Source organism: Micromonospora sp. LOL_014, from assembly GCF_048060245.1.
In the GTDB taxonomy this organism is placed as follows: Bacteria; Actinomycetota; Actinomycetes; order Mycobacteriales; family Micromonosporaceae; genus Micromonospora_E.
The window spans coordinates 1-57,671 of the sequence record NZ_JBHMIP010000020.1 but is presented as its reverse complement, the minus strand read 5'-3'; the positions used below and the strand labels follow the sequence as shown (position 1 = coordinate 57,671).

Genomic DNA, 57,671 nt, shown 5'->3' with positions numbered 1-57,671 from the left:
CACACGCATCCGAACCACTGCCCTCCGACAACGCCCTGTTGCGCAACTGGAAGCGGTGGGAAGCTGGTAGCTCCGAGCCCGACGTCTTTTACAAGACGCTGATTGCCAAGACCTACGGTACCGTCACGGCAGCGTTCTTCCCTCGCCAGGGTGGGGCAAATATCGAAGCGGACCTGCTGGCAGACAGTGGCCTGGAAACCCTGGAGATTCTCTCTCGCATTCGCGCCTCGGATGTCTCGGCAGCCATGCTTGACGCACTTCGCATTGCGGCCGATCGACTCTGCTGTGAGTACCCCTACGCTCCCCCGTATCAGCTCTATGTCGAGGGAAAAGCGTGGCTTCGACGCCTCATGAGTCTCATGGATCGCCGTTTAACGCTCGCGCAGCACAAAGAGGTTCTATCGCTTGCTGGTCTGGTTGCCTTGCTCGTCGGGTGTGTCGAATACGACCTAGGGCTACGGCGGGAAGCGGAAAGCACCCGTAAGGCGGCGCTGGCCCTCGGCGAGGAGGCGGGCGACGCTGCAGTTGTCGGGTGGGCGCACGAGATGCGCGCATGGTACGCACTAACACAGGGTGACTACCGGGGAACGATAGCCGCCGCTGAGATAGGGGTGACAAAGGTCCCCGGTCAAAGCGTTGCTGTGCAGCTAGCAGCGCAGCAGGCCAAGGCATGGGCACGTATCGGAGACCGCAGAAAAGTAGAGACGGCACTTGATCGGGGCCGGTCACTCCTAGAATCACTGCCCTACCCAGAGGATACCGACCACCATTTTGTGGTTGACCCGTCGAAGTTCGACTTTTACGCGATGGACTGCTACCGGTTGGCCAGAGAAGATCAGCTCGCCGAGATTTACGCTTACGAAGTCATACGGTCTTCCACCGACCCAGACGGTGCCGAACGGAAGCCCATGAGGAACGCCGAGGCTCGTTTGACGCTAGGCGTGGTAGCGGCGCGGAGAGGGGAAATTCAGGAGGCAGTGGCGTACGGCCGACAAGCGCTGTCGGGCGACCGCAAATCCCTACCGTCACTCCTCATGTGCTCCCGAGAGCTAGGGCAACTGTTGCAGGAGCAGTACCCGAAGCACCCTGAGGCGCTAGCCTTCCTGGACGAGCTACGAGTACTCAGCAGCCCAGCAGGCCCCCGGTAGCCCAGGAATCCATCCACGGGTGTTGCAGTCAGGGCAACAGATCCGGTTTCGCCCATCTCCGAAGACAGCCTCGCCGGATCCTGCACACAGCTGGCAGGTCGAAGCGGAGGGCGGCCGGTCCGGCATGAGATGTCTCAACTCCGGATAGCGGCGCGCTGCCTGGACGTGGGCGAACTCGTGCTCGTTGGCATCGGCGGGGCGCAAGCTACCGTCGTCTTCGTCGATGAGCACCTCGCCCGACTCCGACATGAGGAAGGAGATCCCCAGAGTGCCGTAGACACCGAGCAGTCCGAGCTCCCGCGCCATCGCGGCAGCGGGATGGGCGGACGAAGCTTGGTCCTCGACGAGCCTCGCAAAGTTCCCAGAGACTTCCACGAGGCGAACATACTCTCAGACCCCACTCACCGGTCCCCATCGCATCCTGGCCGGTCGGCGTCCGAGGTCTCGTCAGCCTGGCGTGATCTGTTCATCGAGGACCCTGATGGAGGCGACGACCAGGGGCGATCGCTGCAAGAACGACGCGAACACATGGGCACGCCAGGCCGCCTGTGACTGGACGGTGTACGTCGAAGCCCGCGACATCCGCTACGCACGATGAGTAACGGTGTAGGTGACCCGGCTCCAGGATTGCGGCATGAGTGACGATGTGCGACAAGTGGACTACTCAATCGCTGCTTCCAAGACCCAGGAGGTGGGTCGAGGACGGCCGGGGAGGTCAGTGCGCCCGGTGGACCACAGGAGCACCTGGACCGGATTGCCGGCTGGGGCGTGGGGAACGAGCCGGGTCAGCACGGCGGTACAGAGTGATCTCGGCGGATGCCAGTGGATGCCGAGCCCTTCGGCGATGTCGTAGGTGTGCACCAGCGTCTCGTTCACGCCCAGTGCCGCGAAGCCGCTTGCGTCGGTCGGTCCCCAGTGCCAGGCCCGTACCGACGGGTCGGATGCGGCCAGCATGGTGCTCAACAACCGTCCTGCGCCGGTGACTGTTCGCAGCAGATCGCGGGGAGACGCGTCGTCGCGTACCACCAGGTCGAACGGGAGGTACGCGGAGTCGGGCCGGACGGCGAGTTGCCCGGCGTACGCGAGAAGGTCATGCGCGACATGGGGATACGGCTCTATCGGAACCTGACTGTGGGCTGGTGACTCTGGGTGATTGGTGTGTTGATCGGCACGTGCGGACGCCGGGCCGCTGCTGCCGTTGCGTCGAGTGGAGGGCTCAGGCACGTTATTCGCGCGAATAACGTGCCTGAGCCCTCCACTCGATGGCATACCGAGACTTGACGGACAAAGGTTTCGCACATCGGCATGAGGGGAAGCCGAGGCAACAGTTGGCTCGGCAACACCCGTCACGCAACGCCACCGACCTGCACCTCCAGCAAGTGGACGGCCAGACTCCGGACGTGGCCCAACCCGGCTGGTGCGCTTGCCCGTACCCACCTCGGCGAACCGGTCTATCGACAACCGGCAACCTGGTCTTTGTCGGGCCTCGTAGCGCGTATCGCGATCCACAGGACAGGCCAGATGCCAGTAGGCAGATAGCGAAGTTGCGGCGAGACCAAGAGTTGAGGGACCTCATCCGGGCGGTTGCCTCCTTCGTAACTGATACGAGGAAGCGCTACCAGGAAGGCGAGGAGACCGCCGCTCAGTACATGTAGTCGCCACCCTCGCCTGATGATCCACAGCGGCTGTTCGACTTGACACGCCGGGGATGTGTCAGACCAAGCGCATCCGATCGCCCGGCTCAACCGCCCGGCTCAGGTGAGGCGGGCGGCGAGGGTGTCGAGGTCGTCGACGAACCAGACCTGGTTGCCCCGGTTCGACTCGACGACCAGGTCACGCAGTGCCGTACTGCCGGCGGTGTGGCCGGTGATGTCGCCGACCACGACCAGCCGCAGCCGGTAGTTGACGAACTTCTGCATGATGCCGCCGGCCAGCCCGCTGCGCAGCGCGAAGAAGCGTTCATCCAGCCGCGTGACCGGGATCGCGACGATCTCGGCACCGGCGAACGTCTGGCCGATCACGTCCAGCGCATCCTGCTCACTGGCGATTGTCGGCCCGTCGGCGGCGCAGACCAGCACCGGTACGCCGGCCAGTTCGACGATCTCGTCAGCCATCACCGCGTACCCCGTCTCTGTTGTCCGTCCGGAACATTCCGCTGCCCGCGCGCGTCACCGCGTCGATCGTGGACAGGATCTCCGCGACCGCGTCCGGGCCACCGAAGACGACGATCTTCAGCCGGTCTCGCGCTGGGTCGTACCCGGTCTGCAGCCGCAGCGGCGGCGCGGCCGACGCCCGGCTGCCGCCCTGCGCCCCGGCGACCAGCAGGGTGCTCAACCGGTCGGCGTCGGCGGACGTCAAGCCGTCGATGTCGACCACCGCGGAGACCTCGACCACCGGGTCGGCCGGCTCGGCGGAGCCGGCGGCCCCGGCCGGGCGGCCGGTGAACGCGTCCAGGTCGGCCGGTGCGATCCGGTACTGCTTGCCGATCCGTACGGCCGGCAGCCGTCCGTCCCGGATGTAACTACGCACCGTACGCACATGCAGGTCAAGCTGCTCTGCGACTTCCTCCACCGACAGCCAAGACTTCGCCATTCTTCCCCATCAGCATCTTTTTCGCGTACGGCAGGGAAGTTTAGCGCATCGGCCGGCCACCGACCACGATCCGGACCGGTCACCGCCCGCCACCCCGGTTTGTCGCACCGGGGCGATACAACTTCTCGGGTACGGATCACCGGTCCGCAGCCCCGCCGTCTGAGATGACGGCTGACGACGGCTGCGGTCGACACCCCTGGAGGGCAACCCAGTGGACGCGGACGACGCCGCCTGGCAGCGGCGAAGCATGGTACGGGTGGTGCCCACCGCACGACCCCGCAAGCTGGCGAAGGTCCCCTTCGTCGAGATGGCCGACGGACGCCTGCAGGGCGTCGTGTCCAGCGGCTCGGATATCGGGCGGGTGTACGTGTCGTCGGTCGCCGCCGGCAGCTACGAGGTCAGCTGCAGCACCAACAACAACCGGCCGTGCGGCGGGCTGCGCGGCGGCGACTACGCGTGCAACCACCTGACCGCGCTCGCCGACGAGGCCATCGTGCAGTACGGCGGCGACCGGGTCGCCCGCTTCCTGCGCCTGGAGACCAACGACGAGGTGACCAACGGCAGCGAGATCTTCTGGGCGATCGGCCGGACCACCCTCGCCGGCGCGTCGCCGGCGGCGGCCGTGTTCAGCCGGTTCCTGCACCACCTGTCCTATCTGGACCTGCCGGGGGCGGTCGAGCCGCTGCCCGAGTTGAGCTGGTTCCCGGCCGGGGCGGGGGCCCGCTGATGCGCGGGGCACAGCTCGACGACCTGCGCGACGGCGTACCGGCCGGGGTCGCCGAGGCACTCGCCGTGGTCGACCGGTTCGACCAGGCGATGACCGGCGGCTTCGGCCGACTCGACCCGAAGGGTACGGCGGCCCTGGCCGAGCTGGCCGGCGCGGTCTCGGCCACCCCGCTCGGCGCGGCGGCGGCCGAAGCCGTCGACAAGGTGACCGCCGGCTCGGTCGGCGAGGAGCAGTTGCTGCTGCTGGCCGCCGCCCGTACGGCGGTGGTGGGCGCGGTGCACGACGCGCTGCGGGACCGGCTCGACGGCACGCTCGGCCGCGACCGGGCGCAGTGGTCGGCACCGGCCACGGCCGCCGCCCCGGCCGACGGACGACTGTTGGCGGCCCGTTCCTGGCTGGCCGAGCTGGCCCTCGCCGGCTGGCGCAACGTCGACCACGATCTGGTGTCGGCCAGCCAGCAGGCACTGACCGCGCTGCTCGCCGACCCGGCCCGACGCCGGATCGCGGTGCTGCTCGACGGGCTCGCCAACGAGCTGCGCTACACCAGCCCGGTGGCCACCATGGAGCGGATTCCGGCGCGCCGCTGGGCCGACCTGTGGACCCGCGCCATGCTGTTGACCAGCCCGCAGGGCGGGCCGGCAGCGCCGGAGACGGTCTCCGGCCGACTGCTGATCGTCGGCGCCGACGTGCAGGAGCACGCCACCGCCGTACAGCTGCAGGTGCACGCGGTGCTGGAGGCCGCCGGCGGTGCCGGCGACGCCGACCGGTCCCGGCTGGTCCGGGTCAACGTGTCCGCCGCCAAGGTCGACACGATCGTCGGCCCGGTGGTGTGGCAGCTGCTCGCCGACCATCCGGTGCTGCTCGCCGCCCTGGCCGGCCGGCTCAGCCTGGACGTCACCGACCTGCCGCTGCTGCCCGGCGGCGACCTGCTCTGGCGCGACGACCAGGCCCGACCCGGCGAGCCGACCGACCCGTTCGCCGTCGCCCGGGTGCAGCTCGGTGAGGCGCTCGCCCCGGCCGTACCGCCGCTGGACCGGCACCCGGTCGCCATCGCCGAGCCGGTGCTGCTGGAGGGCTACACGGTGGTCACCGACGACGCCGGGCTCGGCTTCGAGGTCGACGGCACCCGGGTCGCCGTCGATGTCGACCGGCTGCCCGGCTGCGGGCCGATCACCACCGAGCTGCTGGCCAAGTCGTCGGCCTGCATCGGGCTGCTGCGCTGGGACGGTGACGCGGCGGCCGGCCCCGGCTGGTCGGTGCAGCCGATCGGCATGCAGGCGACGGTGAAGCGCAAGCAGGTCGACCTGCACACCGGCGACTGGGCGCAGGGGCCGACCGACCCCAAGGTCGCCAAGGCGGTGGCCCGCTCCGGCGACAGCGTCGCGATGCTCCGGGAGCGGGCGGGACGGTTGCTGCGCAAATGACCGATTCGATGATCAACTATCACGAGAACCGGCGCCAGGTGCTCTACTGGCGGCTGCTGGCCCGGCTGTTCGACGGGCAGGAGCAGGCCGCGCTGGAACGCACCAGCATGGCGGTGGTCGACGAGCTGGGGCTGCCGGCCGCGCTGCTCGACCCGGCGGTCTCCATCGACACCGTCGTGCAGCGGTTCCCGGAACTGGCCGACGAGCTGCCCGGCCTGCTCGTGCCGCCGGCTGAGGACGAGAGCGCCGGCGAGGCGTCGGTGCAGGTCGGGGCCGACGAGGTACGCCGGGCGGCGCTGGCGTCGAAGCTGCTGCTCAACGTCTTCGCCACCGGCAGCGGTGACGTGTCGGCCGGTCAGCTGGCCGGCTGGCAGGCCGACGCCGGCTGGTACCAGCAGGCCTGCGGTGCCACGCCGGGGCGCCGCGACGGGGTGCTCGGCACCATCGAAGCCGACCTGGTACGCCGGATGCGGCTGCGCGAAGTGCTGGCCGATCCGGCGCTGGCCCGCCAGCTCACCCCGAGCATGTCGCTGATCGAGCAGCTGCTGCGGGACAAGTCGAACCTGTCCGGGGTGGCGCTGGCCAACGCCAAGGCGCTGATCCGCCGGTTCGTCGACGAGGTCGCCGAGGTGCTCAAGACCCAGGTGCAGCAGACCAGCGTCGGCACCATCGACCGGTCGGTCCCGCCGAAACGGGTGTTCCGCAACCTCGACCTGAACCGCACCATCTGGAAGAACCTGCCGAACTGGAGTCCGGCCGACGAGCGGCTCTACGTCGACCGGCTGTACTACAAGCAGACCGCGAAGCGGACCACCCCGGCCCGCATGATCGTCGTGGTCGACCAGTCCGGCTCGATGGTCGACGCGATGGTCAACTGCACCATCCTGGCCTCGATCTTCGCTGGTCTGCCCAAGGTCGACGTGCACCTGGTCGCGTACGACACCCGGGCGCTGGACCTGACGCCGTGGGTGCACGACCCGTTCGAGGTGCTGCTGCGCACCCAGCTCGGCGGCGGCACCGACGGCACGGCCGCGTTGGAGCTGGCCCGGCCGAAGATCACCGACCCGCGCAACACCGTACTGGTGTGGATCTCCGACTTCTACGAGTGGAAGTCGCAGGAGGTCTTCGACGGGCTGCAGGCGGTGCACCGCAGCGGCGCCCGGCTGATCCCGGTCGGCTCGGTCTCCAGCGGCGGCCAGCAGAGCGTCAACCCGTGGTTCCGGCAGCGGCTCAAGGACCAGGGCACCCCGGTGCTGTCCGGGCACGTCCGCAAGCTCGTCGTCGAGCTCAAGAACTTCCTCACCTGACCTGACTCTTCGCCCGCTCACCCTTTCGACTCGCCGTACCGATCCCCCGAGCCTCAATCTAGGAGAAACCGCACCATGACCGCAGAGATGCTGCGCGCCCCCGCCGAGATCAAGTACGCCGAGGAGCTCGACTGGCTCGAATCGATCGACGACAGCCCGAAGCCGTACTCGTGGCGGCTGAGCCCGAAGATGGTGCGTCTGTTCATCCTCGGCTCGGAACGCGCCGACGGCCTCGACCGCGAGGTCCCGCAGAAGTGGTTCGGTGACCGCAGCTTCGTCGAACGCAGCATCGTCACCCTCGCCTCCGACCGGGGGCTGCTGCTGATCGGCGACCCGGGCACCGGCAAGAGCTGGCTGGCCGAACTGCTCGCGGCCGCGATCTGCCGCAACTCGACCCTGGTGGTGCAGGGCACCGCCGGCACCACCGAGGACCACATCAAGTACTCGTGGAACGTGTCGATGGTCATCGCCAAGGGCCAGTCCCGGCAGTCGATGATCCCGTCGCCGATCATGACCGCGATGGAGCAGGGGGTGATCGGCCGGTTCGAGGAGCTGACCCGCTCCACCAGCGACGTGCAGGACGCACTGATCTCGATCCTGTCCGAGAAGTACGTCTCCATCCCGGAGCTGGACTCGGACAACATCGTCTTCGCCCAGCCCGGGTTCTCCATCATCGCCACCGCGAACAGCCGCGACCGGGGCGTCAACGACCTGTCGTCGGCGCTCAAGCGACGGTTCAACTTCGTCCGGATCCCGGTGATCACCAACCGGCGCAGCGAAGCGGAGATCGTCCGGTTCCGCACCACCGAACTGCTGCGTCGCCACCAGATCGAGCTGGAGGTGCCACCCACCCTGCTGGACGTGCTGTTGCAGAGCTTCGCCGACCTGCGCAAGGCCGCCGCTTCGGCGACCAGCGACGACGAGAAGCTGGAGTCTGCGCTGTCCACCGCCGAGCAGATCGGTGTGCTGGAGGACGCGATCCTGCACAGTCAGTTCTTCGGTGACCGGACGCTGCGCGCCGAGACCCTGGCCAGCTCGATGGTCGGTTCGCTGGCCCGGCGCAGCCCGGAGGACCTGGCGATCCTGAACAAGTTCTGGCACGGGGTGATCGAGCCGCGCAGCAAGGCCGACGGCGGCGAGTGGCCGGCCTTCCTCGAAGGCGGCCGGCAGAGCATCGCGACCCTGTCATGAGCGCATCATCGGACAGCCGGTTCGGGGCGCTGCGGGAGCAGTTGGCGGACGCCGCGACGGCGTTCGCCGACTCGCCCGACGCGCTGACCGGCATCCTCGCCGGCCTGGTCGACGACGTCGACCACGCGCTCGGCGAGGAGTTGGAGATCTTTCCGGTCTGCCATCACTCCCCGTCGTCGGCGCTGGCGATGGTCCGCCGGCTGCGCGACAAACAGCCCAAGGTGATCTATGTGGAGCTGTGCGAGGACCTGCAGCCGCTGCTGATCGAGCTCCGCAACTGCGAGCTGCCGGTGGCGTTGCAGGCCTTCGCCAGCGACCTGGACGGCTTCCCCGCCGGGGCCGGTCCGTTGAGCGTGATCGCGCCGATCACCGAGGCGTCCGCCGAATATCAGGCGATCGCGTACGCGCTGGAGACGCCGGGGGTGGAGCTGCTGCTGGTGGACCGCTCCACCGACCACGTCTTCCAGTGGCAGTCCGACGACCGGACGGACCCGGCCGCCCCGGCGGACGGCGACGACGAACCGGCACGGCAGGACCAGCAGCAGGGCCAGAGCCAGCAGCAGGGCCAGGCAACCGGCGAGGACGACGAGAAGGCGCTGCACGGCGACGCCGTCGGTGTCGGCATCGGCGACCTGCGCCCCGGGTTCGCCGAGTTGGAGGCGTACCTGCTGCACCACGGCAAGGTGCGGCACTGGTCGGAGTGGTGGGACCAGTACGTCGAGCAGCCGCTGATCGGCGCCGACCACGACACGTACCGGCAGGTCATGGTCATGATCGGCAGCCTGTTCCGGCGGCTGCGGCCGAGCGACGCGGCGCGACTCGACCGCGACGAGGACCGGGAACGCTACATGTGGACCCGGATACGCGACCACCTCGCCGCCTACGGTGCCGACCCGGCCGACTGCCTGTACGTCTGCGGCGCGTTCCACGCCGCCAGCCGGGTCGAGCAGTTCGGCGTCCGGTCGACCGCGCCGTTCGAGATCACCGCGCCGACCGGCACCAAGTGGCGGTACGGGCTGATCCCGTCCAGCCACTCGGCGATCGAGGCACAGTTCGGGCTGGCCGGCGGCACGGTGTCGATCGCCGCCAGCACCTGGCGCAAGGCGCTGACCGGCAGCAAGGTCACCCCGTACCGGCTGGCCGGGCAGCAGGGTGGGCGCAAGAGTTCGGCCCGCAAGCCGAAGAAGGCGGCGCCGCCAGCGACCGACGGTACGGCGGCCGACGCTACGGGTGACGACCGACTCAGCGGCTTCCTGGCCGCCCCGAGCCGGCCCGGTGAGCTCGACGAGGCCGAGTTGCGCGGCTGGTCGGTCGACATCGTCCGGCTGGCCCGGCGCAACGGCTACCTGGCCAGCACCGCCGACGCGATCGCCATCTTCGAGACGGCGGTGCTGCTGGCCGGGATGCGCAACCGGCGCCGGCCCACCCCGTACGACTTCGCCGACGCCGCGGTCACCTGCATCGAGAAGGACGTGGTGCCGGGCCGGCGCGACGTACGCCGGCTCTGCGAGATCATGTTCGGCGGTGACCGGATCGGTCGGGTCGGCTACGACGCGATGCCGCCGCTGGCCCGGGACGTCTACGACCGGCTGGCACCCATCGGGTTGGACCCGAAGCGGCGTACCGTGCAGCGCGCGCTGCTGGACCTGCACGGCCAGCCGGAGCTGCGGCCTTGCTCCGATCTGCTGTGGATGCTGCGACGGCTGCTGCCACCGGAGGTGGTCCGGCCGATCATGGGCGAGCGGCGGCTCGGCGAAAAGTCGGTCCAGGAGAGCTGGGACGTCGCGATCGGTCGCCACCAGCGGTCGATCATCGAGCTCGGCTACGAGGGCGTGACCATCGAGCAGGTGCTCGAGCAGCGGCTGCGCCGGGCGGCCTGGGATCCCCAGGCCACGGCGGCGCACGCCCTCGGCGCGGTGGAGGAGTCGCTGCTGTTCCTGCAGAACCGGCGGCTCACCGACGAGCTTGGTGCCCGTGCCGTGCAGTTACTCGCCGCCGAACGCACCGCCGACGGGGCACCGGAGGTGTTGCAGCGGATCCGGCAGCTGCTGGCGTACTACCGCACCAGCGGTGAGCCGCAGCTGCCGGCCTGGTGCCAGGACTTCGTCAGCACCGGGTACGCCCACTACTGCACCCTGCTGCCGACCGCGTTCGTCGACGACGAGACCGGGCTGCGGCAGGTGGCGGCGATGCTGGGCTTCCTGATGACCATGGAGAGCGTCGCCATGGCGTTGGGCTGTGACCGGACCCAGCTGGAGCTGGCGGTACGTCAGTCGCATCCGGAGGCACCGGCGAAGATCGCGTTGCACTGGGCGGCGCAGTCCCAGCTCGGTCAGCTGCCGCTGGCCGAGCTGCGCGACCGGTGCGCGGATCTGCTGGCCAGCCCGCTCACCGTCGGGGCGTTCCCGCACTACCTGAGCGGGTTCGTGCAGGCGTTGGAGCCGGTGCCGACGCTGGCGCCGTTCGTGGTGGAGGTGCTGTCGGCGGCGTTCGGCCAGCTGCCCGACCCGGTGCTGCTGCCCTGGCTGCCGACGCTGATCACCACGCTGCGGGAGCAGGCCGGCGAGTTGGTGCCGATCCTGGTCCGGGAGGCCGGCCGTACCTTCCCGGCCTCGCTGCCGGCGCTGGACTCCTGGACCCCGCCGTGGGCCGCGGTCGCCCCAATCGCCGCGCGGACCGGCTCGGCGGGCGACGGCGCGGCACCTGCGGCGGAGTCCGCCCGGTACGCGATGTCCGGGCCGGCACCGGAGCTGCTGGCCGAGTTCCCACTGGCCGCTGTGGCGGTGGCGGACCTGCTGGGCTGCGCCGCCGACCCGGTCGGTGGCGCAGCCGCCGCGCCACCGGCCGCCGGGGAGCCGGCGGTGGCCGACCTGTTGGAGAGGTTCCCGACGAGCGCGGCTGGGGTCGCCGCCCACGTCGGACTGGTCCCCGCCGCCGGTTGACAGTGACCCGGGGGGCGCCGGTGCCGGCGGTACACCGCCGGCACCGGCGAGGGCGGGGCACTCGTACCCCTCGACATGCTAGGTTTGCCGCGTTGCAGTTGATTTCTTCATGCCGTCTGCCTGATCGCAGCCGGCAGCAGCCGGGCATTGGCAGATTCTGCCGGTCTCTCCGGACGGAGATTGATGAGTGCGGCAGCAGAGGTCCGCACGTCGCGGACCCGTCACCGGCTAGGAGCAGACATGGCAATCGGCACCGTGAAGTGGTTCAACGCTGACAAGGGTTTCGGCTTCATCACCCAGGACAGCGGAGAAGCTGACGTCTTCGCCCACTTCACCGCGATCGCGTCCAGCGGATTCCGTACCCTCGAAGAGAACCAGCGGGTGGAGTTCGACGTCGAGCAGGGCCAGAAGGGCCTGCAGGCGGCGAACATCCGGGTGATCTGAGGTTGTCCCCGTCCCTTGGGACGCGACCGTTGACGGCGTCGTCCCAGGGCGGGCTGGCACCGGATCCCCTGCAACGGCAACTCTTCGACGACGCCGCCGGCGCCGACAGCGGCGGAGCGGACCAGCTCCGACTGACCAGGGTGCCGCTCGCGGCGGAGATCCAGCTGTTCCTCGCCGACGATCCGACCCTGCTCTGGGCCCGGTTGGAAGCCGCCGCCGGCCGGCGGCTACCGCCGCCGTACTGGGCCTCGGCGTGGGCCGGCGGTCAGGCACTGGCCCGCTACCTGCTCGACAACACCGACGTGGTCGCCGGGCGGCGGGTGCTCGATGTCGCCTCCGGCTCCGGGCTGGTCGCCATCGCGGCGGCGATGGCTGGTGCCGCGACGGTCACCGCAAACGACATCGATCCGTACGCCGCGACGGCGATAGCGCTCAACGCCGTGGTCAACGACGCCCGGCTCACCACCACCGTCGACGACCTGCTCGACGGCACCGTGACCGAGGTGGACCTGGTGCTGGCCGGCGACGCGTTGTACAACGCCGAACTCGCCACCCGGGTGCTGCCATTCCTCGGCCGGCTCGCCGACCGGGGCGTGCAGGTGCTGGTGGGTGACCCGGGCAGGGGCCACTGCACCTTCGACCGGCTCGAACCGGTCGTCAGCTACCACCAGCTGAACGCAGGCGCCGCCGAGGACTCGTTGCTCGACCGTACCCAGGTACTGACCCTCCTGCCGCATCGCTGACTTGAAGTCAGCAAGTGAGCGCGGAAGCGATGCAGGGCCGCCGCGTGGTCCCGGCGCGCCGGACGGCGCAACCGGGACCACGGCCAGCGGTCGCCGTACGGCTATCCGACCGGTACCGGCCCCGCGTTGCCGGGCAGCCGGGTGACGCTGGGCCGCACCGGTGGACCGGCTCGCCGACGCGTCGGTCGGGCAGAGCGCGGTCAGCAGCAGTGTCTGCCAGGCGATGTCGACCGGGTGCGCGTCCGGGAACCCGACCTCGTAGTGGCTGAGGTTGATGCCGGTGGAGAGCTGGCGCGCACCGTCCCGGCTGTGCAGCGAGATCGTCAGGTGGCCGAGCACCGCGCCGTCGTGCCCCCAGAACTCGCCGCACGGCAGCGGCGCCGAGTAGATACCGAGCCCGTAGCCGCCGAACTGCGGTGTGGACGGGTCGAACGGGACCGTGGTGAGCATCTCGTCGAGGGTGTCCGCGTCGAGCAGTTCACCGCCGAGCAGCGCCCGGTAGAACGTGTTCAGGTCGGCGGTGGTGGCGATCATCTCGCCGGCGGTCCACACCCAGCTCATGTTGAACTCGCCGAGGTCCCGCACACCGTACGACGCGAGGTAGGCGCCACCGTGCGGGCCGCGGATCGTCGGGTCGACGCCGGGGAAGTAGGTACCGTGCAGCCGCAGCGGTCGCAGGATGCGTCGCTGCACCTCGACGACGGGGTCGTTGCCGGTGACCGCCTCGATCAGCAGGCCGGCGAGGATGTAGTTGGTGTTGGAGTAGCTGAACATCGCGCCGGGCGCGTTGGTCGGCGGCATCGCCAGGCCCGTCGCCACCAGATCCGCCGGCGGGTACGTGGTGACCTGCATCTGGCTGATGGCGGCGTGCGAGGTGATCATCGCGTTGGTGTAGTTGCCGATGCCACTGGTGTGGTTGAGCAGCATCCGTACGGTGACCTGCTCGCCGACCTCGCCGGGCACCGTCTCGGGCAGCCACTGCCCAATCGGGTCGTCGAGCCCGAGCCGGCCTTCGTCAACCAACTGCAGCACCGTGGTGGCGACGAACGTCTTGGTGATGCTGCCGATCCGGTGGCGCATCCGGGGCTGCATCGGGCGGGGTTTCGTGGCGTACGCGTGGCCGGCGGCGGCCTGCCACTCGTGCCGGCCGTCGCGGACGGCGGCCAGGACGCCGGGTACGCCGGCTTCCGGCACGTCCTCGAGTACGGACTGCAGCTCGGCGCGGTCGATAGCGCCGCCGGACGAGCCGCCCGACGTGGATCCACCGGTGGACGGACCGGCGGAGGGGCTGGGTCGTGCCGCGGCAGAAGCCGGCACGACGGCGATCGCCGCCACCAACGTCACGCTGGTAGCGGCGACCCGGAGCGTCCTGAAAAGGCTAGACATACTTACAGGTTGACGGCCTGGCCGGTGTGACGCATCGTGCTCAGGTGCGAGAGCCGGCTCCCGCTGGCGGACGACCCGGCCTCCTGCCCGTCCGCCGCCGTACGGTCAGCAGCAGCGCGACGCCGAGCGCCACCGCGACCGCACCGACGCCGACGACCGTTCCGACCGACGCGCCGGTGATCGGCAGTTCGTCGCCGCTACCGGCCCCGCCGCCGCCCGGACCATCGTCCGGGCCGTCGCCCGCACCGGTGAAGACGATGGCGACGGTGTTGTTCGACGGGTCGGACTCGGTCGACGGACCGACGCTCTCGGCGACGATCGTCCCGTCCGTACCCGGCGTTGATTTGATCTTGAGTTGGAGGGTGTGGGTGATCCGCCCGCCGCCGGACGCGGTGGCCGGGAAGAGGCTCTCGAAGTTGCACCGCAGCGCCGGTGACTCGGGCAGCCGGGTGCCCGGCTCGCCCTCGGTGTAGCACCAGTCGGACGGCAGCAGGACGGTGCCCGACGGCGCGGTGACGGTCACACCCGGACCGCCGCCGTCGGACGGCCCGTTGTTGACGACGGTGAAGGTCAGGTCGACGGTCTCGCCCGGCGCACCGGTCACCGGCTCGGCCGTCACCGCGATGTCGAACGTGTTCGGCTTGGTGTGTACGGCGAAGTAGTCGACGTTGTCCTCAGTGTCAATCTCCTCGAGCAGCGCCGCCGCCGAAGAGCCGGCCGACGCCTGGGCCTTCGCCAGCGCCTCGTTGATCGACTTCCCGCCTGCCGTCGACGCCCGCATCGGCGACCCGCCGCCACCGCCGAGCCGCGCCTCGAACGACCCACTCGTCTCACCCGGACCGGCCAGGTTGTTGCCGAAGTACAGGTCGAACAGCGACTCGCCCTGCTCGTCGACGAGGAACAGGGTCTCCCCCGGCGCCAGCGGGATGGTCAGTGCGCAGATGACCCGACTCGGGCCGTACGCGTACCCCTCCACCTGCTGGTCGTTCGGCCAGTAGGAGGTGTAGTCACAGTCGGTGTACTGGTCGACGAAGCCGACTCCGGTCGGCAGGCCCAGCCCGATCGTGTAGCTGTCGGCGGTGCTGTCACCCTCGTTGAGCACCGCAGCGTACAGCGGGGCGGTGTCGCCCGGCCCGACCGGATCCGCTGCGCTGTTGATGTCGTCGACCATGGCGACCAGGTCAGGGCCGGAGGCCAGTACGGTCACCGGGAAGGTCTCGGTGTTGTCGGCCGGGTTGGCGTCCTGCTCGACCGAGCTGATGGTGACGGTCATTGTGCCGGCGTCACCCGGCGGGGCACCGGCCCGGCTGACCAGCCGCACCGGGTAGAGGTGGTCGGTCAGTCCGACGGCGAGGGCACCGTACGCGCAGCTGACGACCCGGTCGGCGATCTCGCAGCCGGGGTGGTAGCCCTCGGCCAGCTGCACCGCGTCGTCGACGCCGGTGGCGTCGACGACGATGGTCACGTCGCTCGCCGGCGCATCGCCGTAGTTGTAGACGTACATGCCGAGGGTGACGCCGGAGTGGTCCACCTCGGCGACCGGCTCCCGGTCGAACGAGACGAACAGGTCCGGCCCCGGATTCTGGGCAGCGGCCGGAGCGGCCGCGGCAACGACGAGGGCACCGGCGAGCAGGGTGCCGGCTCCGAACCGGCGCCAGCCGGCTGCGTTCAGCATCATGATTCTCCTGTGGACGTGGCAGGAGCCGGACTCTATCGACAGTCCACGAAGTCCGCCACCCCAATCACACCACCGGGACCAATTGCGGCCGAGATTTCACCCGCGCTTCGAGTTCATCCGCAGCTGCTCGAAATCGGTGGTCAACGCGAACGGATCGGCCACCCGTACCGGCTCCCGGCGGTGCATCTCGGCGGCGAGCTCCCGACCGGCCCGGGAGATCCGCCCGCGCAGCGCCCCGACCTGGCCACCGCTGTCTGCGGCCTGGTCGCCGACCTTCTCCCCGGCCCAGTCCTCGGGGCCGGCGAAGACGGCGGTCGGCAGCACCACCGCACGCAGGTAGGCGAACATCGGCCGCAGGGCATGCTCCAGCGTGAGCGAATGCCGGGCGGTGCCGCCGGTGGCACCGACCATGACCGGCTTGTCGAGCAGCGCACCCTCCGGCAGTACGTCGAAGAAGGCCTTGAACAGCCCGCTGTACGCGGCGTTGAACACCGGGCTGACCGCGACCAGTCCATCGGCGGCCGCCACCGCGTCCAACGCCTGCTTCAGCGCCGGTGCCGGGAAACCGGTCAGCGTGTTGTCGACCACCTCGTGGGCGTGGTCGCGTACCTCGATCACCGTCGTCTCCAGCTGCCCGCCGAGGCCGGCCAGCTCGTCGCGGACCGCCACGGCGAGCTGGTCGGCGAGCAGCCGGCTGGTCGACGGCTGCCGTACGCCGGCGGTGACCACCGCCAGCCGACGGCGGCCGGTGCTCGTGGTCATCGCCGTCACACCGCAGCCGGCGCGGCGGCAGCGTCAGCCGTACTGTCGGCTGCGCTGCCGTCGGCCGCTGCCTTGACCAACGACGCGTGGGTGGGGGCGTCCGGCACGTGCGGCGGCCGGCCCACCGCGAACTCGCGCCGCAGCACCGGCACGACCTCCTCGCCGAGCATGTCCAACTGCTCCAGCACCGTCTTCAACGGCAGACCGGCGTGGTCGATCAGGAACAGCTGCCGCTGGTAGTCGCCGACGTACTCGCGGAAAGTCAGCGTACGGTCGATGACCTGCTGCGGGCTGCCGACGGTGAGCGGCGTCTGCGAGCTGAAGTCCTCCAACGACGGACCGTGCCCGTACACCGGGGCGTTGTCGAAGTACGGCCGGAATTCCCGGACGGCGTCCTGCGAGTTGCGCCGCATGAACACCTGCCCGCCGAGGCCGACGATCGCCTGGTCGGCGGAGCCGTGGCCGTAGTGGGCGAACCGTTCCCGGTAGAGGCCGACCATCCGCTGGGTGTGCTCCTTCGGCCAGAAGATGTGGTTGGCGAAGAAGCCGTCGCCGTAGTAGGCAGCCTGCTCGGCGACCTCCGGGCTGCGGATCGAGCCGTGCCAGACGAACGGCGGTACGCCGTCGAGCGGGCGGGGCGTCGAGGTGAAACTCTGCAGTGGGGTACGGAACTTTCCCTGCCAGTTGACGACGTCCTCGCGCCACAGCCGGCGCAGCAGGTCGTAGTTCTCAATGGTCAGCGGGATACCGTTGCGGATGTCCTGGCCGAACCACGGGTAGACGGGGCCGGTGTTGCCGCGCCCCATCATCAGGTCGACCCGGCCGTCGGCCAGGTGCTGCAGCATCGCGTAGTCCTCGGCGATCTTCACCGGGTCGTTGGTGGTGATCAGCGTCGTCGCGGTGGACAGCAGCAGCCGCTCGGTCTTCGCCGCGACGTAGCCGAGCATGGTGGTCGGCGACGACGGCACGAACGGCGGGTTGTGGTGCTCGCCGGTGGCGAAGACATCCAGGCCGACCTCTTCGGCCTTGAGCGCGATGGCGACCATGGCCTTGATCCGCTCACGCTCGGTCGGCTCCCGGCCGTTGGTCGGGTCGACGGTGACGTCACCGACGCTGAAGACGCCGAACTGCATGGTCTGCTCCTCCTCGCGGCGAGGGCCGGTTGGAACTCCCTCGGACTACCCGGCCAAACATAGTTGCTGCGTCAACTATTCCGCGAACACGCCGTCGATGAGGTGGGCCTCCAGCGCCCGCAGGAACCGCTCGATGTCGTCGGTCGAGAAGTAGGTGGTGTCGGCGGTCAGCCCCAGCCCCAGCCCGTCCGGCCGGTCGACGATCTCGATCCGGGTTCGCCAGGTGAACCGCTCGATCCGCTCGGCCAGCCGGAACGTGGTGCCGGCCATCGCGCCGCGTACCGTCGCCTCGTCGACGTCGCGGCCGAACAGGTCGCTGTCCGCCGACAGCCGGATGTCGTTCAGATAGCAGTGCGGGCTCACCCCGGTCGCGTACGGCAGACCAGCCGCGCCGAACGCGTCACTCAACGTCTGCGGGTCGTAGTAGGCGTGCCGGTACCCGTCGAGCGCCGCCCGCCACACCCGGGGCAGCAGGTACGCCATCCGGCGGTCGCCGGTCAGGTCGACCGGCACCAGGGCCAGCTGGTTGAGCTTGGCGATCGCCTCCGGATAGCCGTCCAGCATCCGGTTGTTGACCATCGTGTGCATGCCGACCAGGTCGTTGCCGGAGCATTCGCCGACCACCAGCGCCGCCGCCGCGAGCAGCACCGTCGAGGTGGTCGTCCGATGCCGTACGGCGAGCATCCTGGTCGCGGTGTCCGCCGCCGCCGACGTCAGCACGCCCCGCCGGAAACGCGGGGTGGCCGGCACCCGCTGCGGCATCCGGGTGTCACGCGACAACCGGCGGGTCACCTCCACCCAGTACGCCGCCGCCCGCGCCGACCGCCGCCGGTGGCTTTCCCGCTGCTCCAGGTCGGCGACGTCCGCCGACTGCGGGCCGGGTGCGTTGTCGATCCGGCCCCGGGCCAGCAGCAGCCGCAGGTCACGCAGCACCAGCTCGGCCGCCCGGAAGTCAACCGTGGTGTGGCTGAACACCACCACCACCTGGTGCGGTACGCCGTCGCGGGTCACCACGGCGACGCGCTGCGGCCAGTCGTCGGCGTGTGCGAACGGCTCCGCCGCCAACTCGTCGGCGACCCGCTGTGCCACCGCCACCGGTTCCGCCGATCCGGCCGGCACCACCAGCACCGGTAGGTCTCCCCGGTCGGCGACCAGTTGACGGGGCTCGTCGCCGGCCAGCTCCAGCCGGGTGCGCAGCGCGGTGTGCCGCACCATCAGGGCGGCGATCGCCGCGTACACCCGCTCCGGGTCGGAGCGTGCCCGGCGGGGCACGGCGACGTGCCGTTTCAGGGCGAACATGGTCTGGCTGGTGCCGTGCCGCCGGAGTGCCATCCACAGTGCCCGCTGGCCCCAGGTGATCGGGGCGGTGCGCGCCGGATCCGGCGCGACGAACGACACGGTACGCCGGCCCACGGTCGACAGTTCGGTCACCACGTCGACCAGTATCAGCGAGTGTGCCGTTTCCCGACAGGGTCGAGGAAGCGCTTTCCTTCGACCGATCGGCCGATGATCTCCGCCTGGGCGGTAGTCTCCGGCAGGTGCCCCACCACGCGCGCGCCGTCCACCGGGCCCGGGACCGGATCCGACTGCTCTTCGTCAACACCCAGGAACGCGCCGCGCTGACCGCCATCGGCCTCACCGGCTATCCGCAGTGGATCGCCGCCGCCACCGGGTTGGACCCGGCGCAGATCGTCACCGTCGACGTCGCCGACGGCCAGCCACTGCCCGACACCATCGAGGCCGACGCGGTCATCGGCGGCGGCTCCGGGCACTCCGCGTACGAGAAGCTGCCGTGGATCACCCGGACCAAGGAGTTCTTCCGCGCCGCCGCTCGGGCCGGCGTACCCGAGCTGCACATCTGCTGGTCGCATCAGGCCCGCGCCGAGTCGGTCGGCGGGCGGGCGGCGATCGGCGGGCACGGCCGCCGGTTCGGCGTCGACACGGTACGGCTCACCCCGGCCGGCCGGCGCGACCCGCTGTTCACCGGGCTGCCCGACGAGTTCGACCTGTTCACCTCGCACGTCGATGTGGTCGAGGAACTGCCGGCGCGGGCCGCCGAGGGGGCGGTCGTCGAGTTGGCGTACAGCCGGGTCTACCGCAACGAGGCGCTGGCCATCGGCCCGACCGTACGGACGATCCAGGCCCACCCTGAGATCACCGCGAGCATCATTTCGGCGCTGGCCCGCAGCCGACGCGGCGCCCTGGTCCGCGAAGGCTGGATCGGCCCGGACGACGCCGACCTCGAGGCCTTCACCGCCACCCTGTACGCCCGTGAGGCGCAGATCGTCGCGACCTCGCGGCGGCTGATGGCCAACTGGCTGCGGTACCACGTCCACCCGGGCATCCGGCACGACACCGCTCCGACCGGTACGCCGTCCACCGGTGCTGGTGTCGGTGTCGCCGCTGGTGCTGGTGTCGTCGCTGGTGCTGGTGCTGGTGTTGGTGCTCATGGCGGGGTGCCGGCGGCGGTCGGCGGCGTGTTGTGAGCGCCGTACTGCCAGCGGCGCGCAGCAGCGCCGAAGCACGCCTCTACGTCGAGCTGCATCCGTGCGACTGCGGTGAAACGCAGTTCGAGCCGCAGGTCGAGGTGGTCGCGCTCACCGACGGCGACCTGGCCACCCGCTACCAGGGCAGCTGTGCCGGCTGTGCCACCGCACGGGAGTTCCTGTTCCGGCTGCCCGCCGAGCCGGTGCGCCCGTCGGCCGGCGCTGCTTTCTCGTACGGTGGCCCGGAGCCGTCGCGGCTCATCGACCCCGGCGAGTGGCTTGCCGTCGCCGACCGGTACGCCGCCCTGGTCCCCGCCGACTTCGCCGCTGCCGGGCCTGCTGCTGCCGACCCGGTCACGCTCGACCCGGCACAGCAGCGGCGTGCCACGGCTGCCCTGTCCCGGGCGATCGCCGCGCTCGACGAGGCACTGAAGTTCATCCCGGCCGACGCCGACGAGATGCCGGCCGACACCATCACCAGCGACACCGGACGACGGATGCGACGACGCGAACCGGGCCGGTTCCGCCGCGACCGCCTCACCGCCCTCCGCGACACCTACACCGCCCTCCTGCCGAGCGACGACGCCAACCAGGATCGGCTAGATACGTGAACGAGTCGCTGAACGAGACTGCGTACCTGATGGCCAGCCCTGCCAACGCCCGCCGGTTGACCGTAGCCGCCATGGGACCGCAGCCGGCTCAACCATCTGACGCTCCCGTCCATCACGAAACATCCTCGGTCACGTCGCCGGCTCTCAAGGCAGCTGCGGCAGCTTCGAGAACGGCCGGCCACAGGTGCACTGGGGCGGCGGCCTTGATCCTCTCGACGACGTCGTTGGTGATCAGGGCGACGACACGCCGCTGAAGTTCCATGGCCTCGACGCTGACCGCACCGTCGACCAATTTCGTGCGGGCCCGCGAATCCTGCCGTTCAGCCGTGGCCTGCTCCGATATCGCTGAGGATTCCGGCCGCAGTTTCGGTTCCGGCTTCGGCGAGAGCGTTGCCGGTTCCGGTTCCGGTGACACCGCCGGCTCTGGCTCGATATCGACCACGTCCAGTCGCTGAGTGGTGCGGGTAAGCGCGATGTAGAGCAGCCGGTCCCCACGTTCGTGGCCAAGCGCGATCGTCGCTGGGTCGAGAACGATGACAGCGTCGAACTCCAGGCCTTTCGAGCCTTCCGGGCTGACTACCGTTACCGGCAGACCAAGCTCACCACGATCAGCGTCGCTCCAGCCGATATTGGCACGGACGAGCTCCGTTTCGACTGCTGAACGCCGCGACCTCGGGCAGATCACCCCTACGGACATTCCGTCGTCACGATGGCGACGCACCTGCGCCACTACGTGTCGCGCAGCCTCCTTCGCAGGGACCAGCCACTCCCGAGGATCCTCGTCGCCGTCGCGTACCGGATGCGGATGCTCGATGCCAGGGGCCATCTCCGGTGCACGGTGGGCGGCCAGCTCGTGTACCTGGCGAGGCACCCGATAGCCGAAACGAAGTGGGTACCGGGCCACCGGCAGGTCCATCGGGAGGTGCTGGAGAAGATCGTCCCAGTCGTCTCTGGCCCACAAGCCGGTGGACTGCGCGATGTCACCCACCACGGTCATCGAACCGTTCGAACGACGGGCGAGCGCCCGCAGTTGCATCGGCGACAGATCTTGCGCTTCGTCGACCACGATGTGTTGATACCGCAGAGGCATTCCGTTGATGATCGCGTCTGCTTCGTCGAGGAGTGGAATATCTGCCGCCGTCCACTCTTCCCTGTCTACGACTTGCGGCTTTCGGGAGAGCAGGGTTGCTTCGCCCTCGTTGAACAAGTCCTGACGAATCTTCTTAATACCTTCACTGGTGCCCAGTACCCGCTGAACCAGAGCTGCTGGCGACACCGGCGGGATGATCCGGTCCGTCAGGGAGGCGGCAGCCTTTGGCTTCGGCCAGCGGACTTTCGCTCTTTCCTTGACCATCGCGGTGTCCTGGAACCAGTTCCGGAGGCGCATCCGCCGTTGATTATACGTGCCGCCAGCGTCCCATGCACTGCGAACCGCAGAAACAACATCCGCACCGTCGAGCGAGTAAACCACTTTATCCGATCGCACCACCCAAGGCGCCGACGGAGAAGGGATCTTCAAACCCAAACTGAGCGCACGATCCAGCAACTCCGCCATCCGGGAATCGCCCTTTAGTGCCGCCACATCATCGGCCTCATGGCCACGAATCCTCAGAGGCTTCCGCGCATCAGGACGCAAGTCACCGATCGACCGATGTTCAACCTGGTCGCCAAGCCCAGGCAGCAGCGCACCGATGTACTGCACGAAGGTGCGGCTTGGCCCGACCACAAGAACCGAGTCGGGCTTCAACTCACTGCCATGGTTGAAAAGTAGCCAGGAAATTCTGTGCAGCGCGACCGCAGTTTTTCCGGTACCCGGTCCACCCTGAATGACGGTCAGTTGCCGCAACGGCGCCTTGATCACTTCATACTGTGCGGCTTGGATAGTTGCGACGATACTGCGCAACTCCCCGGTGCGCGCGGTACGCAACTCGGCGAGCAGCGCATCACTCAGCTCCGGATGCTTCGATTTATCCTCAACAACATTCGAAGCACTGCGCGCCGCCGAGAAGGCGACATCGTCGAAATTCTGAATACTGTTCCCGTCGCACTGAAAGGTGCGCTTACGACTTACATCGAGGGAGTTATCTACCGTCGCCTCATAATACGGGGCGGCCAGCTTTGCTTTCCAGCTGATCACGAGGACCTGACCGGCCGAATCGCGAATGAGGTCATGTCCGATATAGAATGTTTCGGCGTCAACCATGTCGAGGCGCCCGAATGCCACCTGCTCCGTCGACTCGGCCATCGCCTCGAGACGAGCGCGGGAGTACCGGGACGACCATACCGCCGCGCCCTTGTTCACCGCGACACCCGGGACATCTGGCACGACGGCACGGCGCCGCTCCCGTTCCACAGCCGCTACATCGAAGTACTCCTGCTCAGCCGCCAACTCAAGGCCAACTGCCTCGTTCGTCGTCAATTCAACACCCTCCGCCAGGTCCGTTTATCGGCTTACTCGATACGCGGCTAGCCAGAAACGTCGATCCTATCGCGACAGCTATGACATGAGCCCTGGCCGTTCGGTGGAACATACGGTCCACCAACAAGTCCATCCAGCCACGTCAGCACCGATAACCCGGCAACCGCGCTTCCGCTTTCAGGGCTTCGATGACTCCGAGTGGTCCAGGAGCGCGACGATTTCGAGCAGCTCGGCCCGGTGTCGCGTCAGCTCGACGGCGGTGACGCCGAGTTCGTAGTGGTGGTGGTGTCCGGCTCGGGACAGGGCCCACCACAGGTAGCTGGCCCTTCCCGCCAGCTTAGGTCCGGCGTAGTAGGCGAGTAGGAGCAGCTTTGGCCGCTGCACCCGGATCCGCCCGATCGCCGGACAGACCCGGGCCCAGTAACGGTCCATAGCCGCCTCAAGCTCGTGCCGCAGCAGCCAGGCACATGCCCGGGGCCAGGCACCTCGGGCGCCGCGAATCACGCTGGTGAGCATCCGGTCGGCGGTGGCGAGGTAGACGGACTGGTTCATCGCAACCGCCTCACCAGATCCTTGGTGTTGTCGACCATCGTCCCGATGGACATCTCGCTCGGCACTCCGTGGACGGCGGCCGCGACTGCTTTGACTGTCCGGGTCGACTTCCGCCCGTACTCCCGGTCGAGACGCGCGAACAGGTCCTGCCGGGGCACGACACCGCCGAAGAGCCCGAGGCTGAGCACGTCCTTGACGCCGTGCGCGTCGCCGAGCCGCTCCTGGATCCGCTGGTACGACGTACCGGCCCGGTGCTGTGCGAGCCGGTAGCGGTCCATGCTGACCGCCTCGATCGCTGACCGGCAGTACCCAGCCACCATGATGTCCTTCACCTCATTCGGGATGTCCGCTTTGACGATTGCGCGTGCGTCGTCGAGGTACCGGTCGGCGGGGTCGCATGCCCGCCGTACCTCGACAATGGAGCCTTCGCGGCGGGTGACTTCGCGGATGTCGGCCTCGACGTCGAGCCGCCGCAGCGCTTCCGGTAGCCGGTCGTCGTGGGTGAACACGACGACCTGTCGGGTCAGGGCGACCTCGCGGAGCACCTCGGCGAGACCGTCGATCTTGGCGGGGTCCATGCTCTGCACTGGGTCGTCGATGATCACGAACCGGTACGGGCTGGCGTCGGCGCAGGCCCGGGGCAGAAACACCGCCAGTCCGAGGGCGTGCAACTCGCCCTGGCTCATCACCCCCAGCGCGTCGGTCTCGACCCCGTCGACGGCGACCGGGAAACGGACCTTGCGGCTGGTGTTGTTGCCGTCCATCCGCAGCTGGTGCAGCTCGACGTTGCTTTCGTGGCGCAGCTGCCGCCACACCCGGTCCGACTGCGCGGCGTAGCTGCCCAGCCGTTCGGCGCGGATCGCCTTGGCGGCCACGCCGAGTTCGTCGCGGGCCTTGTTGAGCAGCCCGAGGGTTGCCGCCTCGGCCCGGACCAGCGTGGCGGCGTCGACCCAGCGGCGGATCGCGGCACCGGGCTCACGCCAGGCGTCGTGCCGCTGGGTGAGCCAGTCGGTCGCGGCCGCCGCGAGGCTGGCATGGGCGGCGTCGAGGGCGTCCCAGGTGGCCGGGTCGTGGCCGAGCCCGGCCAGTGCGTCGCGCATCGCGGCGCACTGTGCCGGCAGGTGGGCGGCGAGCTCGTCGGCGACCGGGTCGAGCCACTTGTGGACGTCGCCGAGCAGCGTATCGGCCGTACGGCGAGCCTTCGCGTACTCGTCCTGGGCTACGCTGGCGGCTGCGGCGACGGCCGCCAGCCGCGCCACCTCCGACTCTGCCTCCTGCCGCCAGCCGTGGTCGAGGGTCCCTTGCCGGCAGACCGGGCAGGGCCGGTCGCCGCCGTCGCGGTGCATCTCCAGGGCGCCGCGCAGCAGTTCGGCGGCCCGGTGGGCCATGCCGCTGTCGGTGGCGGCTGCTTCCTTCGCGGCCCAGTGCTCCTCGACCAGGGTGACGAGGATGTGTCGACCGTCGGGCAGCTTCTCTTCGGTGAGCCGCCGGGCTGCGGCGGCGGCTACCGCTTCCGAGGCGGCGACCTCGTCGCTGGCCAGCGCGCCCAGCCCGGTCAGGTCGGCCCGCCCGGCCCGCGTTCCGAGGGCGAGCAGGGCGTCCCGGGCGCGTTCGTCGTCGACCTGTGCGAGCTGGGCACGGAGCTGGGCGAAGTCGGCCTTGAGCGCTTTGGCGCGGTCATCGTAGAGCTTCCGTTCGCGCTGCAGGCGGGCGTCGGCGGCGGCCAGCGGGGCGAGGCCGAGGATCGGTGCGATGGCGTCGTACAGCTCGGTGGGCCTGGCGGTGATGACGCGTTCGAGGTCCCGCGCGGAGAGGAACGGCCGGTACCGGTCGGCCTGGCTGATCCACTCCGGCAGCTGACCGGGGGACATCGCGGCGTCGCCCTGGGTCGTCGTGACGGTGGCAGAGGCCAGGTCGGTGGTGCCTGCCGGCCAGGTGCGGTTGATTGTCACCGGTTCGCCGGTGTCCAGCCGCATCGTGAGACGGATCTCGGGTGCGCCGTTGTGGTGCAGGTTGCGCCAGCCGTCGCGGAAGGCTTGCGGTCGCTGCGCCCAGCGTAGGGAGTCCTCGGTGAGCGTGAACTCGACGGCTTCGGCGAAGCTGGACTTGCCGGAGCCGTTGCGGCCGATGAACACGGTCAGCCCGGTCTTGGGCACGAGCCCGACCGTGGCGGGCTGGCCGACGCCGCGGAAGCCGGCGACCCGGATCTCTTCCAGGAAGGCCTGCGGGCGGCCGCCGTCGACCTCCCCCGCTTCGGGCTGTACGGCGAAGGCGTCGCCCCGCAAGACGGCGTCGAGTGGCTCGTCGCCCTGGAACGCGGCGAGGACCAGGCCGTTCACCTTGTCTGGCACCTCGCGCTGCTGAAGCCGGTCGGCGAGCTCCTGGTAGAGCGTGAGCGTGTCGTTCATCAGACCCCCTGATGTCGTTGGTCCATCAAGGAGACCGCACCCGGAGGCCTTAGCATGTGCAAGGGGCTGTTATCCCGGGATAACAAGAATTGCCCCACATCGAAACATGAGAGACTCGTACAGTTGGCACCGCAGCAGAGGAGGTGAAGCTATGGAGCAGACGGCGGTGATGTCGCAGCGCGAGATCGCGCAGCTGGCCCGGGTCAGCAAGCCCGCGATCATGAACTGGCGCCGCCGGCACCCTGGCTTCCCGACGCCCGTCTCCGGCAGCGACGAGCAGCCGCTCTTCCCCGCCGACGCTGTCCTCGCCTGGCTGCTGCACACCGGGCTCGGCAACGCCGACCCGGAGACGCTGCGCGCCGAACAGACGCTGCACACGCTGACGGCGTACGCCCGACGGCATGGCGGCCGACGCACGGTCGCTGTCCTGAGCGCCGCGCTCTGCCTGCGCCACCTCGCCGACCGGGAGCTGCCCGCCGATCCGCTGCCGCTGGCCCGCCGCCTCGACCCCGATGACGAGTTCCTGCTCCGCGAGCTGGCCGCCGCGCCTGCGCCTGCCGAGCTGCCCCAGCTGGTCGAGCAGCTGATCGAGGGCGCGTACGACGCCGGGCACGCCTGCCGGCTCCTGATCGGCTCCGCCAACCGTTTCGGCTGGCCGGAGCTGGTGGCGGACGCGCTCACTCCGCAGCTGGTCGCGCTGATCCGTCAGGTCGCCGACGTGCCGGGCAGATTGCGCAGCGGCCGCGCTGTCACCATCGCCGACGGCAACGCCGGCACCGGTGACCTGCTGACGGCGTTGCTGAGCGACGACGAGGACCGCGACCACCTGCAGCTCGTCGCGTCCGTCGCCGACGATGGGCTCGTCCGCCTGGTACGCCGGCAGTTGCTGCTGGCACGGCTGGACGAGTTCCAGTTCGACGTGACTGCCGACGGGTTGCGCGAGGAGTTCGCCGACCCGGATCTGATCGTCACCCGGCTCCCGTACCGGCCCGCCGAGACCCGCGACGCTCTCGCCGACCTCGATCGGGTCGAGGCGATCGCCGACCTGCTCGGTCCGGGCCGCACCGCCATCGTCGTCGGCCCCGCCAGCAGCCTCGTCGACGAGCTGCGGGACGGGGTGGCGGTGATGCGTCGCACGGCGCTGCTGAGCGGCGGCATGGTCGAGGCGGTCGTACGGCTGCCCGGCGGCGTCTACCCGGCGCGGCCCGGCTATCCGGCGGCGCTGTGGGTGTTGACCCGCGATCCGGTCTCCACCGTCAAGGGCCGGCTGCTGCTGGCCGACCTCAGCGGTGCCACGTTCGATCAGCGCACTGTGGACGCCGCCGCCGAGGACATCACCCTGTGGCGTACGGAGGGTTACCGCAGCGACGGCCACGACCCGTGGACCGGCCGGATCGTCCCGTTGGCAAGCCTCGACCTGCGTCGGGGTGCGGCGCTGCGGCCGCCGGGTCCGGCGTTGGTCACCCTGCGGGCCCGGCTGGCCGCCGACCGGCCGGCGCTGATCGGCGAGGTCGAGCGCCGTCTCTCCGACGAGGAGCAGACCTTCATCCAGTACGCGGAGGAGCACGGCCCGCTGGTCACCGGCGCGGCCCAACGTGACGGCAGCCGGCCGAAGGAGCTGTCCCTCGACGCGCTGCGCAGGGCTCGCCGGGTCCGCCAGCTCACCGGGCACCGGCTGTCGCCGGAGCACATCGGACGCCGGGGCCACCACCGGGTGCTCGGCCCGGCGGAGGTGCTCGCCGGGTCATCGTCCCGTTGGCTGGACCGGCTCACCCTCGCTGCGGAGTATCCGCAGGTCGCGCTCACCGAGCCGGGTGATTTGGTGGTGACCACCAAACCCCGGTTCGGGGTCTTGGTGGACGATGACGGCTTCTCGGTGATCGAGCACCCGGCCGCCGGCCTGCGGGTCGCCGCCGGTGACCCGCTCACCCCGCGCGTCCTGGCGGCGCTGCTGGGCACGGCCCGCAACACCACGCGCAGCCCGGGGGCGGTGCGCGGCCCACGGCTGGGCGACGCCACGATCCCCGACCTAGCCGCCGACGAGATCGCCCGCTTGGATGACGTGCTGCGCCGATTGGCCGAGCGTGAACGCCTCCTGCGGCGGCAGGCAGGTCTTTTGGCCGAGGTACGCGAACTCGCCGTGACCGGCTTCGCCGACGGCACCCTGACGACTCTGTACGGTACGAACTTCTGACCGAGAGAACGGAACACACAGTGCCCCCACGCAAACGCGCCACCGGGCAGGGCGAACTGCCCGGCATGTCCAGCACCAAGCAGATCCAGGACATTCTGTGGAAGGCCGCCGACAAGCTGCGCGGATCGATGGACGCCGCGCAGTACAAGGAGTTCGTCCTCGGCCTGGTCTTCCTCAAGTACGTGTCGGATGCGTTCGCCGAGCGCCGTGACCAGATCGCGGAGAGCCTGGCCGACATCCCGGAGAGCCGCCGCGCCGCCTTCCTCGACGACCGTGACGAGTACACCAGCGCGAACGTCTTCTGGGTGCCGGAGAACGCCCGCTGGGACTACCTGGTGGAGAACGCGCCGTCCGGGGTCGGCAAGCTGCTCGACGACGCCATGGACGCGATCATGCGGGAGAACCGGGCGCTGACCGGCGTACTGCCGAAGATCTTCAACCGGGACAACGTCGACCAGAAGCGGTTGAAGGAGCTGGTCGACCTGATCAGCGACGCCCGCTTCACCGGCCACGGCGAGCGCAAGGCACAGGACGTGCTCGGCGAGGTGTACGAGTATTTCCTGGAGCGGTTCGCCCGCGCCGAAGGTAAGCGGGCCGGCGAGTTCTACACCCCGTCGAGTGTGGTCCGGGTCCTCGTCGAGGTGCTGGAGCCCTATGAGGGCCGGGTCTACGACCCGTGCTGCGGCTCGGGCGGCATGTTCGTGCAGTCGAAGAAGTTCGTCGAGGCCCGCGCCGGCCGCGACCACACTCACGACATCGCCATCTACGGCCAGGAGGCGAACGAGCGCACCTGGCGGCTGTCGAAGATGAACCTCGCCATCCACGGCATGGACCCGGTCGGCACCGGCGACCGGTGGGCCGACACGTTCGCCGACGACAAACACCCGGACATGCGGGCCGATTTCATCATGGCCAATCCGCCGTTCAACATGAGCGACTGGGCCCGCCGCGAATCCGACCCGCGTTGGCGTTACGGCGTGCCACCGCAGAGCAACGCCAACTACGCCTGGCTGCAGCACATCGTCTACAAGCTCGGCGACCGGGGCAGCGCCGGCATCGTCCTGGCCAACGGCTCGATGTCGTCGAAGCAGTCCGGCGAGGGCGAGATCCGCCGCGCGATGGTCGAGGCGGGCCTGGTGGCCTGCATGGTCGCCCTGCCGCCGAACCTGTTCCGCACCACCGCGATCCCCGCCTGTCTGTGGTTCCTGACCAAGGACAAGACCCCGCAGGGGGCGAAGGCGCTGGCCGACCGGCGCGGCGAGATCCTCTTCATCGACGCCCGCGCGCTCGGCACCATGGTCGACCGCACCGAGCGCATCCTCACCGACGACGACATCGCCAAGATCGCCGACACGTATCACGCCTGGCGCGGCACCAAGTCGGCCAGGACCAAAGACCAGAAGTACGCGGACGTGCCCGGCTTCTGCTACTCGGCAACCGTCGACGAGGTAGCCGCCCACGACTACGTGCTCACCCCAGGGCGTTACGTAGGGGCCGCCGAAGCCGAAGAGGACCCGGACGCCGAACCACTAGCCGACCGCATCGAACGCCTCACCAAGGAGCTGTACGCCCACTTCGACGAGTCCACCCGCCTCGAAACCGTCGTCCGCACCCAACTCGGGAGACTCGATGTCTGAGTGGCGGACGTATACCGTCGGCGATATTGCAGAGGTTTTCGACGGACCTCACGCGACTCCCAAAAAGACCGATTCCGGACCATGGTTTCTCAGCATCTCCAGCCTGGATTCTGGCCGCCTAAAACTGTCTGAATCAGCACATATATCAGAAGAGGATTTTGAACGCTGGACCAGAAGAGTGACACCCACCGCAGGCGACGTCCTATTCTCGTATGAGACCAGGCTAGGCGAGGCGGCACTTATGCCAGATGGCATCAGAGCCGCTCTCGGGCGCCGCATGGGATTACTGCGCCCCCACCTCGAACTAGTCGAGCAAAAATTTCTCCTACTAGCCTATCTCTCGCCGGAATTCCAACAGGTAATACACGAACGTAGGATTTCCGGGGCAACCGTAGACCGAATTCCCCTAGTTGAGCTTCCACGCTGGCCTATCCGAATTCCCGATCTCGCGACCCAGAAACGAATCTCTGCCACCCTCGGGACACTGGACGACAAGATTGCGGTCAACGACCGCGTCACCCGGACCGCCTGGGAGTTAATGAAGTCACACTATGAGAAAGCCCTTCTGACAGAAACGCGCCACGCCACGCTAGGAGACGTTGCCGCTTTCTCCAACAACCGACGGGTTCCCTTGTCAAGCAGAGAGCGTGAAGCCCGGATCGGACCATACCCATACTATGGAGCAGCCGGAGTAGTGGGCTACGTGGACGCGTTCATCTTCAGCGGCCCACATCTTCTGGTCGGAGAAGACGGTAGCGTAATTACGCCAGAAGGCCGTCCAGTGACCCAGTATGCCTGGGGCGACTTCTGGGTCAACAACCATGCGCATGTCTTGACCGGAACGACTATATCGACAGAACTTCTGTCAATCGCGCTAACGTTCACCAATGTGGCTTCGCTGATCACCGGCGCGGTCCAACCGAAGCTCAGCATGTCGAACCTACGCCGGCTAGAGGTACCGCTTCCAAACATAGAAGCGATAGCGCGCTTGGAGCCGGTATCTGACGCGATACAACAGCTAGTCCGCTCCAAGACTGAAGAATCACGGCGCCTAGCCGCGCTGCGGGATGTGTTGTTGCCGGAGTTGATGTCGGGGCGGTTGCGGGTCAAGGACGCCGAGAAGGTCGTCGAAGAAGCGGTTTAGGTAAGAAGAGACTCTGGGGAGGGGTCGCGTAATGGGGTTGGATTGGCGGATGGGCGAGGCGGACTGGGAGTCGCACGCGCTGGAGCAGCTCGGGGAGCTCGGTTGGGAAGCCGGTGCCGGCAAGGACTTCGCGCTCGGTTCGGGGCAGCGTCAGTCCTGGGCAGACCTGGTGCTGGTCGAGGACCTGCGGGCAGCGATCGAGCGCCTCAACCCCGCGCTGCCGCAGGGGGCGGTGGCCGACGCTGTGCGGGCCGCCACCGACGCGGCCTCGCGGGAGGCGTTCGCCGAAAACCGGGCAGCGCACGAGCGGCTGGTCAACGGCATCCGGTCGATCGTCTACACCGACTCGTTCGGTGCCGAGCACAATCCGACCGTACAACTGGTTGATTTGCATGACCCCGACCGCAACATTTTCCGGGCGATCAGCCAGGTCCTGGTCATCGACGGCGACTTCCGACGCCGCTTCGACATCGTGCTCTACGTCAACGGCCTGCCGGTCGCCATGGTGGAGTTGAAGAACGCCGTCGACGAGGATGCCACCCTGCCCGGCGCGCACGCCCAGCTTCAGACGTACCGCGCGGAGTTCCCGTTGGCGTTCCGGCACGCCGTGCTGTGCCTGATCTCCGACGGGATCACCGCGAAGTACGGCACACCGTTCACCGCCTACGAGCATTTCGCGCCGTGGAACATCGACGACGAAGGCGAACGGGTCGACACCAGCTCACCGGAGTACGACGGCCCGGAGGCGTTGACCGTCGCCCTGCACGGCCTGTTCAACCAGCGGCGCTTCCTGGAGCTGGCCGCCGGGTTCGTCAACTTCACCTCCGACACGAAGCGGATCGCCAAGCCGCACCAGCACTTCGCGGTCATCCGGGCCGTCGACTGCATCGTGCATGCGTCGCAGAGCGACGGGAAGGCCGGCGTCGTCTGGCACACCCAGGGCTCCGGCAAGTCGGAGGAAATGGTCTGCACGGCGGCGATGACCGCCCGGCACCCGGCCCTGAAGAACCCGACGATCGTGGTGCTCACCGACCGTACCGACCTCGACGATCAGCTCTTCGGCACGTTCCAGGAGAGCCAGATGCTGCTCGGCCAGGAGCCGGTCCAGGTCGACACCCGCGCCGCGCTGCGGGACGAGCTGTCCAACCGCAACGCCGGCGGCATCATCTTCACGACGTTGCAGAAGTTCGGGCGTACAAAGGAGGAACGGGAGGCCGGGAGGTCACATCCGCTCCTTTCCGACCGCCGCAACATCCTGGTGATCGTCGACGAGGCGCACCGCAGCCACTACGACACCCTCGACGGCTACGCCCGGCACCTGCGCGACGCGCTGCCGCACGCGACGTTCATCGCCTTCACCGGCACCCCGATCTCCACCGACCAGGTCAACACCCGCGCCATCTTCGGCGACTACATCGACGTGTACGACCTCAAGCGGGCCGTCGACGACGAGGCGACCGTGCGGGTCTACCACGAGCCGCGGATCATCCCGGTGTCGCTGCCACCGGGCATCGACCCCGACAGCATCGACGAGGAGGTGGAGAAACTCACCGCCAGCCTCGACGACGCGGAGCGGCGCAAAGCCGAAGCCAAGGTGGCGACGCTCACCACTGTCTACGGCGCCCCGGACCGGGTCGAAACCCTCGCGAAGGACCTGGTCGAGCACTGGGGGGAGCGCCGCGAGCTGATGCGGCCGCAGCTCGGCGGGCCGGGCAAGGCGATGCTGGTCTGCGCGACCCGGGAAATCTGCGTCCGGGTCTTCGACGCCATCAAGGAGCTGCGGCCCGACTGGGTCGACCCGGCCGTCGACAAAGGCAAAATGAAGATCGTCTTCCATGGGGTGCCCAGCGACAAGGAGCTGCTGCGCCCGCATCACCTGCGCCCGTCGCAGCTCAAGACCGTACAGGCTCGGGCGAAGGACCCGGACGATGAGCTGGAGCTGCTCATCGTGCATTCGATGCTGCTCACCGGCTACGACGCGCCGCCGATCCACACCATCTACATGGACCGGCCGATGCGGGGCGCCAACCTGATGCAGGCCCTGGCCCGGGTCAACCGCCGCTTCCGGGGCAAGCAGGACGGCCTGCTGGTCGGCTACGCCCCGCTGACCGAGAACCTGCGGAAGGCACTCACCGAGTACAGCCGGCGCGACCAGGAAGACCAGACCCTCGGCCGGGAAATCGACCGGGCCATCGGCGAGGTGCACAACGAGATCGCCGTCATCGAAGCGATGCTTGCCCCGGCCCCGGTGAAGTGGCGGGAGATCCGCGATAACGAAAAGGACCGGACCCGCTGGGTGCGGGCGGTGCGCAAGGTCGCCAACTTCCTGCGTGACCCGAGCACCCCCGGCAACGCCGTCGAGCCCGGCACCAAGCCGCTGCACCAGCGGTTCCGCGACTCGGCGGGCCGGCTGGAACGCTTCTACACGCTCTGCGCGACCAGCCGTGACTTCGTCGAGCGGGCCGGCGACATCCACCGCCTGCGCGACGACATCAAGTTCTTCCGGGACGTCCGGGTCTGGATCGTCAAGGAGGAGGCTGCCGACCGGGAAGCGAAAGGGCTGCCCAACACGGCCGAGGTGGAACGCTACCTCGCGCAGCTCGCGGCCCAGGTGGTCGACGCCGCCAACATCACCGACATCTACGAAGAGGCCGGGCTCGGCCGGCTCGACATCACCGACCTCAACGGGGTCGCGCTGCAACGCCTGCAAGACTCCGAAACCCCACACCTGGCGGTCTCCGCGCTGCGCCGGCTGATCGAGCAGAAGATGCGCGAGGTCACCAAACACAACGTGGTACGCCAGGAGCGCTTCTCCGCCATGCTCGAAGACCTGATGAACCGCTACATGCGCCAGCAGCTGACCAGCGCACAGTTGATCGTCGAGCTGGTCGAGCTGGCAAAGGAAGTCTCTGCGGACGCCCGGCGCGGCCAGCGGTTCGACCCGCCGCTCAACCACGCCGAGCTGGCCTTCTACGACGCCGTCGCGCAAAACGAAGCAGCTACCGAGCTGATGGGGATCGGCACCCTCGCCGAAATCGCCCGTGAGCTGGTCAAGTCGATCCAGTCGTCGATCACCGTTGACTGGTTCTCCCGCGAGCCGGTACGCGCCAAGCTGCGCAGCCACATCCGCCGCCTACTGGCCCGCTACGACTACCCGCCGGACCACGAGCGCGCCGCCGTCGACCTGGTGATCCGCCAGATGGAGACCTTCGCCGACGAGTGGGCTCCCAACGTCCAATCCGCCAATCGCTGACAGGAACCTCATGCCGCGCGGTGCAACGGCAGCTCCCGCTCCCGGACAGCCTCGGCCGCGAAGCGCAGTGCCTCCCAGACGTCATCAACGGCCAGGTCCGGCAGCTCCGAAACGATCTCGTCCGGGCTCATGCCGCCCGCGACCGTAGCCACCACCGGCGAGGCCGGGATGCGCAGCCCACGGATACAGGGTGCCCCACCCATCTGAGCGGGATTGACGGTGATCCGCTCGAAGTTCATGACGGCATCGTAATTCGTGGTGACCCAACCGCCTCCCCGCAGTCCCACCCACCGAGCCAGCGCCGCAGGATGTTCTCGACCAACTGCCAGGCCAAGGCCTTTAATGCAGGACGGCTCCCGACGAAGCTGCTGCGTCAACCGCGATTTCAAAATTGAAACTCGCGCCCGGAAGCCTCGCTGCGCCCGGCGAGCGATGCCGGAGCGCCGACCCTACCGAAGCAGGGCCGGCGCTCTCCGGCTGTCGCGCCGGGGTAGGCGTCAGGCCGTCAGTGCTGCTTGGCCAGCTCGACGAAGGAACGCCAGGCGGATGGGCCGAAAGTCAGCATCGGGCCGCTGCGGTCCTTGGTGTCCCGGACCAGGACCCGGCCGGGCAGGTTGTCAGCCACCTCAACGCAGGAGCCGGAGTCGGTGTAGGTGCTGGTGCGCCAACTAGGGGCGGTGCTCAGGTCCATTTCTCAGCCGTCCTCGTGATCAGGTCAAGGCTCTGGTGGTGCGGCAGAGCGTACCCCCGGATTGTCTCCCAGGTCCCCTCCAAGTCCGCTGTATCGTCCGGGGCCTCCACCACCCGGCCGTCCAGGTGCCCTTCCAGGTAGCCGACCGTCCGGCCGTCGACGTTCGCCAGCACGAACGGACCGTCCATCCCCGGGTAGACGCCCACTTCCGACGGCACGACCTGCACCTGGATGTTCGGCCGCTGGCAGGCTTCGACCAGTGCGGTCAACTGCTCCCGCATGATCTCGGCGCTACCCGCCCGCCGGGTCAACACGCTCTCGTCGATGACGGCGGCGAGCTGGCAGGGCTTCTCCCGCCGCAGGATGGCCTGCCGGCCCATCCGGGTGGTCAACGCGATCGCCGCCGCGTCGTCGGGCACCCGGTACGCCGAGAGCACCGCCTCGGCGTACGCCTCGGTCTGCAGCAGGCCGGGGATCAGCAGCGGCTGGAACGCCCGAATCAGCGTGGCGTTGCCTTCGTGATCGCTGAACGGCCGGAACCAGACTGGCAGGTGCTCGCCGACGACGAACTCCCGGTAGAACTTCATCAACGCGGTGCCGAACGCCTTGTCGACCGAGGCCAGATAGTCCGGCAGCGCCGGCCGCTCACCACGCTCGATGGAACCGACGTGCTTCGCCGAGAAGTGGACGCGCTCCGCCCACGACTCCTGGGTGAGCCCCAGCGACTCCCGGACCCGGCGTAGCTCCAATACCAGATACTCGCTCGCAGACATAGGTCTTCACATCCCCCAGTTCGCTCGACTTTGTCCACTGGCTACCGGGCCGCTGCCGCCTGCTTTCCGTGGCCCTCACGGCATCTTGCTCCGACAGCACCCGGAAGTCCAGGGTGGAGAACAAATCCGGATGACAAATTTTTCATGATCAGAATTGCGGCGACGGTTCAGTTGGAGGGGATGCCGATGGTGGAAATCGGGGCGTTGTTCAGCGCGGCACTACTCGGCTTCTGCGCGGGGTTGTGGTCGTTCAAGGTCAAGTCCAGGTGGTGCCCGGACTGCGGGCGTACCACGTACCCGATGGCGGAACGGCGTGACGGGTAGCCGGCTACTCGCCACGCCCGAGCCGAAACCCGGCGACGTGCTGATCATCGGCCGGCAAGCCAGCGTCCAGTTCGCCGACGACCGCGCCATCCGACTCCGGGTCATCGCCGTCGACCGCAAATGGACCTACGACGGGTGGATCTGGATCACCGGATACGTCATCGACCGGCACGGCAACGCCGCAGAACGGCGGGAGATCTTCGTCCAGCGCCACGGACTCTACCGACTGCCCCGGCGCACGGAAACCCGACCACCGACCAAATGATCAAGGGAGAGAAATGATCACCGAAATGCTACGTGACTGGTGGCTACGCTGGCTCGACTGGCGCTCCGGCCGGTCCACAGCCTCCCACCGGCTGCACCACCTGCGACGCGAGCTGCACCAACAACGGCAGACGGCATCGGCCCGTCACCGCCGACTCGACGGCAACCGGGGACACCACTGGTCCACCGAGGCGACCGAACTGGTCCCGACCCTGCGCCCGTTGATGACCTACGGTCAGCAACTCGGCTACCGGGTCGTCCTGCACGGCTCACCCTGACCGGCCCCCGCCCCCTACACCCGCCGAGCCGGGATCATCAAGATCATGTGAGGCTGAGATACCTTTCGACCGGCGGATAAGGTATCTCAGCCTCACATGGTGGCGTCGGTGCCGGCCAGCCTGGCGGCGGCGGTGGCGCCGGTGATCCACAATGCCGGGGAGGAGGAAAAGGTCTGTGCCGTCGGCCACGTACACCTCCTTGGCGGACATTCCCGACGTCGTCTGCGACGAACTGTCCCGGGCACGCCGTGGGGTGATCATGCTTGCCGTTGACGGGTTGTCATACGACGCGGCGCTGGCGGCAGGCTGGCGGGCCGCCGAGCTGACCCAGTTGGCCAGCACGTTTCCGAGCACGTCGACGACCGCTTGGCTGACCGCCATGACCGGAGTCGGGCCGGCGCAGCACGGCGTACCCGGGATGGTCTACCGCGTCCCCGGCCGTGGCACTCTGGTGTACGCCGTCACCGGCCAGGTGTTGGCGCAGGGGCCGGCCGACCCGGGCGGCGACCCCAGACTCGTGATCGAGCACCCGACCATCTTCGACCGGGCCGCAGGCGACGGCGTGCAGTGCCGCGCGGTGGCCCGGGAGATCGCCCACCTACCCGGCCCATGGGCGCAGGCGCTGCTCCGGGGCGCGACCGTCGTCCCGGCTGCACCGTCGGAGACGCTCGCCCGGCATGCCCGCGACCCAGCGTTGCTGGTTGACGCCGCGATGAAAGAAGTCGACGAGCAGATCGGCGGGCAGGCCGGCGACGTGCGGCGGCGGCAGCCGATGCTCCTGTGGACCTACATCAACCTCGACGACTACCTGCACCGCCACGGCTACAACGAACGAGCCGTGGCGGCCATGGCTGAGCTGGGCAGCCGGGCAGCCCGGTGGGCGCAGGCCGGCTGGACGGTCATCGGCCACTCGGACCACGGCCAGGTCCGGTGCACCCCGGACGAGGACCTGGTGCGGGCATGGTCTGCTCTGGACGATCCGGCACGGCGGTTGCTCCCGGCCGGCGGGGCGGGCCGGGTCCGGTGGCTGTACCCGGCCCCCGGCGACGAAGGCGAGTTTGGCGGCCGACTCGCTGCGGCGCTCGGCTCCTCGGCCCGGATCGTGGCCACGGACGAAGCACTGCGGGACCGGGTAGGCCCGGTGATCGCAGTCGCCACGGACGGGCGCTTCCCCGTGCCGGACCCCAGTCTGAGCTGGGAGCACGGCGCCGACTCGGCCGACGAGACGGTGGTGCCGCTGGCGATCTGGCGGGGCCGCTAAGACTGCCGTGCCGCTAGGAGGCGGTGCCGACGGGCGAGACGTCAGCCGGCCGCTCCGGCCGTGTCTGGGCCCGGAACGGCAGCAGCGCGGCCCCCACCAGGATGAAGACTGCGGCGACCGCGAAGTAGATCGGCCGGTAGCCGACTGTGCCGACGACCAGGGTGCCGACGCCGATGCATACGGCGTACGGCGTATTGATGATCGCCTCAGACGCGACGATCGCGCGGCCCTGCAGCTCGGCGGAGGTGCGCCGCTGCACCAGGGTCACCTCGGCGACGAGAATCAGCGGCAACCCCAACCCGACCAGGACCGCCCCGGCTGCGACTCCGGTCAGGGTGGCGGTGCTGGCCGCCGCCAGGCCGACCCCGTTGAGCAGGAAGCCGGCGCAGGCCACGGTGTACTCGCCGTAGCGGCGCATCGCGGGACCGACCAGGAGACCGGCGACGACGCTGCCGGCGCCCTGGACGCCCCCGAGGATCCCGATGATGGCGGTCGGACGCTGCAGCCCGTCGCTGACGAGCGAGAACAGAGCCACGTTGATCATGCCGGCACCGCCGAACGCGACCGCGCTGGCGACGACGATCCGCCGGATGACCGGATGGCGGGCCACGTGCCGGGCCCCGGCGACGACCTCGGTCGCCAGCGAGCCCCGCTGCGTGGCGTCGGCCGACCGGACCAGATCCCGGGGCCGGCGCAGCAGCACCAGCGACGCGACGGACAGGGCGAACGTCGCGGCGTCCACCAGGATGACCGCCTCTATACCGCTGGCGGTGTAGAGCGCGGCCCCGACGACCGGCCCGATCACCCGCATCCCCTGACTGAGACTGCTGAGTACGCCGTTGGCGTTGCCGAGGCTGTCGTCGGGCAGCATCGAGTGCAGCAGTCCGCCACGGGAAGCCCGGTAGATCTGCCCGGAGCAGCCGTACAGGAAAGTGACGACGTACACCAGCCACAGGTCGGCCGTGTCGTCCACTGTCAGCAGTGCCAGGATCAGGACCGCCATCGTCCCGTCGTTGACCGTCATCAGCCACCGGCGCGGCAGCCGGTCCACCAGCAGACCGGTCAACGGCGACAGCAGTACGGCGATCGCCATGAGCAGGAAGACCAGGCCGGCGGCGCTGGTGGATCCGGTGAGGTCCTTCATCCAGATCGCCAACACGATGACCATCATCGTGCTGCCGAACATGTTGAACGCCTGACCGGCAAGGAGCAGCCGCATGTTGCGGTCACGCAGGATGACGGGTCGCATCGATCTCCTCAGCCGCGTCGAGATCCTCAGGATCGGGCACCGGGACGACCCAGCCGGCCCGGTGCAGCATGTCGAAGACCCGGTCGGCGAACGCCACCGAGATGGGGAGTTCGCCGGCCAGCGCCGCCCACCAGGCCGCGCTGCGGCGGCCACGCCGGCCGTCGACGGCCCGCAGCAGCGTGAGCACCCGGGCGTGGCTGCCACCCCGGTCCTCAGCCAGGCGTTCGGCCAGCCAGGCGCGATCGGCGGCGGTGGCGGCCAGTGCCCGGGGATTGACCGGGCCGAGCGCGGCGCGGGCCAGCACCGGACCCGACGCCTCGTCGTCGGCCGACGGCTCGACGCACGGCGCGCGGTCGACAGCGGTGGCGGACACGTCGGCCAGCCAGCGCGCCGTACGGACGATCTCCCCGGCCGGCACACCGGCGTACGTCAGCGTGCTGACACATCTGCCGACGATCTCGCTGCGGTGGGCCACCCGCCGGACCGACGCGGCGTCGCCGGCCGGGTCCAGCACCGGGCTGCCGTCGTCACGGTACGGGAACGGTGCCGGCGGACGCTGCCGGCCGGGCAGCGCCGCCAGGATGTGCCCGGCGGCCCAGCCGGCACACGCGTCGGCGACGTCGGCGGCCAACGCCGGGTCCGCGCGTCCGCGTACCGCCGCCACGGTCGACGCCGCCACCGTGACGGTGCGACGCAGCTCGGCCGGGTCGACCATGTCGAGTGTGTCAGCGGAGGTGTGGTTGGCCCGGTCCGGCCAGTGCCCGAAGGACATTGTCGGGCACCGGGTCGGCGCGTCCGAGACGAGCGCGTGGTCGGAACCTCCGGAGAACGGCGCGGTGACCGTCTGCCCCGGATCGCACGGCACCGCGCCGCTGTAGGACCGGGCCCGTGCCGGCACCAGGTCGGCGCAGCGTCCGGCCAGGGCCGGCAGAAACGACGGTACGTCGTCCGGCCCTCGCTCGATCATCAGCGAGCTGCCGCAGCGGTACGGGTCCTGCCCGGCCATGTCCACGTTGACCGCCAGGCTGGGCCGCGCCACCGTACCGCCGCCCACGAGATCGTGCAGGTACGCGGCGACACCGACGAACTCGGGCGCCCACAGAAAACGCAGATCCGGTCCGCCGACTGGCCGGGCACCGAGCAGCCGGGCGGTCGCGAGCAGCGCGGCGACGCCGGAGGCGTTGTCGTTGGCGCTGGGCCGGGGGTGGCACAGGTGCGCCGAGAGCAGGAACTCGTCGCCGCCACCGTCGCCCGGCAGGACCCCGGTCACCACCGGCATGGTGGCCGTCGACCCGGCCACCGCCACCTCGACGGTGACCGCCTCGCCCCGGTCGGCGGCCGCGCTGAGCCTGGCGAGCTGCGCGGCGGTGAGGCTGAAGCCGGCCAACACCGCACCGGGCAGCAGTTCCAGCCGGCCGACCTGGTCGGCGAAGCGGTCGGTCCGGGTGCTGAGCGGGTCTGCGGCGACCGCGACGGCGCCGCCGGCCGCCGCCCGCCGGGCGCATTCCGGAAACGGTACGCGGACGTCGTCCAGCAGCACGAGCGCGCCGGTCGGGTCGGTGCCGGCGCACATCGCCGACCAGCGCAGCAGTGGTACGGCGACGCCGCCGGCGCGGATCGGTGCCGAGTACGCCGCGAGGGTGTACGGCTGTGCCGGATAGTCGATCAGCGTCTCGCCGCCGTGCCGGAGGCTGGCCCGCACCGGGGTCCACGACATAGGGGCCTGGTAGGTCCACCACCGCCGGGCCCCGTCTGCCGGGAAGGTGTGCACGGTGACGTCGCGCAGGCCGGCGTCCGCCGCCCGCTGTGCGACGTAGCCGGCCGCTGCGTGGATCCCGGCCGAGGCCTGGTAGCGGTCGTGCCGGGCGACCTCGGCGACGTCGACCATGGCAGCGTCGACGTCGATGCCGTCGTGCACCGCCGCGACCAGCTGGGACAGTCTCATCGGCGGTCCGCCGGGGCGGGTCGGCCGCCGGCGGCCCTGGCAGCGGCGGCCGTCATCGCGGCGGTGAAGGCTGCCAGGCGGGCCTCGGACAGCGGGACCGACAGCCGCAGCAGCGCGCCCGGTGGGCCGCCCGGCTCCAGCGACGGCACCTCCTTGGCGAGCACTCCTCGGGCGGCCAGGATCCGGCGTACCCCGTCCTCACCTGGCAGGGCTAGCCACGGCAGCCGGGGGTCGGTCGGCAGTGGGGTGAGACCGGCGGCGATCAGCTGCTCCTCGACGTACGGCTTCACCTGTGCGATCCGGTCCCGCAGTGCGGCCAGCGGATCTTGCTGGGTGAGCAGCGCGGCCGCCAGGTCCAGAGCGAGTGCGCTGACCGCCAGCGGTGGCGCCACCTGCCGGACGACGTCGGCCAGGTCCGGGGCGGCGACGGCGTATCCGACCCGCAGCCCGCCGGCGCAGAACCCCTTGGACATGCTGCGGATGACGACGGTGCCGGGCAGCTCCTCGGTGAGCGGGGCGGCGCTCTGGTCGGGCGGCAGGTAGGCACCGAGCGTCTCGTCGACGACCAGCACGCTGCCGACCGTGGCGCAGGCCTGCGCGACCCGGCGCAGCTGGTCCCCGGTCCAGATCGGGCCGAGCAGGCCGGGCCGGTCGACGACGGTCAGCACCGGCCGGTGGTGGGTCACGGCGGCCACCGCGTCCGCCGGGTCGCGCAGCGACGTGGCCCGGACCTGGCCGCCGGTGGCGCCGGGCAGCTCCGGATGGCCGGCCAGGTCGACCAGGACGGTGCCGCCGTCGCCCAGCCGGGCCAGCGCGTGCAGCAGGCCGGTGGCACCGGCACCGGCGGTGACCCGTTCGGGCGGCAGGTGCCGACCCGGCGGCCAGCGCAGGTACGCGGCGACGATGGGTGCGAGCCGCTGCGCCGCGTACGGGTCGGCGAGGTCGTAGCGGCGTGCCCGCTGGATAGCGGCCGGCCCGGTGTGCAGCGACGCCCACGCGGCGGCCAGCGCGGGTTCGACCGGCCCGGCCTCGTCGGGGGCGGCGCGCAGGTCCAGGGGCTCCGGGACGTGGTCACCGGCAGGTGACGGGTCCGGTGGCGAGCCCGGTGACGGGTCTGGTGGCGTTGGCGGACGGTGACCGTCGAGTGCCGAGGCCACCACCGGTGCCGGTCGGGCGACGTACTGGACGTAGCGGGTGTCCATGGTCAGCGTGGCACCTGCGGTGAAGTCCGCGTCGGTCCGGGCCACGGCGAACCCGGCACGGGTCAGCAGGGTGCCCACCTCGGTCGGGTGGTAGAGGCGCACGTCGTCGGGGAGGACGGCGGTGGTGCCGTCCGGCCGGCGGACGTCGACCCGGCCGCTGCTGCGTCCGGTGGCCGGGTCGTAGCGGCGTTGGAAGTGGAACGCGGTGCCGCCGATGTCCGCGTGTGCCTCGTCGCGGTAGTGCCGGGCGATGGCGAGCACATTGGAATGATCGAGGATCAGCAGACCGTCGGCGGGTAGCAGGCGGCGTACCGCGCGCAGCAGGCGGAGCTGATCGGCGTCGGTTCCCCAGCCGAATGCCTGTACGCAGATAGCCGCGTCGACGTCGGGCAGCCCCCACCCGGGTGGCTGCGCGCCGAGCAGGTCCACCCGACGCAGGTCGAGGGTGACACCGGCGGCTTCGGCGGCGCTCGCGGCCCGCCGCAGCGCGTACCCGGACACGTCCACCCCGATCACGTCGAAGCCTTGCCGGGCCAGACCGATGGCGTGCCGGCCGACCCCGCAGCCCAGGTCGACCACCCGCCGGCCGGAGGCGTGGGTGGTCAGGACATCCGCAAGGTAGGCGACCTCGGCGGCGGTGCGTTCGGCCGTGTACTCGTCGTCGGCGAACGTCCAGTAGTCGGCCGTGAAGTAGCGCTCGTACCACGGGGTCGGCGGCATGCCGGTCAGGACACGGTGGTGAGTTCGCGACGGGCGAAGAAGTCGCAGACGTCGCAGAGGTCCGGTGCGTTGGCGACACCTTCCTGCTGCAGGTAGACCCCGCCGCAGACGCGGCAGGCCGCCTCCATGAAGGGGAACATGTAGCGCTGCATGTTCTCGAACGCGGAGAACATGTAGTAGTCGATGCCCGGCCACAGGTCGAGCAGATGGTCGGTCATTCCGTACGCCAGGGACCGCTCGTCGGGCCCGGTGGTGAACCGCCCCGGGGTGCCCTGTCGGTTCAGTTCCGGCGCGACCAGCTCCAGGTACAGCGTCAGTTCCTTCTTGGTGATCCGGTACAGCGGGAAGATGTACCGCAGGCCGCCGATCTGCCGGGTCGGGATGCCACCCATCCGGAATCCGCTGGTCATCCAGGTCACCATGCTGGCCAGCAGGTCGTCGGCGTTGAAGCCGAACGCCACCACCCCGGCGCCGCGCGCGTGTGCCTCCTCCTCCAGCATCCGCCGCAGCACCTGGTGGCCGATGACCATCGTCAGGTGGCTGCCCTCGTCGCTGACGATCTCGTTCATCGAGTCGACGAACGTGCCGCGTAGCCGGAACACCCGCTCGACGTCCGCCGCGGTCACGATGACCTGCTCGATCCCCAGCCGTTCGCCGGAGGCTCGGGCGGCGGCGAACGTCGCCGGCTCCTCCCAGTCGGGCAGGCCGGTGATGGTCACGGCCGTCATGTTCAGTGGGGGCAGCCGGTCCCTGGTCCGCTCCAGCAGGGTCAGATAGGCGACGCTGTCCCGCCCGCCGGACAGCCCGACGATCACGTGGTCGCCGTCGCGCATCACCTCCCGGGACAGGACACTGTCGACGAACGCCTCCTCGACATACTGGATGAAGGCGGGAGCGTCGAACTGCTCGCCCCGGACCTCGATGGCGCCCTTGTCGTCGAAAACGATGCTCTTGGTGTAAACCGGGTTGGGTACCCCGTAGACCTGCCGTTTCGGGCGGCGCATCACATTCAGATCGTAATGCCGGACCTGCCGGACTTCGATAATGTCGTCGGCGCCGACAACCGTGGTGTCCTCCGACACCACCTGCCCATCGCGCCAGCTCAACACGGAGTTGACCGGGATGCCGTTGCGGCGTAACACGTCGACCAGAGGCTGCCCCGCCGCCGCAGCCAATTCCTCGGTCGTGCCGACCTTCGTGTGGTAATAGACTGACGCCATTGTGCAACCATAGATGCCCGCCGGTGTCCGGTACAGTGCGATGATGATCCGCTCCATCGTCGTCGAGCACTACGACGACCCACGGGCGGCGTCGCGGGCCGGGTGGGATGCGGTCGCCGGCAGCGGTGACACACCGGTCTTCTATCAGGACGGCTACCTGTCGGCGTACCACGATGCGCCGCTCGCGCCGCTGGAGCGGCTCGGATACCTGGTGGCCCGGGAACCGGCCGGACGGCCGGTGGCCGTCCTACCGATCGCGCTGCACCGGCTCGCCGACCCGATCGGCGGGCTCCGCCGCCTGCATCCCGGCATCGAACGGGACAGCGCGTTGCTCAGCCACGTCTGGCACTGCTACGACACCCAACTGCTCGGCGCGGTCACCCGCACCGACGTGGTCACCGAACTGCTGGACACCCTGCGCCGGCTCGCCGATGACTGGAGGGCCCGCTGGTACGGGTTGGTCAATGTGGACTCGTCAGGCCCGACGGCGGCCGCGCTCACCGCCGCCGGGCTGACCGGGCGGCACCTGGTGGACCGTTACTCCACCGACCTGACCGGCCTCACCTCGTACGAGGACTATCTTGCCCGGCTGGCTCCCCGGCCCCGGGCCAACCTGCGCCGCAACGAGCGTCGGGCGATCGACGCCGGTTTCGTCTGCGACGTGACCACACCGGACGGCGCAGACCTGGTCGAGATCGCCGAGCTGTGCGACCGGACCGCCGCCCGGTTCGGCAACGCCGGTTTCTACCCAACCGAGACGTTCACCCGGTTCGTCACCGCCCTCGGCCCGGCCGCGCACGTGCTACGAATCCGTCAGCGGGGCACGCTCGTCGCGGCCGGGGTGTGCCTGACCGACCAGCACCGCTTCCACACCTGGACCTGCGGTGTCGAATACCGTGTCGACGGCAACGCCAGCCCGTACGCGGCGTTGTTCACCGAGTCGGTCCGGCTGGCGTTGCGGCTGGGCCGGCCGATCCTGGAGGGCGGGCGCAGCAACGACATCTTCAAACGTCGGCACGGGCTGACCGCCCGCCGGCTCGACGCCTACGTGATGCGGCTGTGAACTACCGGCTACGCGTCCATCCGGGCATCGCCCCGCAGTGGGAGCGGTTGACCGCCGGCGGGCCGATGCTGACCACACCGGGCTGGCTGCGTGCGATGGCGGGCCGACTCGGCGGGCGTACACTCACCTTCGTCGTCGAACAGGGCGGCGAGGCGTGCCTGGCCCTGCACGCCACCGTGCAGCCCGTTCCCCGCCCCGGTGAAGTGTTCGACCTGCACCACGTACTGGTCAGTGAGGCTCCCGCGCTGCCGCTGACCGAAGCGTCGCGGGCCGCGCGGGCCGAGTTGTCGAGGCGGGCCGAGATGTCCGGGCGGGCCGTGCCCGAGCCGTCCCGCTGGACACCGAACCTGCTGGTGATGCTGCCCGGCTACGAATGCCTCCCCGTCGGGCCGGCGGCGACCAGCCCGGCCGCGCTCGCGGTCGCCGTCGACGGCATCCTGGACTGGGCCGCGAACGCGGGCATCGCGACGGTGGCGTTCCTCTACACCAGACCAGAGGCGACGGCGTTGACCGGTGCCCTGTCCGCAGCCGGGTTCGTGGCGATGCCACTGTCACTGACCTGGGAGCTTCCGGTACCCAGCGGCGGGTTCGACGCCTACCTGGCGTCGCTGCCCCGTAAACGGGCGGCGGAAGCAGGGCGCGAGCTGGCCCGGCTCACCGCCAACGGCGTACGGCTGCGTCATCTGCCCGGCGATGCGATCACCCCGGTGGTACCGGCGCTGGCCCGGCTGCGCGGCCAGTTGGTCAGCAAGTACCGGGGCGGCTGCGACGAGGGGGCCGAGCGCGGCCGGCTGGAGTCGCTGCTGCACGGTGTCGCCGGCGGCCGCGCACAGGTGGTCCTCGCCGACGCCGGGGACACCGTCGTCGGGTTCGCGCTGTTCGCACCGTTCGGTGACGGGTGGCAGTGTCTGGCCCTCGGCTACGACTACACCGATCGCCGGTCGCGGTTCGCCTACTTCGGCACGGCGTTCTACGGAGCGGTCCCGCTCGCCTCGGCGCAGGGTGCCCGCCGGATCGGCTACGGACAAGGCTCGGCGCGGGCCAAACAGGACCGGGGATGCGTCGGTACGCCGCTGACGGCCTGGCTGCACTCGACCGATCCTGAGCTGATGGCCACGGCGCGGACCGCCGCATCGACGACCGCCCTCATCCCTGGACAGCGAACGTCCTGATCCCGGCGACGGCAGGTCACCGGCGCGGCGCAAAACGGCGTGAGGTGGCGAGCACCAGGCGTTCCCACGGGTCGAGCCGGGCGCCGTGGACCGCGAGAAGGTCCTGCACCCGGACCGGGTCGGGCCCTGGCCGGTCGGGGGTGAACTCGGCGGCCAGGATCGGCGCGAGTGGATGCCCGCCGGCCAGCAGCCCGGCGGCCTTCTCGCCGGCCCCGGCGGCGGCGAGACCGCTGAGGTCATCAGCCAGCAGATCGGCCGCGCTGCGGCGGGCGGAGTCGGACAGCTCTGGCCAGGCCAGGGCGAGGACCCGGGCGCGCAGACCGGCCAGGACCTGCGGGTATCCCCGGCGCTCGGCCGGAGCGCTCCGGCTGAGCAGATCGAGCAGGGTACGCAGGTCGGCCGGGTCGCTGCCGTCGTACCCCCCAGGCCCGTCGCCAGCTCCGCCGAACCCGGTGCCGGATCCGCCCTCGAACCCGCCGTCGGTGAAGACCGCGCTCTCCCGCTGGGAGTCGGCAGGGGTGTCGGAGCTGTGCATCAGAGCCAGCATGACGTTGATGGAGCCGAGGTCGGCACGGATCGTGCCAGGGCTCGCGTCAGCGGGATCGCTCGCCCCTTTGGCCAGGCGCAGCCGTGCGTGGCTGGGGTGTCGCGGGTCGGGCCGGACGTCGCGGACCATAAGCGCCACCGTCGGGCCGAAGTCGAAGAGCTGGTCGACGAGACGGTAGAGGTACGCCTTCCACACCTGGGTGATGTTGCGTTCGTGGAACGCGTCCAGGTTGGTCGGCCGGTGCCACAGCACCCGCCACGCCATTGGCTGGAATCCCTGGTCGACCACCCGGTCCACGATCTGCCCGCCGAGGTGGCGGGCGAGGGCATCGGGGGCGAGCAGCATGAAGACCGTACGCTCCCAGTCGACTGCTTCACTCACGCGGAGGCTCCTTCGCCACGGAATGGGGCCGGGTGCGGCCCCGGACCTGCCGGCGGCCGCACCCGTCGTCTGTTTCAGGTCACCGCTTCTTCTTTTTCACGACCGGGCGCCGTGTGTGGACAGCTTGGCGGTTCATCCTGGCCTCCTTCCCGGGTCGAGCGCCGGATAGTCCGTCGGTCGGCGGATCAGCGAGCGGTTGTGCGGCCGGCAAGGGATGGTCACTTGCGGGTCGTTGTCGTCTTCTTCTTCACCCGCGGCCTGCGGCCGAACTTCATGTTTCGGTTCACCCTTTCCCTCCCTTCCATCGGTAGGCGGTCTGCTGGGTGGGCCGCTGCGGGCTGTCACCCGCCGGCGGTGGCCACCACCAGTTGGTCCGCCATGGACACGGCGGCGTTGTGGACCTGCTGTGGGGTGGCAGCTGCAATCCGGTCGGCGTACTCGGCCACCGACCAGCCGGCACTGCCGCCCAGCAGAGCGTGCCGGCCCAGCAGGAGAGTTTCATCGACGGAGGCCTCGGCATCGAGCCGGACCAGCCCGGCAGCGCGTCGGCGGGCCACCGCCACGCGGGCGTCGCTCCAGCCGTCCGCCACCGCCGACCGTACGAGGTCGACGGCAAGCCGGGCCACCTCGTCGCGGTGCTCGACGGCGGTGGTGACCGCGATCCGCCAGACGCCGGTATCGGCGTAGCCGCTGAGGTCGCCCCAGATGTCGTAGGACAGCCCCAGATTGGTACGCAACTGCTCGACGAGGACCGATGTGTTGCCCCCGGCGAACAGTTCCATCACCACCTCGGCAGCGGCGAGCCGCGGATCGGCCAGGGCGAAGGCGGGTCCGCCGAGCACCACCGCCGCGGTGTCGCCGAGCAGCGGATGATCCAGCCGCCGGGACTGTTCGCCGGAAGCCAATGCCGGCAACGGGATGGGGAGCCGGGACGGCTCGGCCGCGGGCCGGTCGGCGCGGGCGCTCTGGTGCGTTACGGACAGGCCGGCGAGGGCGCTTCGCGCCGTCGCAGTGGTCACGGCGGCGGGGGTGACACCGCCGGTGACCACGACGGCGACTCGTCCGGCCCGCACGTGGCGGCGGGACCAGGCGGTGACCTCGGCGGCGGTGAGCCGGAGCGCGTCGGCGGGGCTGCCGCCGACCGGCCGGCCCATCGGGTGGTCGCCGTACATGGCGGCGAAGAACACGTCGTGGACGATGTCCGTGGGGTCGGCTTCAGCCAGGCGCAGCTCCTCGATGACCACCCGACGTTCGGCCTCGACGAGGACCGGGTCGAACTCGTTGGCCGTCGCGGCCTCGGTGAGCAGGTCCAGTACGGCCAGCGCGTCCACTGTCGGTACCCGCGCGTACAGGACGACGTAGTCGCGGGCGGTGGTCGCGTTGCCCTCGCCACCGTACGACTCGATCTCATCGATGACCCGCATCTTCCGGCCGGGCGGCACCGCCTGCATGACCAGGTGTTCGAACAGGTGGGCGATGCCAGGTGAGGTTTCGTCGCGGGATCCGGCGAGGATCCACACCGACACGGTGGTGATCTCGGCACCCGGCCGGTGACGGGTCAGCACCCGGATGTCGTCGTCCAACGCCCGCCCGACGATCTCGGCGGCGGCGGTCACGGATTCGCTCCGGTGGTCGCCGGACTGGGCACCGGGCCGGACAGTTCCGCCACGGTGTCTTCGTCGACCTCGTCGCCGATCGTCAACAGGAACCTGCCGACCGGGCTGTCCACCCAGGCCAGCCGACCACGCTCGTGCAGTGTGGCGGTGGGGGCAGCACTTCGCGGGGCGCCGTCCAGTGGCAGGCCGAAGGCCAGCACCCCGGCCCGGACGGACGCACCGGCGGAGAGCCGCTCGGCGGCCGCCGCCCAGGACCGCTGTTCGATACGGGCGGAGGCACCTTTGATGTTTCGACGCTGCAGGTGGCGAGCCATGCCGGTGAGGGGACGGCGTAGCACGGCAGCACTGCTGATCGCCCGGCGGGCGCGGGTGTCCAGTTGGTTGCGCCGGGGCGGCGGTGGCAGTGGTGGCAGGCTCGTCCGCGCGACGAGCGCGGCAAGTTCGGCGTACTCCGGCCACAACCCGAGTGCGGTCAGTGCCCGGGTGAGCGTCGCCAGTTCGTCCTCGGAGGCCGAGGCCACCAGCAGGCTGGCGTCGATCAGGTCCCGGGCCCGGAAGCGTTGCTCGAAGCGCTCGTACAGGAGCATCAGGGTGTTCTTCACCGCCGGTGCCCGCCACGGTTGCGGCATGGCAGTCAGCGGTCGTACTCCGGCCAGGTCACCCAGCGACCACCAGGTGGCGATCTCCACGCCGTACGGCAGGACGAAGCGGGATTCGTGCGGGCGTCGCAGACTCACCATCATGTGGAGACGACCGCCGAAACATGCGAACGTGCCGGTGTGCAGGTCCCACCCATCGTCGATGAGCAGAGCTGCCGCTCGCCACAGAGCGGCCTCGGTGCCGGCGACGTAGTCGAGATCGTTCATGGTGCGACCAAGACCGGCCGGGTAGCGGTCGGCTACCTCCAGCCCTTTGATCGGAGTCAGGTCGCTGACGCGTGCGGCGAGCTCGGCCGCCACGGTGCGGTAGAACGTGACCCGCGAGGTGGCCAACTCGAGATCGTGGGCAATCCCCGGGTCGAGGGTGACGCCGTCCGCAGCCCACGCTGAGTACAGGGTGGCGGTCAGGGACGGCTGTCCTTGGCGCAGTGCCGCGACCGCCTCGGCCGGATCCTCGAGCGGCTCACCGCAACAGACGCTCAACGCACTAAGGACATCGTCCGCCGACAATTGGAAGGTCACGGCACGGTGCTCCTCGCGGGCTCGGCGACGCCGGCGTTCGCACCGCACGGCGACGCCGAGCGCCCGACGGCGGTGCGCTAGTAGTTGGGCAGGCAGTCCGTGCAGGTCGTGCGGAACTTGACCACCTGAACCGCCTGGCGACGCGCGAGCATCTTCTCGACCCGGCTCGGAGTGAGCAGCGTGGGCGCGACAGCCGTGTCTTTCCTGACGCTAGTGGAATTCTTCACTTCATCCCCTTGCTAGGAAAAGTGGTGGCGTATTCAGCTGATCGTACGGATCTCGCCACACGCAGTCAATGCACAGATCTCAATCGCCAGCCAGGGATAGGGAATCGATCAGCACCAAACTAGTGAATGCCGGATAAAAGCTGGGAGTCACCCAAAACCGACCAATCACCGCCACCTAGGACGGGAGTCCTCAAGATCACTTGACGAAAATTCGGACGACACGCCGACGCCAGCCCGAATTCTCGTCAAGTGATCTTCACGCTACGCCCGGCGCATCGAGCGGGGTGAGCCGGCCGAGAAAATCGCCGAACGACCAGCCCATGCTGGTAGTGATCACCTGTCGCTCCCGCCAGGCGATCGCATCCGCCGTACCCGGGCCGGCCAGCAGGTCCTTCGGCAGGAAGCCGACGCTGCCCGGGCGGGGTTCCTTCAGCCGAAGCAGCAGCAGACCCTCCATCGGGACCGCGATGACAACGAAGTCCGTCGACAACTTCCCGACCCGCCACTCCCGCTCCGCGGCCAGCAGGTCGTACGCCGGATACTCCGGATGGACCCCCAACAGCGGCCGCCCCGGAAACAGCGTGAACGGCGCACCCGGCACCCACTGCGGCTCCACCGGCTGCATACCGTTCGTCTGCGACAGCCAGTCCCGGTAAGCCCAGGGCAGCGGGCGCCCCAACGCCTGCTCCAGTGCCTGCAACTGACCCTCATCGAGCAGGCCGAACGGCTGCCGCTTCGCCGGCCGCCACCCTGTCACCGCCGTCGACTCGTCCACCACCGGCGGTGCCTCACCCGGCGCCAGCCGCCGCACCGTGACCCGCCACCGACCAGCGTTCTCGAAATGCGCCCCAGCGAAGTACCAGGTCTCATCGCCAACGGGGAAGGTGTCACCCAACTCGCACCGGTGGCTATGCTCTGCGCTGTAGGGGCCGCGCTCCATCACGTCCAGCCTCACCCAGACCGTTCCGCGCCGCTCCAGCCGACGGACCCCGACATCTGCCGGTCCTACCGGTGCGACAGCATTGTTCGGGATGGTTACCAAATCGAGCGACGACCGGTAAGCAGCCATGCTTCCTCCTGTCCGGGTCCGTCAGCCGACTATTGAATCACTCAGCGATGCTTCGTCCGGCAGAACGAAGCCCAACTCGGCGGAGGCGATCCGCTCTGCTTCGGTCCGGGCCACAGGCCGCAACTGGTCGCCTGTCCCGGCGACTACGCCGAGATCTGACGCTGCGGAGACGTCGCCACCCGGACCGTAAACAAGGATCCGCTGGTCGGCTGCTTCGGTCACGACCACGACGATCCCCCCGGATCGCCCGCTCGACGTCCGGATCGCGTAGTAGACGATCATCGGCTCGTCTCGGTCGACAGCGGTCCGGCCGAACCCTGACGTCACCGAGGCAGCTACCCCGCCAGCCGACGCTGCCACAGGCACGGGTTCGGTCAACCCGACGGCCGGCTTGTGCTCGATGCTGCTCGGTGGCCCGAGAGACAGCGGTCCGGGCTGAGTCGGTGCGACCCGGTCGAGATGCGCGAAGTCCCTACTCATCCAGTCCAAGAAGGCCCGGGTCGGCATGGGCTGGGGATGCCACTTGTTCCACGGATTACGGAGCTGGACATGCCCGTTGCTCACACCCACCAACTCGTACGCATGCCCGTCTCGCAAGTCGAACGGAAGTTCATCGTCCGGACCCAGCCCGTACTCGTCGATCCCCTTGGTGCTGACGATGACCGGATTGCCGTCGGACAGCAGCCGGCTGAGCATCGCCTCGACTGTGGGTTCGTTGCCCGGCGATACGTCGAACCGTCCCATCCGGGCCGGCAGGCCGGTCAGTTGGGTCAGCACCTCCGCCCACAGATCGGGAGTGCTGCCGGGATCCATCCGGGCGTAGCCGCGCGGCGCGGCCTGGTTCGGGTCTGACCAGCCCTGCCAGCCCCGCCACTGCTGCTGCCAGGCGACCTGCCGGGACTCGGTCCAGGTCCGGTCGACCGCCGCCAGCGCCTTCTCCAGGATGCTCGCCCACGCCGCCCCGACCTCTGGTTGCGAGGCGTATGCGGCCCTCGGCGGCGGATCGGCGAGGACCGGCACATCCGGGGTGACGGTGATCCGCAGCCGTCGGCCGGTCGGGGTGGTGCGGTCGCCAGGGAGGCTGCTTTCGTGCAGCAGGACGTCGACCGTCCCGTCCGGGTTGGGACGGAACAAATTACCGATCGTCTGCGGGCTGTGCCCGGCGACCGCGCCGATCGAGGCGAGCATGCCGCAGTCACCAAGAATGCCCTGCTGCACCTGCTCCCGCCGGGGCATCCCACGCCAGAGTGGCACTGAAGCACCCGAGTAGGGGTCGACTGGTCGCCCGTACCCGACCGAATACCTGCGCGTCGACTCGGACGGCAGGGTGGGGCGGTCGGCGTACACGTGGATCTCGGTCGGGCCGACGGCGAGCGGTGCTGCTTCCGGCGCTTGCTCGACCGGCGCGCTCGGCGCCAGGTTGAGGATCGCCCGGGTCAGAGCGTCCGAGACCAGCACCATGGTGCGGGTCTGCGCCAGGTAGTGGAAGCTGTGGCTGCCGAGCAGCTGGGTGATCGCCGGGCTCGACCCGTACGTCGCGGTGATCGTCGCATACGCCCGGCGGACGTCCTCGGCCAACAGCGCCCGCCGGCCGGCGTCGGTCGCCAGGTCGAAACCCGGGTGTACGCCGCCCACGTCGATCTGCGGCGCGTTCGCCAACACGTACGGGCTGATGTCGACCTGGCCGGTCAGGTCGACGTACACCCCGCCGCGGGCGATCCGCGCGGCCAGCGCCGGATCGACGGCCCGCAGCTGGACGAGCTGATCGGCGCGCAGCCCGATCACCTGACCGGCGGAGGCCGGCAACATCGGCAGGCTCTGCTGACCGTGCTCGGCGTCGACGGCGAGCCGGTGCAGCTGCTCGGTGAGCTGCGGCGCGAACGGAACGTACCCGTTGTGCACCAGCCGGGCCCGGTAGTCGCGCTGCTGGGCACGTTGCGGCTCGGTCAGCGTCGCCGGGTCCGCGCCGAGCACCGCCAGTACGGTCTCCGGAGCGATCACCGGTGAGGTGAGCCGCAGCAGCAGGTTCGCCAGGTCCGGCGGCAGCTGCGCCCACCGCGCGTACGCCTGCGGGGTGCCGCCGGTCAGGCCGAGCTGGTCGACGAGTACGCCGATCTCGGCACGCAGCGCCAGCCGGGTCGGCGGGTCGGCGGCGGTGTAGCGGGCCGCCAGCGCCCGGATCCGGGTCAGCCGGGGATCGGCTGGTCCACCGTCCCGACTCGCGGCCAGATCTGGTGCCCGCTGATCCGGCCCTGCCGCCTCGCCGCCGCGTACTGCTTCATGACCACCGGTATCGGCAGGCTGCTGTGCACCGTCACCGTCCCCGACTGGTCGATGATGTATCAGCCCATCCCGACGTGCGCCCCCGTCGCCCGCTGTTCGGTCGACGGTGTCTCCTTCGCCAGCCAGCCGAACTCGAACGGATGCAGCTCGATCGGATTCGCCGTCCCGACCAGCCGTTCGATCAGTTGCTGCGCGTCGTCCTTTGTCATCGCCCGGCACTCCACTTGTAGTCGTGGGTGGCGTCGATACGCTGCGGTCATGTCCGACGCCAGCGACGCCCGGCCCGCCGTCAGCGACACCCTGTACGCCGCCATTCTCGCCGACCCCGACGACATGGACCTGCGGCTGCGCTACGCCGACGCCATCGAACCCACCGACCCCGACCACGCCGAGCTGATCCGCGCCGAGATCGCCTGCGACCTGGCCGTCGTCGCCGGCAACCCGGTCAGCGACGAGTTGTCCGATCGGGCCGCCGTACTCAGCCACCGGCTGACTCCCCGACTCGGCGCGCCCGTCGCCGGCCTGGTCACCAACTGGCTCGTCCGGCGCGGATTTGCCGAGTTCGTCAAGCTGCCGGGGGCCGACTTCCTCGACCGCGGCGCGGAGATCTACCGCCGGGTTCCGGTCCGCCACGTCTGGCTCACCGATGTCGGTCCGGACCTGATCGGCCCGATCGCCGCGAGCCCGCTGCTGGCCCGACTCACCAGCCTCGGACTGAACAACAACCCGATCGGCGACGACGGACTGCGCACCCTGCTGGCCTCCCCGTACCTGCGCCAACTCCGCTGGTTGGGCCTGGTCAACTGCGGCATCACCCCGGTGGGTGCCGAACTGTTCGCCGAACTCGCCCCCCGGGTCCTGCCCCACCTGCGGTTCGTCTACTTCGCGCGCAACCGCGCCAAGCTCGTTCCCTACGGTGCCGGCTTCGACGCCGTCGGTGGGCAGGACCCGATCGACGTCTACGTTCCGGAGATCGCCGAGCGGATCACCGCCGAGCACGGACCGCTGCCCTGGCTCGACCCCGACATCGCCTGGCGGGGTGGGTACGTCGACTTCGGGCAGGTGTGACCGGGGTGGTGGCGAGCTTCGGTTGGCCTCGGCGATCCGCTGGGCGTGGAAGCGGATACTCGGCGGGATGTTGCGTGAGTCGTCGGGCAGCGCTGCGGCCAGTCTGCCCAGCTCGGACTCCACCGATTGCCGGAACTCGCCGAGCGACAGAATGAGCGGGCGGGCCACCGCAGCGGCACCGAGGATCCGCAGCTGGCCGGAGGCGTCGGACAGGCCGAGAAGGTCGTGGCTGCCGCCACGGGCGGTTGCCGGCCCGTGCAGCGGGCGCAACTCCAGTGTGCTGGCCAGGGCGGCGACCCCGCCCGGGTATTCGGGGGCCTGGCCGATGGAGAGGACCACCCGGTCGTACTCCTGGCGGGTGCCATCGGTGAACTCGACCAGGAACGTACCGTCCAGCGTGTGCCGAGCGGAGACGATCTCGCGCAGGGTCTGACCGATCCGGCTATCGGTGGCGGCCACGTCGTACGCGCCGACGTCGGGCAACGTGTTGCGGCGGTTGTAGCCGCCGGAGAAGCTGCGCTGATACCGCAACTCGGCATCCCGGGCCGGGTCCCCGGTGCGGTCGGCCGGCGGCAGCCCGACCGCGCGGGCCGACCAGTCGATCGTGGCCGCCGGTGACGCGGCGGCCTGCTCGATGTCCCAGGCCCCGGAGGCGCCCGCGCCGAACACCAGCACCCGGTCACCCGGCTGGTACGCGTCGGCCAGGTTCTGCCCACCGAAGTCGACCCGGGGACGGGCTGGCCGAGGGTCGGTGAACCGGCCGTCGGCGTCGAAGCCGAGCCGCTGCGCGACGCCGGCCGGCAGCGCCGCCGAGTGGACCGGGGAGCCGTCCGGCGCGTACGGCGTGCCGGACGTCCGGTCGACCGCGTACCCGCTGTCCGGATCGACCACCAGCGGATCGGTGAGCCGGCCGGCGGTGTCAGCCAGCAGCGGCGGGTCGTCCTGGCTGGTACCCGTGCCGGTCAGGATGTCGGTGTCGGTGCCGCCGAGGACCGTACGGACCGGGGCGGGCAGCGTCGCCGGGTCGACGGGCAGGCCGGTCGGGTCCCGGAACACCGGCACCGGACCGGAGAGGTCGACCTGGTAGCCGGTCGCCGGGTCGACGTACCGGCCGGTGGTCGACGCCGGCGCGGCCGGCACCCGCGCCGGGCCCGGACCGGCGGCGATGTCCACGGTGGCCGCGTAGAAACTGCGCTCGCCGATCGTCACCCGGTAGGTGGCGTGGGCCGGCCAACCGGCGGCGTCGGTCGGGCGGGGGGTGATCGCGGTCGCGGTGCCCTGGTAGCTGGGCATCCCGGTGTACGCGCGGGCCGCGCCGACCGCCGCCGCGAAGTCGCTGGCGAGGGCGAACTGGGTGCCTTCGTCGGCGAAGTCCGCCGGCTGGAACGGCAGCCCGGGGATCTCCAACTCGGTGGGGACCTGCCCCATCAGCAGCTGCTGCCGGTCGGCCCACGGGTCGTGGCCCTGCGACACCGCCAGCACCGGCGGCAGGCCGTCCCCGGTGTCCGGCGGCGCGTCGAGGGTGGCGAAGTCGGCCGTGGCCGCCCAGCCGCCGCCGATGACCAGCCGGTCGAAGACGTGCCGCGGGTCGGCGTCGAGTGCCGCGTCCACCCGGTCGGTCAACGCCAGGTCAGCCCGGTCGCGGGCGGCGGTCGCCTGCGCGGCCCACTGGCGGGCCGCCGCCCGTACGTCGGCCTGTACCACCCGGATCTCGTCGGCCAGGCCGGGTCGGTCGCGGGCGACCGTGAGCAGCCCGGCGAGGTCCGCGAAGGCCGGCCCCAACTGGGTACGGACGGCAGCGAACCGGGCATCCGTGGCGGCCAGCCCGACCACCGGTACGTTCGGCACCAGGCTGTGCACCCGGTGCCCCGGGTACGGTTCCAGCAGCCCGCTGCTGATCAGCAGGCCGACCGCTTCGGCATGCAACTGGGCGACCTGGGCCGGGTCGGCGTGCCGGCCGGTGCCGGCCTGCGTCAACTGGTCGGCGACGGTACGCAGCTCCGCCAGCCGGCCGATGTCCCGGGCGGTCAGCTGCCGCTGTCCGTCACCTTCGGGCCGGGCGCCTTCGGCGAGCGCGGTCGTCGCATCGGTACGCAGCCCGTCGGCCCGATCCTGGGCGATGGCATCCACTTCGGCCAGTGCGGCGGCGACTGCCCGCCGGACATGGTCGGCGGAGGCCCGATCGGACACCCGTACGGTCGCCCCGTCGGCGTGCGTCGCGATGGTGGCGACGGGTGCCATCGTCGTACCGGGCGGCAGCGAGGTCACGGCGAGGGTGACGGTCACCGGCCCGGCCGGGGTGTCGAGGGTGACCGTGCCGGCGTCCGGGTCGGCGACCGCACCGGCCGGCAGCAGTCCAGTGTCGAGCGCGTCGCGTACCGCCGCAGCGACCGCGACCGGGTCGGCGGCGTGCAGCGCACCGCCGAAGGTCGTCCCGGCGGCGGCGCTGACCAGTCCGTCCGGCGCGGCGCTGAGCGACCCGTCCGGCCCGGCGGTGGCTAGTGGTTCGGCTCCGGCTGGTCCGTCAGTGGCCACACCTGGCGGCCGGTCGTCCGGCCCGCCCGGCGGGCCGCCGCGTACTCCTGCATGATGATCGATGGCGGCATGCTCCGGTGGGCCGTCACCGTCCCGTCGTGGTCTATCACCCAGTTCCCCTGGCCCAGACCCAGCCCCTGAGTTCGTTCCGTCTCCGAAAGGATTTCCCTCGCCACCCAGCCGAACTCGAACTCGTGCAGCGCTATCCGGTTCGGCGTCCCGACCAGCCGCTGGATCAGCTCCTGCGCTTCGTCCCGAGTCACTGTTGGTCCCTCCCCGTGCCGTCGGCGCATCCATCGACCACAACGTGTGCGTCGCCGCCAGGTACTCGGCGGGCGGCTGCGTCGCGGTTCCGCCGTACTGCGGATCCCACCACACCGGCCCGTCGGCCCCGTACGGGTAGACGATCAGGAACGCGTGC

43 protein-coding genes and 1 pseudogene (1 of these 44 running past the window's edge) are annotated in these 57,671 nt (G+C 69.9%); 21 read left to right on the top strand and 23 right to left on the bottom strand.

The features are described 5' to 3' along the window. Positions 1–1,148, top strand: partial view of an XRE family transcriptional regulator gene (locus ACFHW1_RS18395; RefSeq protein ID WP_416556640.1) — the 3' portion only. Its footprint begins 109 nt before the window's first position; only the last 1,148 of its 1,257 coding nucleotides appear in the window; its start codon lies beyond the left edge, outside the window; the stop codon is at positions 1,146–1,148. Positions 1,149–1,808: 660 nt separating this feature from the next. On the opposite strand, the gene ACFHW1_RS18390 is transcribed toward ACFHW1_RS18395, so the two are convergent. From ACFHW1_RS18390 to ACFHW1_RS18380, 3 genes are all read right to left on the bottom strand, one after another. Continuing rightward, entirely contained in the window at positions 1,809–2,417 is a 609-nt protein-coding gene (locus ACFHW1_RS18390) for a maleylpyruvate isomerase N-terminal domain-containing protein (RefSeq protein ID WP_416615814.1), read from the bottom strand. 485 nt (positions 2,418–2,902) lie between these two features. Further along, positions 2,903–3,262: a DUF4180 domain-containing protein gene (locus ACFHW1_RS18385; protein WP_282232729.1), complete on the bottom strand. Its 360-nt coding sequence runs from the start codon at positions 3,260–3,262 to the stop codon at positions 2,903–2,905. Continuing rightward, positions 3,255–3,740 (bottom strand): helix-turn-helix domain-containing protein, encoded by a 486-nt coding sequence (locus ACFHW1_RS18380; RefSeq protein ID WP_416615812.1) that lies wholly within the window; start codon positions 3,738–3,740, stop codon positions 3,255–3,257. Before ACFHW1_RS18380 ends, ACFHW1_RS18385 begins: the two co-directional genes overlap by 8 nt. 247 nt (positions 3,741–3,987) lie before the next feature. Here ACFHW1_RS18380 and ACFHW1_RS18375 point away from each other — a divergent pair, with 247 nt between their 5' ends. The 7 genes from ACFHW1_RS18375 to ACFHW1_RS18345 all read left to right on the top strand — a co-directional run bounded on the left by ACFHW1_RS18375 (position 3,988) and on the right by ACFHW1_RS18345 (position 12,518). Continuing rightward, a complete protein-coding gene (locus tag ACFHW1_RS18375) occupies positions 3,988–4,467 on the top strand; it encodes a hypothetical protein (RefSeq protein WP_282234444.1) in 480 nt (159 codons plus the stop codon). Beyond that, entirely contained in the window at positions 4,467–5,891 is a 1,425-nt protein-coding gene (locus ACFHW1_RS18370) for a hypothetical protein (RefSeq protein ID WP_416556638.1), read from the top strand. The genes ACFHW1_RS18375 and ACFHW1_RS18370 overlap by 1 nt, the downstream gene beginning before the upstream one ends. Next, entirely contained in the window at positions 5,888–7,198 is a 1,311-nt protein-coding gene (locus ACFHW1_RS18365; protein WP_416556637.1) for a vWA domain-containing protein, read from the top strand. Before ACFHW1_RS18370 ends, ACFHW1_RS18365 begins: the two co-directional genes overlap by 4 nt. Before the next feature lie 75 nt (positions 7,199–7,273). Then, positions 7,274–8,389, top strand: coding sequence for an ATP-binding protein (locus ACFHW1_RS18360; protein WP_281552650.1), 1,116 nt, complete (start codon positions 7,274–7,276; stop codon positions 8,387–8,389). Next, on the top strand, positions 8,386–11,331 hold the full coding sequence (locus tag ACFHW1_RS18355) for a DUF5682 family protein (RefSeq protein ID WP_416615810.1): 2,946 nt from the start codon (positions 8,386–8,388) through the stop codon (positions 11,329–11,331). The genes ACFHW1_RS18360 and ACFHW1_RS18355 overlap by 4 nt, the downstream gene beginning before the upstream one ends. Positions 11,332–11,571: 240 nt before the next feature. Further along, on the top strand, positions 11,572–11,775 hold the full coding sequence (locus tag ACFHW1_RS18350; protein WP_123604240.1) for a cold-shock protein: 204 nt from the start codon (positions 11,572–11,574) through the stop codon (positions 11,773–11,775). Between the two features lie 53 nt (positions 11,776–11,828). Next, entirely contained in the window at positions 11,829–12,518 is a 690-nt protein-coding gene (locus ACFHW1_RS18345; protein ID WP_416556680.1) for a class I SAM-dependent methyltransferase, read from the top strand. 101 nt (positions 12,519–12,619) lie between these two features. Here the strand turns inward: ACFHW1_RS18345 and ACFHW1_RS18340 are convergent. The 5 genes and pseudogenes from ACFHW1_RS18340 to ACFHW1_RS18320 form a co-directional block, all read right to left on the bottom strand. Further along, a pseudogene (locus tag ACFHW1_RS18340) lies at positions 12,620–13,904 on the bottom strand (serine hydrolase domain-containing protein). 40 nt (positions 13,905–13,944) lie between these two features. After that, on the bottom strand, positions 13,945–15,579 hold the full coding sequence (locus tag ACFHW1_RS18335; protein WP_416615808.1) for a peptidase: 1,635 nt from the start codon (positions 15,577–15,579) through the stop codon (positions 13,945–13,947). 99 nt (positions 15,580–15,678) lie between these two features. Beyond that, positions 15,679–16,344: an FMN reductase gene (locus ACFHW1_RS18330; protein WP_416556630.1), complete on the bottom strand. Its 666-nt coding sequence runs from the start codon at positions 16,342–16,344 to the stop codon at positions 15,679–15,681. A gap of 5 nt (positions 16,345–16,349) precedes the next feature. Continuing rightward, positions 16,350–17,477: an LLM class flavin-dependent oxidoreductase gene (locus ACFHW1_RS18325; RefSeq protein WP_416556629.1), complete on the bottom strand. Its 1,128-nt coding sequence runs from the start codon at positions 17,475–17,477 to the stop codon at positions 16,350–16,352. A 75-nt stretch (positions 17,478–17,552) separates the two neighbouring features. Further along, positions 17,553–18,911: a condensation domain-containing protein gene (locus ACFHW1_RS18320; RefSeq protein ID WP_416615806.1), complete on the bottom strand. Its 1,359-nt coding sequence runs from the start codon at positions 18,909–18,911 to the stop codon at positions 17,553–17,555. A gap of 104 nt (positions 18,912–19,015) precedes the next feature. On the opposite strand from ACFHW1_RS18320, the gene ACFHW1_RS18315 reads away from it, so the two are divergent. Next, positions 19,016–19,963: a type 1 glutamine amidotransferase gene (locus tag ACFHW1_RS18315; protein WP_416615804.1), complete on the top strand. Its 948-nt coding sequence runs from the start codon at positions 19,016–19,018 to the stop codon at positions 19,961–19,963. Continuing rightward, complete coding sequence (locus tag ACFHW1_RS18310; protein WP_416615802.1) at positions 19,960–20,574, top strand: hypothetical protein; 615 nt, start codon at positions 19,960–19,962, stop codon at positions 20,572–20,574. The genes ACFHW1_RS18315 and ACFHW1_RS18310 overlap by 4 nt, the downstream gene beginning before the upstream one ends. A gap of 112 nt (positions 20,575–20,686) precedes the next feature. Here ACFHW1_RS18310 and ACFHW1_RS18305 read toward each other — a convergent pair whose 3' ends face one another. From ACFHW1_RS18305 to ACFHW1_RS18295, 3 genes are all read right to left on the bottom strand, one after another. Next, the gene (locus ACFHW1_RS18305) at positions 20,687–22,993 is read right to left on the bottom strand and encodes a HelD family protein (protein WP_416615801.1); all 2,307 of its coding nucleotides are present in this window, start codon (positions 22,991–22,993) and stop codon (positions 20,687–20,689) included. Between the two features lie 177 nt (positions 22,994–23,170). Next, the gene (locus tag ACFHW1_RS18300) at positions 23,171–23,545 is read right to left on the bottom strand and encodes a hypothetical protein (protein WP_416615799.1); all 375 of its coding nucleotides are present in this window, start codon (positions 23,543–23,545) and stop codon (positions 23,171–23,173) included. Continuing rightward, positions 23,542–25,953 carry an AAA family ATPase gene (locus ACFHW1_RS18295; RefSeq protein WP_416615797.1) on the bottom strand — a complete coding sequence of 804 codons (2,412 nt, stop codon included), beginning with the start codon at positions 25,951–25,953 and terminating at the stop codon, positions 23,542–23,544. Before ACFHW1_RS18295 ends, ACFHW1_RS18300 begins: the two co-directional genes overlap by 4 nt. Positions 25,954–26,104: 151 nt before the next feature. On the opposite strand from ACFHW1_RS18295, the gene ACFHW1_RS18290 reads away from it, so the two are divergent. The 4 genes from ACFHW1_RS18290 to ACFHW1_RS18275 are packed head-to-tail and all read left to right on the top strand — an operon-like array spanning position 26,105 to position 34,181. Next, positions 26,105–28,147, top strand: coding sequence for an SAM-dependent DNA methyltransferase (locus tag ACFHW1_RS18290; RefSeq protein WP_416615795.1), 2,043 nt, complete (start codon positions 26,105–26,107; stop codon positions 28,145–28,147). A gap of 20 nt (positions 28,148–28,167) precedes the next feature. After that, entirely contained in the window at positions 28,168–29,784 is a 1,617-nt protein-coding gene (locus ACFHW1_RS18285) for an N-6 DNA methylase (RefSeq protein ID WP_416615793.1), read from the top strand. Beyond that, complete coding sequence (locus tag ACFHW1_RS18280) at positions 29,777–30,928, top strand: restriction endonuclease subunit S (RefSeq protein WP_416615791.1); 1,152 nt, start codon at positions 29,777–29,779, stop codon at positions 30,926–30,928. The genes ACFHW1_RS18285 and ACFHW1_RS18280 overlap by 8 nt, the downstream gene beginning before the upstream one ends. 31 nt (positions 30,929–30,959) lie before the next feature. Further along, positions 30,960–34,181 (top strand): type I restriction endonuclease subunit R, encoded by a 3,222-nt coding sequence (locus ACFHW1_RS18275; RefSeq protein ID WP_416615789.1) that lies wholly within the window; start codon positions 30,960–30,962, stop codon positions 34,179–34,181. 8 nt (positions 34,182–34,189) lie between these two features. On the opposite strand, the gene ACFHW1_RS18270 is transcribed toward ACFHW1_RS18275, so the two are convergent. The 3 genes from ACFHW1_RS18270 to ACFHW1_RS18260 form a co-directional block, all read right to left on the bottom strand. After that, entirely contained in the window at positions 34,190–34,420 is a 231-nt protein-coding gene (locus ACFHW1_RS18270) for a DUF433 domain-containing protein (protein ID WP_416615787.1), read from the bottom strand. Between the two features lie 266 nt (positions 34,421–34,686). Next, the gene (locus tag ACFHW1_RS18265; RefSeq protein ID WP_416615785.1) at positions 34,687–34,872 is read right to left on the bottom strand and encodes a DUF397 domain-containing protein; all 186 of its coding nucleotides are present in this window, start codon (positions 34,870–34,872) and stop codon (positions 34,687–34,689) included. Next, positions 34,863–35,645 (bottom strand): helix-turn-helix domain-containing protein, encoded by a 783-nt coding sequence (locus ACFHW1_RS18260; protein WP_416615783.1) that lies wholly within the window; start codon positions 35,643–35,645, stop codon positions 34,863–34,865. The genes ACFHW1_RS18265 and ACFHW1_RS18260 overlap by 10 nt, the downstream gene beginning before the upstream one ends. 144 nt (positions 35,646–35,789) lie before the next feature. On the opposite strand from ACFHW1_RS18260, the gene ACFHW1_RS18255 reads away from it, so the two are divergent. The 4 genes from ACFHW1_RS18255 to ACFHW1_RS18240 all read left to right on the top strand — a co-directional run bounded on the left by ACFHW1_RS18255 (position 35,790) and on the right by ACFHW1_RS18240 (position 37,772). Then, the gene (locus ACFHW1_RS18255; protein ID WP_416593771.1) at positions 35,790–35,969 is read left to right on the top strand and encodes a hypothetical protein; all 180 of its coding nucleotides are present in this window, start codon (positions 35,790–35,792) and stop codon (positions 35,967–35,969) included. Further along, positions 35,959–36,234 carry a hypothetical protein gene (locus ACFHW1_RS18250; RefSeq protein ID WP_416615781.1) on the top strand — a complete coding sequence of 92 codons (276 nt, stop codon included), beginning with the start codon at positions 35,959–35,961 and terminating at the stop codon, positions 36,232–36,234. Before ACFHW1_RS18255 ends, ACFHW1_RS18250 begins: the two co-directional genes overlap by 11 nt. A gap of 13 nt (positions 36,235–36,247) precedes the next feature. Then, positions 36,248–36,511: a hypothetical protein gene (locus ACFHW1_RS18245; RefSeq protein WP_416615779.1), complete on the top strand. Its 264-nt coding sequence runs from the start codon at positions 36,248–36,250 to the stop codon at positions 36,509–36,511. A 175-nt stretch (positions 36,512–36,686) separates the two neighbouring features. Beyond that, a complete protein-coding gene (locus ACFHW1_RS18240) occupies positions 36,687–37,772 on the top strand; it encodes an alkaline phosphatase family protein (RefSeq protein WP_416615777.1) in 1,086 nt (361 codons plus the stop codon). A gap of 13 nt (positions 37,773–37,785) precedes the next feature. On the opposite strand, the gene ACFHW1_RS18235 is transcribed toward ACFHW1_RS18240, so the two are convergent. The 4 genes from ACFHW1_RS18235 to ACFHW1_RS18220 are packed head-to-tail and all read right to left on the bottom strand — an operon-like array spanning position 37,786 to position 44,108. After that, positions 37,786–39,021: an MFS transporter gene (locus tag ACFHW1_RS18235; protein ID WP_416615775.1), complete on the bottom strand. Its 1,236-nt coding sequence runs from the start codon at positions 39,019–39,021 to the stop codon at positions 37,786–37,788. Beyond that, complete coding sequence (locus ACFHW1_RS18230; protein ID WP_416615773.1) at positions 38,999–40,966, bottom strand: DUF4910 domain-containing protein; 1,968 nt, start codon at positions 40,964–40,966, stop codon at positions 38,999–39,001. The genes ACFHW1_RS18235 and ACFHW1_RS18230 overlap by 23 nt, the downstream gene beginning before the upstream one ends. Continuing rightward, the gene (locus tag ACFHW1_RS18225; RefSeq protein WP_416615771.1) at positions 40,963–42,888 is read right to left on the bottom strand and encodes an aminotransferase class I/II-fold pyridoxal phosphate-dependent enzyme; all 1,926 of its coding nucleotides are present in this window, start codon (positions 42,886–42,888) and stop codon (positions 40,963–40,965) included. The genes ACFHW1_RS18230 and ACFHW1_RS18225 overlap by 4 nt, the downstream gene beginning before the upstream one ends. Before the next feature lie 5 nt (positions 42,889–42,893). Next, a complete protein-coding gene (locus tag ACFHW1_RS18220) occupies positions 42,894–44,108 on the bottom strand; it encodes a hypothetical protein (RefSeq protein WP_416568087.1) in 1,215 nt (404 codons plus the stop codon). A gap of 43 nt (positions 44,109–44,151) precedes the next feature. Between ACFHW1_RS18220 and ACFHW1_RS18215 the strand changes: the two genes are divergently transcribed. Further along, the gene (locus ACFHW1_RS18215; protein WP_416615769.1) at positions 44,152–45,171 is read left to right on the top strand and encodes a GNAT family N-acetyltransferase; all 1,020 of its coding nucleotides are present in this window, start codon (positions 44,152–44,154) and stop codon (positions 45,169–45,171) included. Further along, the gene (locus ACFHW1_RS18210) at positions 45,168–46,343 is read left to right on the top strand and encodes a hypothetical protein (protein ID WP_416615768.1); all 1,176 of its coding nucleotides are present in this window, start codon (positions 45,168–45,170) and stop codon (positions 46,341–46,343) included. Before ACFHW1_RS18215 ends, ACFHW1_RS18210 begins: the two co-directional genes overlap by 4 nt. A 16-nt stretch (positions 46,344–46,359) precedes the next feature. Here the strand turns inward: ACFHW1_RS18210 and ACFHW1_RS18205 are convergent, their stop codons facing one another. The 4 genes from ACFHW1_RS18205 to ACFHW1_RS18190 form a co-directional block, all read right to left on the bottom strand. Continuing rightward, positions 46,360–47,271 carry a nucleoside-diphosphate kinase gene (locus ACFHW1_RS18205; RefSeq protein WP_416554049.1) on the bottom strand — a complete coding sequence of 304 codons (912 nt, stop codon included), beginning with the start codon at positions 47,269–47,271 and terminating at the stop codon, positions 46,360–46,362. A gap of 341 nt (positions 47,272–47,612) precedes the next feature. After that, a complete protein-coding gene (locus ACFHW1_RS18200) occupies positions 47,613–48,887 on the bottom strand; it encodes a M16 family metallopeptidase (RefSeq protein WP_416554047.1) in 1,275 nt (424 codons plus the stop codon). Beyond that, a complete protein-coding gene (locus ACFHW1_RS18195) occupies positions 48,884–50,068 on the bottom strand; it encodes a hypothetical protein (protein ID WP_416554045.1) in 1,185 nt (394 codons plus the stop codon). Before ACFHW1_RS18195 ends, ACFHW1_RS18200 begins: the two co-directional genes overlap by 4 nt. Before the next feature lie 483 nt (positions 50,069–50,551). After that, complete coding sequence (locus ACFHW1_RS18190) at positions 50,552–51,364, bottom strand: DUF6406 domain-containing protein (RefSeq protein ID WP_416554043.1); 813 nt, start codon at positions 51,362–51,364, stop codon at positions 50,552–50,554. Positions 51,365–53,644: 2,280 nt separating this feature from the next. On the opposite strand from ACFHW1_RS18190, the gene ACFHW1_RS18185 reads away from it, so the two are divergent. Beyond that, positions 53,645–54,715, top strand: a complete 1,071-nt coding sequence (locus ACFHW1_RS18185) for a TIGR02996 domain-containing protein (RefSeq protein WP_416554079.1) — start codon at positions 53,645–53,647, stop codon at positions 54,713–54,715. A gap of 2,498 nt (positions 54,716–57,213) precedes the next feature. Here the strand turns inward: ACFHW1_RS18185 and ACFHW1_RS18180 are convergent. Then, on the bottom strand, positions 57,214–57,513 hold the full coding sequence (locus ACFHW1_RS18180) for a hypothetical protein (RefSeq protein ID WP_416615766.1): 300 nt from the start codon (positions 57,511–57,513) through the stop codon (positions 57,214–57,216). Positions 57,514–57,671: the final 158 nt, after the last annotated feature.

Excerpts from the sequence above, each read along its gene's own strand:
- ACFHW1_RS18390 (WP_416615814.1), bottom strand. The coding sequence starts at position 2,417 with ATGCCATCGAGTGGAGGGCTCAGGCACGTTATTCGCGCGAATAACGTG.
- ACFHW1_RS18370 (WP_416556638.1), top strand. The coding sequence starts at position 4,467 with ATGCGCGGGGCACAGCTCGACGACCTGCGCGACGGCGTACCGGCCGGG.
- ACFHW1_RS18330 (WP_416556630.1), bottom strand. The coding sequence starts at position 16,344 with ATGACCACGAGCACCGGCCGCCGTCGGCTGGCGGTGGTCACCGCCGGC.
- ACFHW1_RS18325 (WP_416556629.1), bottom strand. The coding sequence starts at position 17,477 with ATGCAGTTCGGCGTCTTCAGCGTCGGTGACGTCACCGTCGACCCGACC.
- ACFHW1_RS18335 (WP_416615808.1), bottom strand. The coding sequence starts at position 15,579 with ATGCTGAACGCAGCCGGCTGGCGCCGGTTCGGAGCCGGCACCCTGCTC.
- ACFHW1_RS18355 (WP_416615810.1), top strand. The coding sequence starts at position 8,386 with ATGAGCGCATCATCGGACAGCCGGTTCGGGGCGCTGCGGGAGCAGTTG.
- ACFHW1_RS18360 (WP_281552650.1), top strand. The coding sequence starts at position 7,274 with ATGACCGCAGAGATGCTGCGCGCCCCCGCCGAGATCAAGTACGCCGAG.
- ACFHW1_RS18290 (WP_416615795.1), top strand. The coding sequence starts at position 26,105 with ATGGAGCAGACGGCGGTGATGTCGCAGCGCGAGATCGCGCAGCTGGCC.
- ACFHW1_RS18280 (WP_416615791.1), top strand. The coding sequence starts at position 29,777 with ATGTCTGAGTGGCGGACGTATACCGTCGGCGATATTGCAGAGGTTTTC.
- ACFHW1_RS18295 (WP_416615797.1), bottom strand. The coding sequence starts at position 25,953 with ATGAACGACACGCTCACGCTCTACCAGGAGCTCGCCGACCGGCTTCAG.
- ACFHW1_RS18365 (WP_416556637.1), top strand. The coding sequence starts at position 5,888 with ATGACCGATTCGATGATCAACTATCACGAGAACCGGCGCCAGGTGCTC.
- ACFHW1_RS18190 (WP_416554043.1), bottom strand. The coding sequence starts at position 51,364 with ATGGCTGCTTACCGGTCGTCGCTCGATTTGGTAACCATCCCGAACAAT.
- ACFHW1_RS18270 (WP_416615787.1), bottom strand. The coding sequence starts at position 34,420 with ATGAACTTCGAGCGGATCACCGTCAATCCCGCTCAGATGGGTGGGGCA.
- ACFHW1_RS18385 (WP_282232729.1), bottom strand. The coding sequence starts at position 3,262 with ATGGCTGACGAGATCGTCGAACTGGCCGGCGTACCGGTGCTGGTCTGC.
- ACFHW1_RS18380 (WP_416615812.1), bottom strand. The coding sequence starts at position 3,740 with ATGGCGAAGTCTTGGCTGTCGGTGGAGGAAGTCGCAGAGCAGCTTGAC.
- ACFHW1_RS18235 (WP_416615775.1), bottom strand. The coding sequence starts at position 39,021 with ATGCGACCCGTCATCCTGCGTGACCGCAACATGCGGCTGCTCCTTGCC.
- ACFHW1_RS18375 (WP_282234444.1), top strand. The coding sequence starts at position 3,988 with ATGGTACGGGTGGTGCCCACCGCACGACCCCGCAAGCTGGCGAAGGTC.
- ACFHW1_RS18215 (WP_416615769.1), top strand. The coding sequence starts at position 44,152 with ATGATCCGCTCCATCGTCGTCGAGCACTACGACGACCCACGGGCGGCG.
- ACFHW1_RS18260 (WP_416615783.1), bottom strand. The coding sequence starts at position 35,645 with ATGTCTGCGAGCGAGTATCTGGTATTGGAGCTACGCCGGGTCCGGGAG.
- ACFHW1_RS18275 (WP_416615789.1), top strand. The coding sequence starts at position 30,960 with ATGGGGTTGGATTGGCGGATGGGCGAGGCGGACTGGGAGTCGCACGCG.
- ACFHW1_RS18350 (WP_123604240.1), top strand. The coding sequence starts at position 11,572 with ATGGCAATCGGCACCGTGAAGTGGTTCAACGCTGACAAGGGTTTCGGC.
- ACFHW1_RS18245 (WP_416615779.1), top strand. The coding sequence starts at position 36,248 with ATGATCACCGAAATGCTACGTGACTGGTGGCTACGCTGGCTCGACTGG.
- ACFHW1_RS18230 (WP_416615773.1), bottom strand. The coding sequence starts at position 40,966 with ATGAGACTGTCCCAGCTGGTCGCGGCGGTGCACGACGGCATCGACGTC.
- ACFHW1_RS18225 (WP_416615771.1), bottom strand. The coding sequence starts at position 42,888 with ATGCCGCCGACCCCGTGGTACGAGCGCTACTTCACGGCCGACTACTGG.
- ACFHW1_RS18185 (WP_416554079.1), top strand. The coding sequence starts at position 53,645 with ATGACCACCGGTATCGGCAGGCTGCTGTGCACCGTCACCGTCCCCGAC.
- ACFHW1_RS18265 (WP_416615785.1), bottom strand. The coding sequence starts at position 34,872 with ATGGACCTGAGCACCGCCCCTAGTTGGCGCACCAGCACCTACACCGAC.
- ACFHW1_RS18220 (WP_416568087.1), bottom strand. The coding sequence starts at position 44,108 with ATGGCGTCAGTCTATTACCACACGAAGGTCGGCACGACCGAGGAATTG.
- ACFHW1_RS18300 (WP_416615799.1), bottom strand. The coding sequence starts at position 23,545 with ATGAACCAGTCCGTCTACCTCGCCACCGCCGACCGGATGCTCACCAGC.
- ACFHW1_RS18255 (WP_416593771.1), top strand. The coding sequence starts at position 35,790 with ATGATCAGAATTGCGGCGACGGTTCAGTTGGAGGGGATGCCGATGGTG.